Raw genomic sequence first — 55,352 nt, 5'->3', positions numbered from 1 at the left:
GGGGTTCTTCAGGCCGGCGAAGTGACGGCGTATCAATTTCTCGGCCTGGGCCGGGTCGATGTCGCCCACGGCCACGACCGCCATCAGGTCCGGGCGGTACCAGTCCTTGTAGAAGCGGCGCAGGGTGTCCGGCTTGAAGGTGCGGATGACGTCTTCCTGGCCGATCGGCAGGCGGTCGGCATAGCGCGAGCCGTTATAGATCTTCGGCATCAGGACCTTCTGCATGCGGTCGCCGGCGCCCTTGCCGAGGCGGGCTTCCTCGAGGATGATGTCGCGTTCCTTGTCGATGTCGGCGTCCGTGAGCGTGAGGCCGTGGGCCCAGTCTTCCAGCACGAGGAAGGCCTTGTCGAGGTCGTCCTTGCGGTCGGACGATACGGGCAGGATGTAGACGGTCTCGTCGAACGACGTGTACGCGTTCAGGTCGGCGCCGAACTTCACGCCGATAGACTGCAGGTACGAAACGAGCTCGTGCTTCTTGAAATGACGCGAGCCGTTGAAGGCCATGTGCTCGGTGAAGTGGGCCAGGCCCTGCTGGTCCTCGTCCTCGAGGATGGAGCCGGCCTTGACGACGAGGCGCAGTTCCAGCTTGTGCTCGGGCATGCGGTTGCGCTGGATGTAGTAGGTCAGGCCATTGTCGAGCTTGCCGACCTTGACCTGGGCCCCGACCGGCAGCGGATCGTCGAGCTTCAGCGACGCGCCCGGCGCCACGCCCTGCACGAGCAGGGCGGCGACGAGGAAAGAGATACGGGCGATACGGATGAGCATGCGACGACGTCCTCAGCACGGAAAAAATCATTCTACCTTGCCCGACTTAAGCCACACTTGTAAATGAGCATGATGTAACGCAGGCCGGACAACGCGGGTCGTTGTCATTATGCAACGAAACAATGCGGTGGTAGTGGTAGCGGCACTCTAGAGTGCGCGGCCCCCGACGGCGATACGGCCGAGGACTGGCAAATCCTTTAAAATAGCGGATTTCCGCACCAGCCGGTCCGTACTCTCGAGGAATCCACATGCCCATCTCCACCACCCAGGAAATCGTTGACGAACTGCGCGCCGGGCGCATGGTCATTTTGGTCGACGAGGAAGACCGCGAGAACGAAGGCGACCTGGTGCTCGCCGCCGAGCACGTCACGCCGGAGGCGATCAACTTCATGATCCGCCACGCGCGCGGCCTCGTCTGCCTGACCCTGTCCGAGGAGATCTGCGACCGCCTCGAACTGCCGATGATGACGACCCGCAACGGCACGTCGTTCGGCACCAATTTCACCGTCTCGATCGAGGCGGCCGAAGGCGTCACGACCGGCATCTCGGCGGCCGACCGCGCCCGCACCATCCAGGTGGCGGTGGCGAAGGATGCGAAACCGGAAGACCTCGTCCAGCCGGGCCACATCTTCCCGCTGCGTGCCGTCAAGGGCGGCGTGCTGATGCGCGCCGGCCATACGGAAGCCGGCTGCGACCTGACGGAAATGGCGGGCCTGACCCCGGCGTCCGTCATCTGCGAGATCATCAAGGAAGACGGCACGATGGCGCGCCTGCCGGACCTGCTGGAATTCGCGCAGGAGCACAACCTCAAGATCGGCACCATCGCCGACCTGATCCATTACCGCAGCCAGAACGAGACCCTCGTCGAGCGCGTGGCGGAGCGTCCGCTGGCCACCGTGCACGGCGAGTTCACGCTGGTCGCCTTCCGCGACAAGCCGAGCGGCTCGGCGCACCTGGCGCTCGTCCACGGCAACCCGCAGGAAGACCGCGAGACGCTCGTGCGCGTGCACCAGCCGGTGTCGATCCTCGACCTGCTGGACAGCGCGTCCACGTCGCACTCGTGGAATCTCGCGGCCGCGATGCAGGCCGTGAAGCAGGCGGAGGCGGGCGTCATCGTCCTGCTCGACTGCGCCGAGACGGCCGACGAACTGTTCGCCCAGTTCCAGGACAAGCCGACGCGCCCGGTCGGCCGCGCGGCCAACCTGGACCTGCGCACCTACGGTATCGGCGCGCAGATCCTGCGCCAGCTCGGCGTGCGCAAGATGAAGCTGCTCGCGAATCCGCGCAAGATGCCGTCGATGGCCGGCTTCGACCTCGAAGTCACCGGCTACCTGGCCAAGCCGGGCTGCGACATTGCTGCATAAGCGGTACCATTCAACGTATTCATCAACGAAACAAGAGAACAAGAGGCATAGCCATGACGGTAGGAACTTTTGAAAGCAATATGGCAGGCGAGGGTCTGCGCATCGGTATCGTGCAGGCACGTTTCAATGCCGATGTCGGCCATGGCCTGCTGTCGGCATGCCTCGCAGAACTGAAGCACCTGGGCGTGGCCGACGAGGACATCCTGCACGTGACCGTCCCGGGCGCGCTGGAAATCCCGCTGGCCCTGCAAAAGATGGCCGAGACGCAGCAGTTCGACTCGCTGATCGCGCTCGGCGCCGTCATCCGCGGCGAAACCTACCATTTCGAGCTCGTATCGAACGAATCCGGCGCCGGCATCACCCGTATCGGCCTGGATTACGGCATGCCGATCGCCAACGCCGTGCTGACGACCGAGAACGACGAGCAGGCGGAAGCCCGCATGGCCGAGAAGGGCACCGATGCGGCACGCGTCGCGGTCGAGATGGCCAACCTGCTGCTGGGCCTGGAAGAACTGCAGGCCGAAGAAGAGTAAATCGAGTACAACCATGACTGACAAGAACACGCACGCCAATCCCAACAAGAACCGTACGCCGCGTCACCGCGCGCGTGAGTTCGCTCTGCAGGGGCTGTATCAATGGCTGCTGAACAATGAGCCGGCCTCCACGGTCGTCACCAACATCCGCAGCGCGCACGGCTTCGACAAGGCTGACGGCGAGTACTTCACGGAACTGCTGAATGGCGCGATCGCCCAGTCGGTCGAGCTGCGCGAGGTGATCGCACCCACCGTCGACCGCCCGATCGCGGAAGTGTCGCCGATCGAACACGCCGTGCTGCTGCTCGGCGCGTACGAACTGAAGAACCAGATCGAGATCCCGTACCGCGTCGTGATCAACGAAGCCGTGGAACTGGCCAAGTCGTTCGGCGGTATCGATGGCCACAAGTACGTGAACGGTGTGCTGGACCGCTTGGCCGGCAAGCTGCGTCCGGACGAGGTAGCGGCGGACACCCGACGCTGATTCGTTGCCCGCTATATATATAGTGAGAAAGCCGCCCCGGGAGACCGGGGCGGCTTTTTTTCATCCAAATTCGGGGTCAGAGCACATTTTGGATCAATGTTCAGATAGCAAAGAAAACGGACGCCAGCGCCGGCAAAGGCATCGGCGTCCCGGCGGCGTGCAATGCTGGGCAGGATGGTCGGGGTGGATTTGCTCCGTGGATCGTGCCAAAAAAAGGGCTCTGACCCCGAAGTGGAAAAGTGGAAAAATGAAAGCCACCGCAGCTTGCGCCGACGGTGGCTTTCGACCAGGAACGGAATGTTTCGTGTGGACTCAGAGTCCGGCGACAGTCTCGCCGGTCTGGGTGCTGCCGTGGGCCGACTCGGCCGATGCGGTGTCCGGCTTGGCCGGCGCGCTGGCCGATTTCTGGGCCAGGGTCGTGCTCGGGCCGCGGCTGGCGCCGGCGGGAAGTAGATCGGGACGTTCTTGCCGCTCGCGACCTGTTTCAGGCGCTTGTATTCGGTCAGGACCTTCGAACCGTAGCCGGAGTCGTCATCGGCTGCCGCGGCGCCGACGTAGCTCTTGAGGGCGCCTTCGACGGAGCCGGTGCGCTTCACGTAATCCTTCAGGATCAGGGCGCCGACACGGATGTTGGCCACCGGATTCAGGGCAGCCTGCGAGCCGCCGACTTCCTCGAACTTGTCGCTGTGGACCTTGGACATCACCTGCATCAGGCCCTGCGCGCCCATCGGGCTTTCCGCGAACGGATTCAGGCCCGATTCGATGGCCATCACGGCCAGGATCAGCAGGGGATCCAGCTTGATCTCGTGCGCCGTGCTGTACGCGGTCGTGACGAGCATGTTGGCGGCGTCGCCGGCCACGCGGTAGCGGCGCGACAGCCAGTCCGTCACGTATTTCTGCTGACGGGTGGGGCGGTTCGCCGCCTTGTCGTCGTTCGCGATCTCGACGGCATCCGCGCCGCGCGCTGCGACGAGCTGGACCGCGGGATTGGCGGTGGCAACCTGCGCCGGCATGGCGTGTTGCGGGCTCAGGAAATCCGACACCCGTTTTGCAAAATCGGGGCGGCTGTACAGCAGGGCAATCATTGCTACTGCGGAAAGACCGAAAACGGTCAGGGTATGTTGTGCGGTGGTCAATACACCGCGTGCCGCTTTGATCACGGAAGACCACGTGACTGGCTGGCTGGCCATCTGTTGGACGAGCCTTGCGCTCGTGCCGATGAAGCGATGGATCATCGTCTCTCCTTTGTCGCGGAAAAAGCAGTCCCGGCGCAGCGCGTAGGCGCAGCGTTCGAGCGTACTTGTGCCGTGCATCAGAAAACCGTCCGTCGCCGCTCTTAGCGGTCGAGGAACGCCGTCATTGCTTGCTTCAGCTGGGCAGCGCTGCAGTGGAGGCGCCCAGTGGCTAACAACTGTCTCGGGGTTGGTTGGGCAGACGCCCAGTGAAAACACTCCTAAAATGTCGCTGGGGCCCCGACCCCGTGAAAGAATGAGACCGGCTAGAATCACGTCTTGGACGGGCCTGCCTCACTTGATACGGCGGATTGTAGAAGCTCGTTTATATCAAGTCAATACTAGCACTCAAGCGTTCTATTACTTTTAGATCTAAAGAACGTATAAGAGCTCATCAATTCCTTGGCAAATCAACTACTTGCCGGCGATTGTTAGCACACCTCAAAAGATGTAAAAAAGAATTAAAAATTCAATGAACTATTCTGATCTGCGGGATTTTATTGCTAAGTTGCAAGAAAAGGATGACTTCAAGCGCGTATCCGCGCCTATTTCACCGAATCTTGAAATGACGGAGGTGTGCGACCGGATCTTGCGCGCCGGCGGGCCTGCGCTGCTGTTCGAGAACCCGGTCGACGCGGCCGGCAAACGCTATCCGATCCCCGTGCTGGCCAACCTGTTCGGCACGCCGCAGCGCGTGGCACTGGGCATGGGCGCGGACGACGTCGGCGAGTTGCGCAAGATCGGCCACGTGCTGGCCCGCCTGAAGGAGCCCGAGCCGCCCAAGGGCTTCCGCGACATCATGGACCTCGGTTCGCTCGTCAAGGCCGTGTGGGACATGGCGCCGAAGGAAGTGAAGGGCGCCCCGTGCCAGGAAATCGTCTGGGAAGGTGCCGATGTCGACCTGGCCCGTTTGCCGATCCAGCATTGCTGGCCGGGCGACGTCGCACCCCTGATCACCTGGGGTCTCGTGATCACGAAAGGGCCGAACAAGAAGCGCCAGAACCTGGGCATCTATCGCCAGCAGGTGCTGGGGCCGAACAAGGTCATCATGCGCTGGCTCGCCCACCGCGGCGGCGCGCTCGACTTCCGCGAGCACTGCATCGCCAACCCCGGCAAGCCGTATCCGGTGGCGGTGGCGCTGGGCGCCGACCCGGCCACGATCCTGGGCGCAGTGACGCCCGTGCCGGACACGCTGTCCGAATACCAGTTCGCCGGCCTGTTGCGTGGCCAGCGGACCGTCCTGACGAAGGCGATCGGCAGCGAGCTGCGTGTGCCGGCGTCGGCCGAGATCGTGCTGGAAGGACATATCTATCCGGACGAGAACCACCCGTCCGGTTTCGAGCATGCACTGGAAGGCCCGTACGGCGACCACACCGGCTATTACAATGAGCAGGACTGGTTCCCGGTGTTCACGATCGACCGCATCACGATGCGCCGCGACCCGATCTATCACTCGACCTACACGGGCAAACCGCCCGACGAGCCGGCCGTGCTGGGCGTGGCGCTGAACGAAGTGTTCGTGCCCCTGCTGCAGAAACAGTTTACGGAGATCACGGATTTCTATCTGCCGCCGGAAGGCTGTAGCTACCGCATGGCCGTCGTGCAGATGAAGAAGCAGTATGCCGGCCACGCGAAGCGCGTGATGTTCGGCGTGTGGAGCTTCCTGCGCCAGTTCATGTATACGAAGTTCATCGTCGTCGTGGACGAGGACGTCGACGTGCGCGACTGGAAGGAAGTGATCTGGGCCATCACGACCCGCGTGGACCCGACCCGCGACACGGTCATGGTCGACAACACGCCGATCGACTACCTCGACTTCGCGTCGCCGATCAGCGGCCTGGGCAGCAAGATGGGTATCGATGCCACTAATAAATGGCCGGGAGAAACGAACCGGGAGTGGGGCACACCCATCGTCATGACGCCGGAAGTCAAGGCGCGCGTGGACGGGATCTGGCAGCAGCTCGGGCTCTGACGTCCCCTCTCTATATAGGTATGCGCGGGGCATGCCGGCCGTAGTTTGCCGGTATGCCTGTTACCGGTTATAATGCGAGCTGGCGGGCCCCTGCGCATTGTGGCATGGTTTACCTGGTCAGGTCGGGAACGAAGCAGCCAAAGCCGTTCACCGCAAGTGCCGCAGATCAGGCTCGCCTACTACCTTCACTCATCGATCTCCGCTTCGAGCGGGCGCATCGACACCTCCACCAGCGGATTTTCCTTCAGCATCTCCTCGTCGAGCTTGAGCCTGACATGGTTCTTGGCGTCGCTGGCGTAGCGCTTGTCGCCACCAGAGGCCTTGATGGTCAGCTGGGCCGGCTTGTCGAACTTGAAGATCACCGACTTCATCGTGGGCACGAACAGGCTCAGCGCGCCGGCCACCTTGCCGATCGCGGCATTGGTCTGGGGAATGGCGCCCATCACGCTTGCGTAGCGCCACTGTGTCGTCTCGGGCAGAACTGCGCCGAGGTCGAAGCCCATGCGCATCTTTTCGCCCTTGGGCAGGCTCGTCCAGATCTGCGCGTCGTGTGCCATCCACTGCGGATTCAGCGCCATGCGAGCGCGACCGCCGGCATCGAGCGGCAGCGGCGTGCGGCTGGCGCCATCGACGACGACGAGGCCCGCATCCAGCGGCGAGATCGCCTTGTTCACCGGCACCAGCTTCGCGTACAGGATGACCTTGTCGCGTTCGGCTTGGGGCAGGGCGTCGAACTTGTCGAGCTTGATGACGTCGACCAGCTTGCGGTACGGGAGCCATTCGCGTTCGGCGGCATGGCCCGGCAGCGCGAGCAGCAGGGAAGTGAACAGGGAAGTGGTAAGCAGCGGGATGCGCAACGAGTTTTTCATTTTTCCTAATTGAAAGAAAAATATCAGTGTAGGGGAATTCCCGATGAGCGTCTAATGTTGCCGCGCCTCGCCCGGTCTACGGTAAAATCTCGGTATGTCCTATCAAGTCCTCGCCCGCAAATACCGTCCCCGGAACTTCGAAACGCTGGTTGGCCAGGAGCACGTCGTCCGTGCGCTGACCCATGCCTTGCGTACCGGACGGCTGCACCACGCCTATCTGTTCACCGGCACGCGCGGGGTGGGCAAGACCACGCTGTCGCGCATCCTGGCCAAGTCGCTCAACTGCGTCGGGCCGGACGGCAACGGATCGATCACGGCCGAGCCGTGCGGCCAGTGCGAGCCGTGCCGCGCGATCGACGCCGGCCGCTTCGTCGACTACGTCGAGATGGACGCCGCGTCGAACCGCGGTGTCGACGAGATGGCCCAGCTGCTGGAGCAGGCGGTCTACGCGCCGAGCAATGCGCGCTTCAAGGTCTATATGATCGACGAGGTGCACATGCTCACGAACCACGCCTTCAACGCGATGCTGAAGACGCTGGAAGAACCGCCCGAGCACGTGAAATTCATCCTCGCGACGACGGACCCGCAAAAGATTCCCGTGACCGTGCTGTCGCGCTGCCTGCAGTTCAACCTGAAGCAGATGCCGCCTGGCCACATCGTGGGCCACCTGGAAAACATCCTCGGCCAGGAAGGCGTGACGTTCGAGCAGCCCGCCCTGCGCCTGCTCGCGCAGGGCGCGCACGGTTCGATGCGCGACGCGCTGTCGCTGACCGACCAGGCCATCGCCTATGCGGCCGGCGCCGTCACGCTCGACGCCGTGCAGGGCATGCTGGGTGCGCTCGACCAGTCCTATCTGGTCCGCCTGCTCGACGCGCTCGCGAACCAGGACGGCGCCGACCTGATGGCCGTCGCCGATGAAATGGCCAGCCGCAGCCTGTCGTACAACGGCGCGCTGCAGGACCTCGGCACCCTGCTGCACCGGATCGCGCTGGCGCAGACCGTGCCGGCCGCGCTGCCGGACGACCTGCCGGAACTGGTCGACATCCAGCGTCTCGCCACGCAATTCGATCCGCAGGAAGTGCAGCTGTATTACCAGATCGCCGTGATCGGCCGCAACGAGATCGGCCTCGCGCCGGACGAGTACGCGGGCTTCACGATGACCCTGCTGCGCATGCTGGCGTTCCGCCCGGGACAGGGCGGCGCCGAGCAGGCGGCGTCGCCCGCACCGGCCGCGCTGGCGCGCACGATGCCGCAGGCGGCACCGGCGCGTCCCGCGGCAGCGGCAGCCTCCGCTGCGCCGGCCGCCGCGGCGCGTCCGGCCGGCCCGGCTGCTTCCGCGGCACCCGCGCCCGCGCCGGCGGCAGCGCCGTCCGCACAAGGCGCCGGCCGCGCCATGACGTCGGCCCGTGCGGCCCTCGATGCCGCGCTGGAAGCGGCGCGCGCCGGTTCCCGCATGGGAGGCGTGCCACGGCGTCCGGCACCGGCTGCGGAACCGCCGGCTGCCGCCGCGCCTGCTCCGGCCGCTGCGCCTTCCGCGCCCGCCGCGCCGGCCCCGTGGGACCAGGGCGCGCCGAACGGCGCCGCCGCTGCCGCCGCACGGACGCAGCCCCAGTCCGCCGCCCAGCCGCAGCCGGCGATGATGCGCCAGCCCGCGCAGGGACAGGCCGAACAGGCAGTCGCCGACGACGAGCCGCCGGCCTGGGTCACCGAGTTTTCCGACGACAGTGCCTTGGCGATGGAAGCCCCGGCGGTGCAGGCGCCTCCGGTGCCGGCCCGTGCCGCGGCACCTTCCGCGCCGCCGTACGCCTACGTCATCACGCCCGTGCCGGCCATCGACTGGGACGGCAACTGGCCGGCGCTCGCGGCCTCGCTGCCGCTGCGCGGCGTGGCCCAGCAGCTGGCCTTCCAGACCGAGCTGATCGAGTGCGTGGCGGATGGCGCCGCCGCGACGTTCCGTCTGCGCGTCCCGGTCGACACGCTGCGCGCCAGCGGTAACAGCGAAAAGCTGTGCGCTGCCCTGCAGGAATGCTTCCCGGCCGTGCGCGTGAACGTCGAGACCGAGATCGCGCCGACCTGGTACACGGCCAGCGCCGAGGCCAAGGCGCGGCGCGAGCGCCTGCAGCGCGAAGCCGAGGCCACCGTCGATGCCGATCCGTTCGTGCAAAACATGGTGAGCACGTTCGACGCGTTCGTCGTGCCCGGTTCCATGCGGCCGATCGCGTCCTGAGCCGGCCCCGCGCCGGCGCCGGTATAAACTGTATAAACGATTTACCCATCCGACTTTTTTGGAGAACACATCATGATGAAAAACCAGCTCGCAGGCCTGATGAAGCAGGCGCAGGCCATGCAGGACAACATGAAGAAGGCGCAGGAGCAGCTGGCTCTGATCGAAGTCGAAGGGCAGTCGGGTGCCGGCCTCGTGAAGGTCGTCATGACGTGCAAGAACGACGTCAAGCGCGTGTCGATCGACCCGTCGCTGCTGGGCGACGACCGCGACATGCTGGAAGACCTGGTCGCCGCCGCGTTCAACGACGCCGTGCGCAAGGCCGAAACCACCGCCCAGGAAAAGATGAGCGGCCTGACCGCCGGCCTGCCGCTGCCGCCGGGCTTCAAGATGCCGTTCTGATGCTCATTTTATGTTCATCGTTACACTCACCTACACGGCGCCGCTCGAGCGCATCGATGCCTACCTCCCGGCGCACCGCGCCTGGCTGCAAGAGCACACTGCGCGCGGGCTGTTCCTGATGGCGGGCCGCAAGGAGCCGCGCGACGGCGGCATCCTCATCGCCCATGCGGCCGACCGCGCCGAGCTCGACGCTGCGCTGCGCGACGATCCGTTCGCGCAGGCCGGCCTGGCGACCTACGCCGTCACCGAGTTCGTTCCCACCATGACCGCCGAGGCATTGTCCGCCTGGCGCGCACAGTAAGCACTGGCGGAGGCGAGTCCATTATGTCCAAATCGCTCGACTTCCTTACCGAGGCCTTGCGCCGCCTGCCGGGCGTCGGGCCGAAGTCGGCGCAGCGCATGGCCTTCCACCTGCTGCAGCATGACCGCGAAGGTGCGGCCATGCTGTCGCGTGCGCTGTACCAGGCCGTCGATGCGGTGCATCACTGCGCCATGTGCAATACCTTCTCTGAAACCGAGGTGTGTGACCTGTGCGCCGACGAGCAGCGCGACCGGACACTTCTGTGCATCGTCGAGACGCCGGCCGACCAGATGATGATCGAGCAGACCCTGACGTACAAGGGCCTGTACTTCGTGCTGATGGGCCGGTTGTCGCCGCTGGACGGCATCGGTCCCAAGGACCTGCACCTGGAAAAGCTGATCGGTCGAGCCGGCGACGGCGGGGTCAAGGAAGTCGTGCTCGCCACCAATTTCACCAACGAGGGCGAAGCGACCGCCCACTACATCAGCGAGATGCTGAAGGCGCGCGGACTCAAGGTCAGTCGCCTCGCGCGCGGCGTTCCCGTCGGGGGCGAGCTCGAGTACGTGGACGCGGGCACCATCGCGCGCGCCATGCTCGACAGGCGCAGTGCATAATGGGCCTCCCCAAAACGGGGAGCCCTTACATGGTCGCGCGACAATGACGGCATCGTAGCGGCTCCCGGCAGCAGGCGGTGTTCGCTTGACAGTGCGCAAACCCGCTGCACCGTCTACGCTGCTATCGTGGGGATACTTTGACCGGACCCCAAGCATGCATCTCGTCGACATCACGATGTTCTACGCGGCCGAAGGAGGCGGCGTCAGCACCTATCTGAATGCCAAGGCCCATTGGCTGGCACGACGCAGCCGCGTGCAGCACACGATCATGAGCTCCAACGTGGAGACGTGCGATGACACGGTGCCCGCGCTCGTCAAGATACCGTCCGCCGGCCTGCCGGGTTTTCACGGCTTCCGCATGCCGTTGTCCGTCGAAGGCCCGGCCCGCCTGCTGGAATCCGTCCGGCCCGACGTCGTCGAGGCGGGCGATGCGGGCCACTGCGCCTGGGCCGCGCTGCGCATGCGCAAGCGCTACGACATCCCGGCCGTCGCCTTCTACCATTCCGACCTGCCGCGCCTCGTGCAGCCGCGCTTCGGCCGCTGGATCGCGCGCGGCACCTGCCGCTACCTCGCCAACCTGTACCGCCAGTTCGACCTCGTGCTGGCACCCAGCCGCATCATGGTGCAGCAGCTGGAGGCGATCGGCGTCTCCGGCGCCGTGCACCAGCCGCTCGGCATCGACAGCAGCGTGTTCCGGCCGCAGCGCCGCGACGAGACCCTGCGCGAACACCTGGGCCTTGCCCCGGAGACGCGCCTGCTCGTCTATGCGGGCCGCTTCACGCCGGAAAAGAAGCTGCACGTCCTTATCGAAGCCGTGCGCAAGCTGGGCGACCCGTACCACCTGATCCTCGTGGGCGGCGGCGGCGTGCTGCCGTTTTGCGACCGCGTCACGCATATCCCGTTCCGGCGCGACCAGCGCCAGCTGGCCAGCCTGCTGGCCAGCTGCGACGTGCTCGTGCATCCGGGCGATTGCGAAACGTTCGGCCTGATCGTGCTGGAAGCGATGGCATGCGGCCTGCCCGTCGTGGCCACAAACAAGGGCGGCGTGGCCGAGCTGGTCGACACGGAGACAGGTATCTTGGCCGAGCCGAACCACGTCGACAGCCTGGCCGGCGCGATCGAAGCCATCTACCAGCGCGACCTCGTCCGCATGGGGCAGGCGGCACGGCGCAGGGCCGTCGAACGCTACGACTGGAACGAGATCCTGCCGCAGGTGATTGGCCGCTACCAAGGCTTGCTGAACGGGTATCCGCACGCGGCCGACGACATCGCCATCGAGCTGATCCATGAACGGGAGCGCATCCGTGTCACAGACTGAATGGTCCCCTGACGAGCACATGCTGTGCGTCTCGATCCACGACGTGGCGCCGGCTACATGGAGCGATTGCCTGCGCCTCGTGGAGGCCGTGCGCGCCGTGGCGGACATCCCGCTGACCTGGCTCGTCGTCCCGCATTACCACTTCCGGCCCGAGCAGTCCCTCGCGATGGAAGCTTGCCTGAACGTGGCGCTGGAGCGCGGCGACGAGCTGGCGCTGCACGGCTACAGCCATCTCGACACGGAGGCGGGCAGCGGCGGCCTGCGCGCGCGCTTCCTGCGCAACGTGTACACGCGGAGCGAGGGCGAATTCGCGGCACTGACGGAGTCGGAAGCGCGGCGGCGCCTGGAGCTCGGCCTCGACTGGTTCGCGGCGCGCGGCTGGACGCCCACCGGCTTCGTCCCGCCGGCCTGGCTGCTGGGCGAGGGCGCCTGGCGGGCCTTGCGCGATGCGCCATTCGCGTACACGACCACGTTCAGCCATTTCCATTGTCTGCCGGGGGCGGGCGAGCGTCGCCCGGTCGCGCGACCGCATTGTCAGCAGGCATTGCACGACACCGGCGGGCGGCCGGGGTATCGCGGCGATGCCAGCGCGAGCATCCAGGGCGGCAGCGGGGCTGTCCAGACCGGCAGGGGCAACCAGTCTGTCCGAGGCCCCGGCAACACGCAGTTCGACGCGCGCAATTGGACAGGTGCGAACGGCACGGACCTGCGTCACGATGTACCCGGCCGCGCTGATGCGGCGCCGCTGCCAGATCTGGCGCAAGATCGGCCGCAAGATCTGCCGGAAGACAACCCGAACCCGGTCATCGCTCCCGCGACGTCCACGCTATTCACGCAAAACAACCGCCACGGCACGCACGCGATCCTGTCGCCGTCGCTCGTGTACGCGGCACGCAACCGCGGCGGGCGCATCCTGTCGCCGCGCATCGCGGACGCCACGGCGTCCGTGCTGGCGCGTTCGCCGCTCGTGCGCTTCAGCCTGCATCCGCCGGATGCGCGCTATCCGGAACTGGTCCGTCACATCCAGCGGACACTGGAGCGCCTGCTGGAAAGTCGCGAGGCGGTGACGAAAGCCGAGTTCGCGCGCCGTGTCACTCAGCGCCTCAACCCGCGCTTCACCAGTACGGATCCCACCAGCCACCCCGCCAGTAACCCGGACCCCAGCCATAGTAGCCCGCAGGCGGTCCATAGCGTTGCTGATCGTACTTCGCACCCAGGCTGATCACGCAACTGCGCCACGCATCCGTCTGCGCTGCGTAGCCCAGCCGGACGCAGGCCGGTCCGTAGATCGCCATCATCCGCTCGACGTCGGCCTGGGCCTGGGCCGCGCGCTCCTGCGGCGTCGTGCACGCGGCCAGCGCCAGCACCAACCCAATACTTAGCACCCGAATCATGGTGCCTCCTGAATCCAACACTCGCCAACACGCGCGTCCTGCGCGCCTTCTCACAGCTTAGAAGCCAGCGCGAGCCTCCGAGAGAGCCTGCTCAATCGCGCGCAGGGAACCATCGCGGGTAAGGGTTGTCACGTACTCGCCCGCACGTGCAATTTCTGGCAAGATGCGCCTTTTCCAAAGGGATGAGCGAGATGCGACAACGTGGATGGCGGAAGTGGGGACGGCGGGTTGCGGTCGGGGCCGTCGTGCTGCCGGTGCTCGTCGCGGGCGGCGCCTGGATGACCTTGCGCGCGAGCCTGCCCGAGCTCGACGGCCAGCATCGCTCGCCGCTGCTGTCGGCGTCCGTGACGGTGGAGCGCGATGCGAACGGCGTGCCGACCATCAGCGGGGCGAACCGGCTCGACGTCGCCTATGCCACCGGCTTCGTGCATGGCCAGGAGCGCTTCTTCCAGATGGATCTGCTGCGCCGCAGTGCCGCCGGCGAACTGGCGGAGCTGTTCGGGGCCAAGGCGCTGCCGCTCGACCGCGCGCACCGCCTGCACCGCTTCCGCGCCCGCGCCGAACAGGTCGTGCAGCGCATGACGCCGGCCGAGCGTACGTTCCTGGACCGCTACGCTGCCGGCGTCAACGACGGCCTGAACGGCCTGCGTGCGCGCCCGTTCGAATACCTGCTGAGCCGTGCGGCGCCGCGTCCGTGGACGCCGGCCGATTCGCTGCTGGCGGTCTGGGCCATGTATTTCGATTTGCAGGGCAACCAGGAACCGCGCGAACTGGCGCGGGGGTGGCTCGCGGCGCACCTCGATCCGGCCCAGCTGGCCTTCCTGCTGCCCGAAGCGACCCGCTGGGATACGCCGATGGATGCCGACGGCGTCGCGCTGGCGCCGGCCCCGATTCCGGCCACGGCGCCGGCCTGGTGGGGCCGCAAGGAAAGCGTCCCCGCGCGCCAGGTGGCGGGCATGGCGTTCACCGATTCCGTCGGCAGCAACAACTACGCCATCGCCGGGACGCGTACGACGAACGGCGCCGCCATCGTCTCCGACGACATGCACCTGGGCCTGCAACTGCCGAACACGTGGTATCGCCTCGCGCTGCGCTTCCCGGACGCGCAGGGGCAACCGCGCCGCGTCGTCGGCGTGAGCCTGCCGGGGACGCCGCCGGCCGTCATCGTCGGCAGCAATGGCCATGTCGCGTGGGCGTTCACGAACAGCTATGCGGACACGCTCGACCTCGTGCGCCTCGGCCTTGACGCCGCCCATCCCGGCCAGGTGCGCACGACGAATGGCTGGGAGACGCCCGTCGCGCACACGGAAACGCTGCTCGTGAAGGGTGAAGCGGCGCAGACGATGACCGTGCTCGAGACGAGCCTCGGTCCGGTCCGTACCGTCGACGGCGTCCAGTACGCGGTGCACTGGGTCGCGCACGACCCCGGCGCGCTCAACCTGAACCACCTGAAGCTGGAAGCGTCGACGAACCTCGACGAAGCGCTCGCCGCGGCGGCCAGCGACGGCATCCCGGCGCAGAACGTCGTCCTCGGCGACGACCGCGGCGGCATCGCCTGGACCATCGCCGGCGCGCTGCCGCAGCGCGCGCAGGGCGGCTCCAAGGTGTCGTTCCCGCTCGCGTCCGACGGTGCCGTGCCCACGTGGACCGGACTGCTCGCGCCGCCGCAGCATCCGCGCGTCGTCAATCCTCCCGGCGGGCAGCTGGTGACGGCAAACAGCCGCCAGCTCGCGGGCGGGGACGCCGGCATCATCGGCGACGGCGGCTTCGACCTGGGGGCGCGCGCGCACCAGTTGAGCGGCACCGTGCACCAGCTCGGCGACAGGACGGACGTGCCGGCCGCGTTCCAGGCGTCGCTCGACGACCGCGCACCGTTCATCGCCGGCTGGCGCGAGCGTGCCCTGGCCGCGCTGGACGCCCGCGCGCTGGACCAGCATCCGGAGCGCGCCGAGTTTCGCCGCCTGCTGGAGCAAAGCTGGGACGGCCGCGCGAGCACGACGTCCGTCGGCTATCGCCTGGCGCGCCAGTTCATGTGGTCGCTGCATGACCTGCTGTTCGCCGGCGTCGATGCGGAGCTGGCGAAACTCGATCCGAAGGCCAGCATCGTGGTCGCGACGTCGCGCTGGCCGGACATCGTCGCGCGCCTGCTGGACGCGCGTCCGGCCGCGTGGCTGCCGGCCGGCTATGCGAGCTGGCAAGACCTGCAACTGGCGGCCATCGACCGCGCCATCGCGGACCTGAAGGAAGACGGCACGCCGCTCGCGCAGGCCACCTGGGGCCGGCGCAACACGGCGACGATCGCGCACCCGTTCACGATTGCGGTGCCGGCACTGCGCCGCTGGCTCAGCGTGCCGCCGGACCAGCTGCCGGGCGACGCCAACATGCCGCGCGTGGCGGGGCCGAAGTTCGGGCAATCGGAGCGCCTGACGGTGGCGCCGGGGCGCGAGGAAGAGGGGCTGTTCGACATGCCCGGCGGGCAGAGCGGGCATCCGCTGTCGCCGTACTTTTTAAAAGGGCACGAGGATTGGGTGCGCGGGAAGCCGGTGCCGTTGTTGCCGGGGGCGGTGGTGCACACGTTGAAATTCACGAACTAAATCAACGTCGTTCCCGCGCAGGCGGGAACCCAAGTTCAGCGTTTTGGCGGCGCAAGATTGGGCCCCCGCCTTCGCGGGGGCGACGGTGTTTCAGTGTGCCGTCAGCGCACCGCCATCGGCACCCACAATTTCTGCAGCATGCCGGTCACCGCCTCCGGCGGCGCCGGCCGCCCGAGATAAAAGCCCTGCACGAGATCGCAGCCGTATTCTTCCAGCAGCACGAGCTGTTCTCCCGTCTCGACGCCTTCCGCCACGACGATCATCTTGAGACCGTGCGCCATCGCGATAATGGCGCGCGTGATCGCGGCATTCTCGGAATCCTGCGGCAGGCCGCTGATGAAGCTGCGGTCGATCTTCAGGGCGCGCACGTCGAAGCGCTTCAGGTAGTTCATCGACGAATAGCCGGTGCCGAAGTCGTCGATCGACAGGTACACACCGATGCCGCGCAGCTGTTCCAGCGTGGCCAGCGTGGCCTTCGCGTCGTCCATCAGCGTGCCTTCCGTCAGCTCCAGTTCGAGCAGGCGCGGGTCGAGGCCAGTGTCGTGCAAGGCTGACAGCACGATCTGCGACAGGTTCTCGTCCTTGAACTGCTTGGCCGACAGGTTCACGGCGATGCGCACGGGACGACGCGAGAATTTCTGCCACTGGCGCGCCTGGTTGCAGGCGGTACGCAGCACCCATTCGCCGATCGGCACGATCAGGCCCGTTTCCTCGGCCAGCGGGATGAATTCGTTGGGCGAGACGACGCCGCGTTCCGCATGGCGCCAGCGCACGAGGGCTTCCACGCCCACGATCTCGGACGAGCGTACGTCGAGCTGCGGTTGATAGAGCAGGTACAGCTCGTCGTTCTGCAGCGCGCGGCGCAGGCCGACTTCCAGCTTCACGTGGCTCATGATCTGCATCGTCAGCGACGACGAGTACAGCTTGGCGTTGTTCTTGCCGCAGTTCTTCGCGTGGTACATCGCGGTGTCGGCGTACTTCAGCAGCGACGTGCAGTCGTCGCCGTCCTCCGGGAACAACGAGATGCCGATGCTGGCCGTCACGAAGATCTCGTTGCCTTCGATGAGGAACGGGCGGCGCATCGCGTCTTTCACCCGGTGCGCCACGTTGAGCGCGTGTTCGACCCGTTCGAGGTCGGGAATCAGGATCGTGAATTCGTCGCCGCCCAGGCGCGCGAGGTTCGTGCCCGCGCTGTTCGCCGCGTCCACGCGCGGGAGCAGGTCGCCGCGCGACAGCAGGTCGTTCGGGCGGATGGTCTCGCGCAGGCGGTCCGACACCTGCTTCAGCAACTGGTCGCCCACGTCGTGGCCCAGCGTGTCGTTGATGCGCTTGAAGGCGTCCAGGTCCATGAACAGCACGGCGAACTTCGTGTTGTCGATCTTCGAGCGCTGCAGTTCGCGTTCCAGCATCTCGAGGAACGCCTGGCGGTTCGGGATGCCGGTCAGGCTGTCGCAATAGGCCAGGCGCCGGATCTGTTCTTCCGCGCGCTTGCGTTCGCTGATGTCGCGCACGAGGCCCAGCACTTCGTTCGGGCCGGTGGCGACGAGCCGGGCCTCGAAATGCTGGGCCTCGCCGAAGCGGATCAGTTCATATTCGACCGAGCGCACCTGCTGCACGTGCAGGGCCATGCCCACCTGTTCGAACAGGCGTTCGGCGATGTCGCGCGGCAGCACGTCGGTCACGTGGCGGCCGACGATGTGCTCGTCCACGCCGGCGTCGCGCACGCCGCGTCCCGGCCCGTCGCGGCCCGGTTCGTAATCGAGATAAAAGCCGTCGCGCGACATGCGGAAGAACGTGTCGGGAATGGCGGCCAGCACGGCACGGTTCTGGGCGTCGGCGATGCGCAGGCGGACGATGGCGTCGGACGCGCGCAGCACGTACAGTACGCGGTGGCCGAGGATGGGCCAGTTGATCGGCTTCGACACGAAGTCGGTGGCGCCGGCCTCGTACGCATTGGTGACGGCTTCCAGGTCGTCGCCGCCGGTGACCATCACGACCGGGACCATCGCGCCGTTCGGCAGGTCGCGGATCGCGCGGCACGCGGCAAAGCCGTCCATCTTCGGCATCTCGACGTCCAGCAGGATCAGGTCGGGCGTGCGCGCGTGCGCGAGGAACACGGCCTGTTCGCCGTCCGCGGCCTCGATGCCTTCCAGGCCGACGCCTTCCAGCATCTCGAGCATCAGCAGACGCATCACCGGATCGTCGTCAGCGACGAGAACGACACCCCTCTTGTTGGCGGATTGGGCTGGCATGTCAGGTTTCCTTTTCGAGGATGGCGGTAAGCGAATGCCGGACGGCCTGGAACTCCTGTTCCATGTCGGTCAGGATCGCGTCCGCGCCTTCGGTGGTGTCGGCGCGGCCCAGGTGCTCCAGTTCCTTGCACAGGGCGGCGAGGGCCTCGGCGCCGACGTTGGCGCTGGCCGATTTCAGCGTGTGGGCGATGCGGCGCACGTTGCCCGTGTCGAGGCCATCGATGGCCGAGCGCAATGTGAGCAGCTGCTGCGGCGTGTCGTCGACGTAGGCGGCGATGACCTTCTGCACGAGGGCGTCGCCGCGGTCGCGCGACAGGGCCCGGATCTTGTCCAGTGCCACGCGGTTGATGACGTCGCGCTGGATCACTTCGACGGATTCCGGCGGCAGGCGCGGCGGCTCGTCGTCGTGGTGCACGGTGGCCGCGAGCGGCAGCGCCATCCAGCGCCCGATCACGGCCGCGATTTCCTGCTGGCTGAACGGCTTCGACAGGTAATCGTCCATGCCGGCCGCGAGGCACGCTTCGCGGTCGCCCTGCAGCGCGTTCGCCGTGATCGCGATGATGGGCAGCACGCGCCCGCGGCCCGCTTCGCGTTCTTCGCGCCGGATCGCGGCCGTCGCGGCAAAGCCGTCCATCACCGGCATCTGGCAATCCATCAGGACGGCATCATATGAAGCCGTGCGCACGGCCTGCAGCGCATCCTCGCCGTTGCGCGCGCAATCCACCTGCAGGTCGAGGCTTTCCAGCATTGCCCGGGCCACCTCGATGTTGACGGGATTGTCCTCGGCCAGCAGCACGCGCCGCGTGCGCGGGCGGTTGGCGTCCAGCTGCAGGGGGCGCGGCGGCATGAAGCGCGGCGCCGGCGCGACCTTGCCGCGCGGCGGCGTCGCCAGGCAGGCGAACAAATCGGCCGCGCGTGCAGGTTTGATGAGCTGGTACGCGACGCCGGCCTCGCGCCGCTGCACCGGATCGGCGGCCAGCCGTTCGGGGCTGAGCAGCACGAGCCGCGTGGCGCGCGTGGCCGGGTCGGACTTGATCTGCGCGGCCAGCAGCAGGCCGCTCGTGTGGGACAGCTCCATGTCGAGGATCGCGGCGTCGTACGGCCGGCCGGCGCGCGCCGCCTCGTCCAGGCGTTCCAGCGCCTCGTCCGCACTCTCCGCCGCGTCGCATTCGATGCGCCACGTGGCCAGGTGCCGTTCGAGACCGATCCTGCTCGTCTCGCACTCGTCGACGAGGAGCACGCGCAGGCCGTCGATCGTGTGCTGGTGGTCGCCCGGCGCATCCGGGTCGACGCGGCGCTTGTCGAAGGCGACCGTGAACCAGAACACGGATCCCTGGGTTACCGCTCCCTTTATCAGCGCGTTCTCGACGCCGATCGAACCGCCCATCAATTCGACGAGCTGTTTCGAGATCGCCAGACCCAGCCCCGTGCCGCCGTATTTGCGGGTCGTGGAATCGTCGGCCTGTGAGAATGCTTCGAAGATGCGGCTGCGGGCGTCCCGCGAGATGCCGATGCCGGTGTCGTGCACTTCGAAGCGCAGCATCACGGCCTGGTTGTCCTCGCTCGCGATGCGCACCTTGGCGAGGATGCGGCCCTGGTCCGTGAACTTGACCGCGTTGCCGAGCAGGTTGGCCATGATCTGGCGCAGCCGGTTCGGGTCGCCGCAGATGGCGACAGGGATATCGTTGGCGATGTCGAAGTGGAGCAGGATGTTCTTCGCTTCGGCCTGCGGCGTGTAGACGGTGTGGATGTCGTCCAGCAGGTCCCACAGGTTGAAGTTGATGTATTCGACGGTGAGCTTGCCGGCCTCGATCTTGGAAAAGTCAAGGATGTCGTTGATGATCACCAGCAGGTGCTCGCCCGACTGTTTTACCAGCCGCGTGTAGTTGCGCTGCGTTTCGGTCAGCTCCGTCCCCAGCAGCATTTCCGTCATCCCGAGCACGCCGTTCATCGGGGTGCGGATCTCGTGGCTCATCGTGGCGAGGAAGGCGCTTTTCGCGCGGCTCGCCGCTTCGGCCGCGTTCTTCGCCTTTTCCAGCTGCTCGGTGCGCACGCTGACCTGGCGTTCCAGTTCGTCGCGGTGGTGCGTGAGCGCGGCGCCGCGGCCTTCGATCTGCGCGAGCATGTTGTTGAAGCTGTCGATCAGCACGCCCAGCTCGTCGTTGCGGTTGTGGGCGATGCGCAGCGTGTAATTCTGGCTGGCGGACACCTTCTGCGCCGCGTTGATCAGTTTGCCGATCGGGTCGCTGATGCTGCGCCGCAGCCGCCGCACCAGCACGAACGCCGTCAGCAGCGCGGCCGCCAGCGCGAGGCCCATCACGCCCAGCGCGCGCGCGATGTCCAGCCACAGCGGCACGAGGTCGCTTTCGATCATGACGGCGCCCACGGGCGGCAGCGTGCGGCCATCCGCGTCCGCCGGCGCGCCGAGCACGCGGTAGACGCGCAGCACGGGCAGCCAGGGAAGGCTGCCGGATTCGGCGGCCGCGGCGACGGTGTCGGGATCGAGCCCGCTGAGCGCCTCGACCTTGTCCGCGGCATCCTGGCCGGGCGCGCGCCAGGTGGCGAACGGTTGGCCCTTGCGATCGTACAGGACGGCCGACGCGAGGCCCGGGCGCGCTTCCAGCGCGGCCAGCAACTGCGTCGCAAGGCGGCGGTCGTTGAACTGCACGGCGTCGAGGGCGCCCTGGGCGAGCACGGCGGCCATCGCGTCCAGCTCCTGCCGTTCCTCGCGTCGCTCGCCGGCCACGGTCGTCACGGCGAAGGCGACGTAGACGACCAGCAGCGCGCTGGCGGCTGCCTGCAGGCACATCGACGTCAGTTTTCGGTTGAGGCTTGAGCGCTCGAGAGTCTGCATGTGTTGGGCGGATCCGGCGGTCGGCGCTGCGAACGAACCTGTCGCACAGGTTCACCATGCAAGAAAGCAAATTCTTGCAGGAACTGACTATAGGTGAGGGATATGGGGCGCCGTTTGTTCTGGCGCAAAGCGGCGGGAGCGGAGAGGAGGGGAGGGCCTATAAAAACATCGCCCCCGACGGGCGGGGGCGATGATGTTTTGCGTTACGGAAAAACTGCTGGCTCAGCAACAACCCCCGCGCTTGCCGCTCCCGTACCGCGCCTCCTGGCGCTCGCGGAAAAACTCCTCGTAGCTCATGACCGGCTGGTCCGGATGGGTCTTCTCCATGTGCGCCACATAGGTGTCGTATTCCGGCAGGCCGACCATCAGGCGCATGCTTTGCCCGAGGTAGCGGCCTGCCTGTGCCAGCGCGCCGAGCATCACTGCACCTCGGCCATCGAGGCGGCGGGCGCCGCGACGTACGGCGTCTCCTGGGCGCTCGGACGGGCGCTCTTGCGGGCGGCCAGCGCGGTGCGGAAGCCATACAGCACGACGGCCAGCACGACGACCATGAAGAAGCCGCACAGGGTGGCGTCGACGTAGTCGTTGAAGACGATGCGGCCCATCTGGTCGAGCGACTTGGCCGGTGCCAGCACCTGGCCCTGGTCGAGCGCGGTCTGGAATTTCTTCGCGTGCGCCAGGAAGCCGACCTTGACGTTCGGGTCGAAGATCTTCAGCCAGCCGGCCGACAGCGTGCAGATCAGCAGCCAGATGGTCGGGACGATCGTGACCCAGGCGTACTGGCCGCGCTTCATCTTGAACAGCACGACGGTGCCCAAGGTGAGTGCGATACCGGCCAGCATCTGGTTGGCGATGCCGAACAGCGGCCACAGCGTGTTGATGCCGCCCAGCGGATCGACGACGCCCTGGTACAGGAAGTAGCCCCAGGCGGCGACGCACAGGCCGGTGGCGATCAGGTTCGCCGGCAGCGAGTCCGTGCGTTTCAGCGACGGGACGAACGCGCCCAGCAGGTCCTGCAGCATGAAGCGGCCGGCGCGGGTGCCCGCGTCGACGGCGGTGAGGATGAACAGCGCCTCGAACAGGATCGCGAAGTGGTACCAGAACGCCATCATCGCCTTGCCGCCGACGACGTTGGACAGGATGTGGGCCATGCCGACGGCCAGCGTCGGGGCGCCGCCGGCGCGCGAGATGATGGTGTTCTCGCCGACGTCCTTGGCCATCTGCGTCAGCTGGTCAGGCGTGATCACGAAGCCCCAGTTGGAGACCGCGGCGGCGGCCGTCTGGGCGGTCGTGCCGAGCACGGCGGCCGGGCTGTTCATCGCGAAGTAGACGCCCGGGTCGATGGTCGACGCGGCGACGAGGGCCATGATGGCGACGAACGATTCCATCAGCATGCCGCCGTAGCCGATGAAGCGGGCGTGTTGTTCGTTCTCGATCATCTTCGGCGTGGTGCCCGACGAGATCAGCGCGTGGAAGCCGGACACGGCGCCGCAGGCGATGGTGATGAACAGGAACGGGAACAGCGTGCCGGACCAGGCCGGGCCGGTGCCGTCGATGAAGCGGGTGATCGACGGCATCTGCAGCATCGGGGCGACGAACACGATGCCCAGCGCGAGGCCGACGATGGTGCCGATCTTGAGGAAGGTCGACAGGTAGTCGCGCGGCGCCAGCAGCAGCCACACGGGGATCACGGAGGCGACGAAGCCGTAGCCGATCAGCATCCAGGTCAGCTGGGTGCCGGTGAACGTGAACATCGGGCCCCAGGTCGGCGAATCGTGCACGAACTGGCCGCCGACGATGGCGCCGATCAGCAGCACGAAGCCGATCAGCGACACTTCGCCGATGCGGCCCACGCGGATGTAGCGCGAATAGATGCCCATGAACAGCGCGATCGGGATCGTCGCCATCACGGTGAACGACCCCCACGGCGAGCCGGTCAGGGCCTTCACGACGATCAGCGCCAGCACCGCGAGGATGATGACCATGATCATGAAGGTGCCGAACAGGGCGATGACGCCGGGGATCTCGCCCATCTCGGACTTGATCAGGTCGCCGAGCGAACGGCCGTCGCGGCGCATCGACAGGAACAGCACCATGAAGTCCTGCACGGCGCCGGCGAACACGACGCCGGACAGGATCCACAGCATGCCGGGCAAATAGCCCATCTGCGCGGCGAGCACGGGACCGACCAGCGGGCCGGCGCCGGCGATCGCGGCGAAATGGTGGCCGAACAGCACGTAGCGGTTCGTCGGCACGTAGTCGAGGCCGTCGTTGTACTTGTACGCCGGGGTCTGGCGGCGGGCGTCGAGGCCCATCACCTTATCGGCAATGTACAGGCTGTAGAAGCGGTACGCGATCAGGTAGACGCAGACGGCCGCGATGACGACCCAGACCGCGTTGATGGATTCGCCGCGTTTGAGGGCGACGTAGGCGAGCGAGCCGGCGCCCGCGAGCGAAAGCGCAGCCCATCCGAGCTGGCTTGTGAGACGTTTCATATTGACTCCTCCGATGTGGATGCGCTGCCCGACCGGTCGATGCCGGCTTACACGAACAGCAGCGTGCCTGCCAGTATCTTGCACGGGTCGGCGACTCACAAGCGCATGATTACGCAGCGCTCTACGTAGTCCTACGTAGGCAAGCTTTGCAAGCAGCAACAGCTGATCGGTCGTACAATTTCATGTTACGACTATTTCGACGCGCACGGCATGCAATTACGGCAGAAGGTCATCTTCCTTGCGATCGCCCCGCTGATCGTGGCGCTGTGCGCGATCGCCCTGTTCGTCCGCCAGCAGGCGATCGGGCTCGCGCACGAGCAGCACGCCACCATCCAGCGGGCCTACCTGGCCAGCAAGCAGGCGGAACTGCGGCACTACGTGGACCTCGCCTCGCACTCGATCGCCCACCTGACGGCATCCGGCCGCAGCGACCCCGCCACGCTGGCCGAGGCCAAGCGCATCCTGCAATCGCTCAGCTTCGGCGACGACGGCTATTTCTTCGTCTACGACATGGACGGCCGCAACCTGATGCACCCGCGCCAACCGGAGCTGGTCGGGCGCGACCTGTGGAACCTGCACGACCAGTTCGGCGCGCCGACCATCCAGAACATCGTCGCCGTCGCCAAGCAGGGCGGGGGACTCGTGCGCTACAACTGGGTCAAGCCGTCCACGAACAAGTCCGCGCCCAAGCTCGGCTACGTCGTGCCGGTGCCGCAATGGGGCTGGATCATGGGCAGCGGCCTGTACCTCGACGACGTGCAGGCCGCGCTCGACCAGGTCGACGCCCAGCAGTCGCGCAACATCGAGACGACGATGTGGTGGATCGCCGGCCTCGCCATCCTCGCCACGCTCGTCATCGGCGGCGCCGGCCTCGCGCTGAACGTCAGCGAATCGCGCGTGGCTGACATGAAACTGAAAGCCCTCGCGCAGCGCGTCGTCGATTCGCAGGAGCAGGAACGGGCGCGCCTGTCGCGCGACCTGCACGACGGCATCAGCCAATGGCTCGTGTCGATCAAGCTGCAGATCGAGGCCGGCATCATCCGCATGAAAGGCACGCCGGACCAGCAGCGCCAGGCGCACGCCAGCTTCGAGCGCACGGCGGAAGAACTCAACAAGGTGTTGGGCGAGGTCCGGCGCATCTCGCACGACCTGCGTCCCACGTTGCTGGACGATCTCGGACTCGCGGCCGCGCTCGACCACCTGGCCGAGGAATTCTCGCAGCACAGCGGCATGCCCGTGACCTTCAACGTGTCGGGCGATGCCGAGCACCTGCCGCAAACGGTCGGCACGGTGCTGTTCCGCATCGCTCAGGAAGCGCTGACGAACATCGAACGGCACGCGGACGCGCACCACATCGACCTGGCGCTGCACGCCGGCGACGGCCGCGTGCTGCTCACCATTGCGGACGACGGCGCCGGCTTCGACGCCGAGGGCGTGGCCACGCACCCGCAGCGCGGCATCGGCCTGCGCAATATGATGGAGCGGATGGACGCCATCGGCGGCCACCTGGACATCGCATCGTCCGCGGCCGGCACCACCGTGTGCGCGAGCGTCGAACTGGAGACCTGAATGACCGAGAAGACCGTCTACATCATGCTGGTCGACGACCATCCCCTCGTACGCGACGGCCTGCGCGCACGGCTGGAAGCGGTGGCGCATTTCCGCGTCGTGGCCGAAGCGGATTCCGGCGCCGAGGCGCTGGCGCTCGCGGGCAGCACGCGCATCGACCTCGTGCTGATGGACATCACCATGCGCGACGGCAGCGGCATCGAAGCCACTGCGCGCCTGTACGCGAACTATCCGGACATCGCCGTGCTGATCCTCTCCATGCACGACAAGCTCGAATACGTGACGCAGGCGATGCAGGCGGGCGCGCGCGGCTACGTGCTGAAGGATGCGCCGGGCAAGGACATCGTGCTCGCCATCGACACCGTCATGGCCGGCGGCATCTACTACAGCGCCGCCGTCGCGCGCCAGCTCGCGCGCCCGGCCGCGCAGGACAACCAGCTCACGTCGCGCGAACAGGAAGTGCTGCGCCACATCGCCAACGGCGAATCGAACAAGCAGATCGCGAAGGCGCTCGACCTGTCCGTGCGTACCGTCGAAACGCACCGCCTGAACATCAAGCGCAAGCTCGGCATCGAAGGCCAGGCGGAGCTGATCAAGTTCGCCGTGCAGCACGGCCGCGTCGGCGGCGCGGGCGCGTAAATATATATGTAAATCCGTATCCTAGAGGAAACAGAAACAGTTGCTTTCCACTAAGGCGTGCTCTACTATTAGCTGGTTACTATCAATGCATATTCGCTAATGTCCAGCGCCCCGTTCCCGGTGGTTGAAGTACGCTCCGTCGCCAACGCGCAGAACGAGTGGGTCGCTCTGTTGCTTGGCACGCCGGGGGCAGGACTCGACGATCCCGCGTTGCAAGGCCTGTTCGGCACGCCGGACCTGCTGGCCGCCATCGCCCCCCTCGACTGCATCGTGCTGCTGGACGATGTGTCTGTCCTGACGCCTCCTGTCCTGAACGTGCTGCCCGCCAACCGCGTGCTGCTGGCCGTGCGCGCGGACGCGCTGGCGACGGACGGCACGGCGCGCCGCCTGGCCGAACTGCAGATGACCGGTTACCGCGTGCTGATCGACGGCGTGCTGCCGGAAGGCGTCGCCGCACCGATCGCGCTGCGCACCGTGGCGCGCGACGCCGGCTGCGAACTGCCGCGCGCCGGCTCGCTGCCGACGTTGTTCGGACCGCACCTCGCCTACAACGTCGACGACATGGCCGCGTACCGCGCCTGCGAGAACGCGGGCTTTGCCTGGTTCAGCGGCGACTATGCGCTTGGCGGCAGCGTGGCCGAAGGCGATGACGGTACGTCGCGCCGGCGCATGCTGACGATGCTGGCCCTGCTGGCCCGCGACGCCGATTCGCGCGAACTGGAAGCGCAGCTGAAAGCGGATCCGGCGCTCTCGTATCACCTGTTGAAACTGGTGAACTCGGCCGCGTTCTCGGTCGGCACCCAGATCACGAGCTTCGGCCAGGCGATCAGCCGCCTGGGCCGGCGCCAGCTGCAGCGCTGGCTGCAACTGCTGCTGTACGCGCGCCAGCACCCGGACAGTCCGCCGAACCTGATGCTGCCGGTGGCCGCCTTGCGCGGCGCCGCACTGGAAGACCTGTGCAAGCGCGACGGCGGCGACCGCGACGAGCAGGACCTGGCCTTCATGGCCGGCGTGTTCTCGCTGCTGGACCGGCTGTTCCAGATGCCGATGGCCGAGATCGTACAGGACCTGAGCCTGCCCGAACACGTCGAAGCCGCATTGCTGCGGCGCGAAGGACAACTGGGACAACGGTTGCGGCTCGCAGAAGCTGGCCGGCCGGATCCCGGGACGCTGGAGGAAGCGGGCGTCGACGGGCCGGACTGGTGGCAGAGCCAGTTGCACGCCTATCACTGGGCCATTCAGGTAGCCCGCAATGTCTAGGATGCCAGCCGCTGCGCCGATCGATTTCGTGGGCGGCAGCGCTGCCGTCTGCGACGCCGTATTGACCCGCCGGGGCGACGATCTGTACAACGAACTGGGACGGATCGCCGGCGCGCTCCTCGCGAGTCCGCATTGTGCATTCATCCCGGAAGGCGTCCTGCACCCGCACATGGTGGAGGGCGCGCTGCTGCAGGAAGTGCGCGCCGACGGCGTCTGCTTCGGCCGCTACGAAGTCGCCGGCCGCGCCTACAGCGTGGACGACCTGCGCCAGCTGGAAGCGCTGGCCGGCCTCACCGGCACGCTGATGCAGGTGCATTCGCTGGCCCAGCGCACGACACACGCCTATGCCCAGGTCGAAGCGCAGCTGGCGCACCAGTCGCAGATCCTCGACCAGATCCACGAATCCGTGCTGACGATGGACCGCATGGGCTACATCACCAGCTGGAACAAGGGCGCCGAGCGCCTGTTCGGCTACACGGCGCTGGAAGCCGTCGGCCGCAACATCCTGTTCCTGTACGCGGACGACGACCAGGACTTCCAGGACGCCTTCGCGGAGCAGGGCGGCCGCATGATGGAAGTGCGGCGCCGGAAGAAATCGGGCGAGATCTTCTGGGCCAGCCTGTCGCTGTCGCCGCTATGCGACCTGGAAGACCGACCGACCGGCCTGATCGCCTATCTCACCGACATCACGGAACGCAAGCTGGCCGAGGAACGCCTGCATCACCTGGCCTACTACCAGGAACTGACCGGCCTGCCGAACCGCACGCTGTTCGGCCGCCTCGTCGACCAGGCCCTGATGGTCGCCCAGCGCAACGAATCCACCGCGTGCGTGCTGTACCTGGACCTGAACCGCTTCAAGCTGATCAACGGCACGCTGGGCCGCAAGGTCGGCGACGACCTGCTGCGCCAGGTGGCCGAACGCCTGCGCAATACGCTGCGCGACGAAGACGTCGTGGCGCACCTGTCCGGCGACGAATTCGCCGTCGGCCTGTTCGACATCCGCCAGCACTTCGAAGCGACGACGGTCGCGCAAAAGCTGCAGGCCGCACTGGAAGCACCGTTCCTCGTGCAGGGTCACGACCTGCGCGTGGGCGCGAGCATCGGCATCTCCGTCTACCCGCAGGACGGCCAGGATGCCGAGACGCTGCTGCGCATGGCCGACATCGCGATGGAGCGCGCCAAGGAACACGCGGAAAACCCGGACCGCAGCGTCGCGTTCTACCGCCTCGACATGAACGAGGGCATGCAGCAGCGCATGCTGATCGAATCGGGCCTGCGCCACGCCCTCGGCAACGGCGAACTGATCCTGCACTACCAGCCGAAATTCGAAATCGGCTCGAGCCGCCTGGTGGGCGCCGAAGCCCTCGTGCGCTGGAAGCATCCGGTGCGCGGCATGGTCCCGCCGATCGAATTCATCCCGCTGGCCGAAAGCACGGGCCTGATCGTGCAGGTGGGCGAGTGGGTGCTGGAACAGGCCTGCGCCCAGGCCGCGATCTGGCAACGCGCCGGCCTGCCGCCGTTCCGCCTCGCGGTGAACGTGTCCGCACGCGAATTCACGCCGTCGCTGCCGGGCCGCGTCGCGGAAACCCTGCGCCGCTACCGCCTGGACGCGCACTGGCTGGAGCTGGAGATCACGGAAAGCACGCTGATGCACGACATCGAACACGTGATCGCCATCATGGACCGCATCAGCGCACTGGGCGTGGCGCTGTCGCTGGACGATTTCGGCACGGGCTATTCGAGCCTGTCGTACCTGAAGCGCTTCCCGATCGACACCCTCAAGATCGACCGTTCGTTCACGACGGGCATCCCGCTGGACCCGAGCGATTGCGCGATCGCGAGCACCATCATCGGCATGGGGCGCAAGCTGGGGCACCGTGTCATTGCGGAAGGGGTGGAGACGCTGGAGCAGCTGGAGTTCCTGCGCCAGGCCGGGTGCGACGAGGTGCAGGGCTATCTGTATGGGAAGCCGCTGCCGGCGTATGAGTTCGAGAAGAGTTTGCGGGAGAACTGGTTGTTGATGTGCATGGGGGAGGCGTCGACCCTTGGCTCGCCCGTCCGTTTGCTGCCCGTGGGGCAATGATTTATGTATAATGCCGGTTCCCCAGGAAGCGTGGCCGAGTGGTTGAAGGCAGCAGTCTTGAAAACTGCCGACGGGGGAACCCGTTCGTGAGTTCGAATCTCACCGCTTCCGCCAGGAAATAAAATGGCCGCCCATCGGGCGGCTTTTTTATTTCCTGGCGGAAGCGAGCGAGGCGCCTGCGCGCCTCGCGTGTGAGATTCGAAGGGCATGGCCCTGCAGGGCCATCCCTCCCGAATCGCCCGTTTGCTGTCCGCAGAGCGGACAGCGTTGCGCGCCGAGGGCGCGCACTGCAACTTATGAATACCTGCATGCCTGCGAGGTAGCGGTCGCTTGTATCATTTCGGCGGCCGAGTACCTCAAGCCCTCATCGGCAAAAGGCCATGATCCCCGCGATGACGTCCTTCCGTTCATACGTCACGGTGACCTCGCATGTCGTCGCCTTATCGTCCATCCGTTTCGCTAGCTGCACGGCCATCTTTCCATAGGTGCAGTACAGCCACTTCTGCTCGCCAGGATCGAAGTTCCAGGTCGACGCGCCGCCGCCTTTGACCTTCTTCGAACTGGTGGGGACCAGGTACTGCATTTGCTTCGGGGCGCCACTCAGCATTCCGCCGCCGTCCAACCGAACTACGCCGGGCGACGACGCGACCCATCCTTCAGGCGCATGTTTGAGTTCGACCGCAGCCTCTGGAAGCGCTTCCGGGCACGTGACAGTCTGCGCGGCAGCGAATGCCGGCGCTGCCGCGACAAGTAGAATTCGCCGCATCATTCGATTACCGAGAATGCTTCGGCGTTGTTGCTGGGGTCCTTCCACTGGCCATCCTTGGATTTTCCTTTCCTGGCGATGTGACGCAGCGACACAACAGGCTTATGAGGGTCGTTCTTCCACTGGTCCATTACCCACATACCAGCCCCAGCTGACGATACGAAGAATGCGGCGTGCTGACCTGTCGTACTGTGAGGATAGCGACCATTTTCAAAGGTTGCTATCGCGGTGCCGGGAGCGAGCTTGTGTGCAATGTCGACGACCCGCTCCCCCGGCCGCCAGACACTCGTCGTAGTGCCTTTCAGGCCAGGAGCGTAGGCCTTGACCAGCTCTACGCAATCACCGCTGCCGACGAGCTCGTGGCCGCCAGTTCCCTGACTTTCGTATATATGTGCGGCATATGTCCTCCTGCTGTCGATGGAGGGACATAATGTATCTGTCGGGCCAGTAGCCACTTGTCAAGAGTCAACTCGTGAACATGAGCATGCGAGCCGACTCGTGCGGCTGGGCAGGACTCAAGGCCGGCTATGTGACCGCGTGTTCGCCACACCTTGCCATCTCCGGCACCCGCCCGAACCATGGCTGCACCTCCTCTAACTGCCTTGCCACCTGCAACAACCGCTCCTCGCTCCCGAACGGCCCCACGAACTGCACCCCCAGCGGCAACCCCTCCGCCGTCCAGTGCAACGGCACGCTCATCGATGGCGTCCCAGTGAGGTTCGACAACTGCGTGAACGGCACATAGCGCAGGTTGTCCGCAGCGATCTTCTCGACGGTCTTGTCGAGCAGCCGCAGGCGCGCCAGGATGCCCAGGAGGCCGGTGCCGTTCAGGAAGCCGAGCAGGCGCTGTTCAGCGGACGACGGATCGCCCGTGCCATGCTTGATCGGCGGGTGCGCCAGCGTCGGTGTCAGGAACAGGTCGTACCGGCCGAAGTATTCACCCAGGACGCGGGCGAAGTCGTTCCAACGGTGCAGCTCCGTCGTCAGGCGCATGGCCGAGACGCTGTCGCCCAGCGTGACGAGGATGCGGTTCATCAGTTCCAGGTCGGCGGTGCGTCCGCCCAACGCCTGCGCGCCGCGCACGGCGGCCGGGATCTGGCCGAAGTACAGGTGCAGGTAGCTTTGCGCGAGGGCCGTGCCGTCGATGGCGGGGGCGGCCTCCTCGACATCGTGGCCGAGGCGCTCCAGCAGTCGGACCGTGTGCCGGACGGCCTGGATGGCTTCCGGATGCACGTCCGTGCCGATCGGCGATGCGGTTGACCAGCCGATGCGCAGCTTGCCCGGATCGCGCCGCATCAGCTCGACGTACGGCGCGGCGGGCGGGGCGATGACGAACGGGTCGCCCGGTTCCGCGCCCTGCAGTATGTCCAGCGCCAGTGCGGAATCGCGCACGCTGCGCGAGATCACGCCTTCGGTCGAGGCGCCGAACCAGACTTCGGCGGTGCCCGGGCCGGGCGACACGCGCCCGCGCGACGGCCGCAGCGCGAACAGGCCGCAGCACGCGGCCGGGATGCGCAGCGACCCGCCGCCGTCGTTGCCGGCAGCCATCGGCACGATGCCGGCGGCCACCGCGGCGGCCGCACCGCCGCTCGAACCGCCCGGCGTGCGCGCCAGGTCCCACGGGTTGTTGGTGCGGCCGAACAGGACGGGATCGGTGACGGCGCGGATGCCGAACTCGGGCAGATTCGTCTTGCCGAACACGACGAGGCCGGCGTCGAGGTAGCGCCGCACGACGTGGGCGTGACGGGCCGGCACGTTACGCGTCATCGTCCGGCTGGCATAGGTCGTCGGCACGCCGGCGTAGTCCTGCACGCCGTCCTTGAGCAGGAAGGGCACGCCGGCCAGCGGGCCGCGCAGCGGACCCGCGGCCTGGGCTCGCGCCTGCGCTTCCATCAGCCGTACGACGGCGTTCACGCGGCCGTGCACGCGTTCGTGCTGCGCGAGTGCGAGGTCGAGCAGTGTGGCGGGGGCGACGTCGCCTGCGGCTACGCGCGCGGCGAGCGCGGTCGCGTCGTGGGCCAGGTAGTCGGCATGGTTCATGGTGTCTCCGGTCGTTATTGTTATGGGGCGGCGGATGATCTTGTCATGAAGGAATTGTTGCCGCAACGTCGCGCATGCTACGATCACTAGAGTCCGACGTCTTCTTCTAGTTCTTCGTATCGGAATCCGCGACCATGTCCGAAGTCACGCAAATCATCAGCACGATCAAGCGCCAACTGAAGCTGCAAGGGAAGACGTATCGCGACGTGGCCGCCGCGCTGGGCCTGTCGGAGGCGAGCGTCAAGCGCCTGCTGACGTCGGACACGCTCGGCGTCGACCGGCTCGTCGAGATCAGCAACATGCTCGGTTTTACCTTGGCCGAGCTCGCGCAGGAAGCCTCGCTGACCGGCACTCGCCTGCACACCTTGAGCGCCGAGCAGGAAAAGGAGCTCGTATCGGACACGAAGCTGCTGCTCGTGGCCGCGTGCGCGCTGAATCACTGGACGCTGGCGGACATCCTCGCCGTCTACCGCCTGACGGAAGCCGAGTGCCTGCAAAAATTGCTGCACCTCGACCGCCTGCACCTGATCGCCCTGATGCCGGGCAACCGCATCCGCCTGAACGTCGCGCGCGATTTCGACTGGCTGCCCGACGGCCCCATCCGCCAGTATTTCCGCACGCAGGGCCTCGCCGATTTCCTCGATGGCCGCTTCGACCGGTCCGACGAGACGCTCGCCTTCACGCACGGGATGCTGACGGAGAGCGCGCTCGCGTCCATGCAGGTGGAGCTGCGCCGGCTGCGCGCCCGCTTTGCCGAGTTGCACGAGGAAAGTCTGGTGTCGCCGCTGCCCAAGCGGCGGGGCAGCGGGCTGCTGCTGGCACTGCGCGAGTGGGAGCCGGCCGGATTCACGGCGCTGCGCCGCTGACATATGCATTAATCCGTTCTGGACTTTCTTTCACCTGTCAGATATTGTTTACACGTGAAAGAGAAAATCAAGCTACCGCAGGGCGATCGCCTGCTGGCCATGCTGGCAGCGCTGGCGAATCCGCACCGGCTGCGCATCATCGCCGCGCTCGAGACGGGTGGGCGCAATTACGTGAGCCAGCTGGCGCGCGAGATTGGACTGAGCCGTCCATTGCTGCACCTGCATCTGCAAAAGCTGGAAGAGGCCGGGCTCGTCACGAGCACCCTCGAATTGTCCAGCGACGGCAAGGCGCTCAAGTTTTTCGATGTGGCCGAGTTCGGCGTCCTGCTGGCGCCCGCCGCCATCGTCGAAGCGGTCAAGACATTGAACCCACCCGAGGAAGAGTAGAGGCTGCCATGTCCCCCGAAATATATCTGATGACGCTGTTCCTGCCGCTGGCCACCGTCCTGCTGGTCTTCGGCATGAAGTACTACGCCATGATCCAGCAGGCCAAGGCGCGCACGGCGCGCGACGATGCCGACCGCCGCCTCGCGGACGAGACCCTGGCCCAGCTGGCAGCGATCAATGCCGCCCTGGCACGGCTGGATGCGCGCATGGGGGCGGTCGAGAAAGTGTTGAAGGAAGTCGGATAGCGGAATTTTTCAAGGAGCCATCATGCGCGAAGTATCGTTGTCGAGGCTGTACCTGTTGCGGGCGATGTATTTGCTGGTCGTCGTCGGGCTCGGCGTGTTCGCCGTGCCGTCGATTCTGCGTCATGCGGGGCAGCGCGAGCTGGCGCAAGGCATTGTCGATGCGATGTTGCTGGCGTTCTGGCTGCTGTCCATGCTCGGCCTGCGTTATCCGCTGCAAATGCTGCCTGTGCTGTTGTGGGAACTGGTGTGGAAGGTGCTGTGGCTCGGCATGGTCGCGTGGCCCGCATGGCGCGCCGGCACGATGGACGCGGACACGGCGGAAAACGCCTTCAATTGTTCCTTCGTCGTGCTCGTGCCGCTCGTGCTGCCGTGGGGCTATCTCGTGCGCCATTACCTGCGCGCGCCCGGCGACCCGTGGCGCGCGCAGGACGCCGCGGCGCCCGAGCGCAAGGTGGCCGAAGCGTAAGTCTCGGCCGCCGTCCGGTCAGCGCTGGCGCGGCGCGTCGATGCGGTAATCCCACGCCGCCAGCGTCTGCTGCTTGCCTCCCGGCAGGCTGAAGCGCTGCGCCTCGTTCGACACGTTGACCGTCACCTGCACGCTGTTGCCCTTCAACGCACGGCGGAACGCGAACACCTTGTCGTTGCCCGTCTGCAGCACCTGGACGGGACCGCCGTACTGGCCGTTCCACAGCGCCGGATTGGCGTGCTTCAGCGCCAGCAGCTTCGTGTAGAAGGGCGCGTACGCATAATCCTTCCACTGGATCGGGTCCTTTTCGAAGAACTCGATGCGCTTGTCGAGTCCGGCTTCCTGGCCGCCATAGATTAGCGGCATGCCGGGCAAGGTTGCGGCCAGCACGGCCATCGCCTTGAAGGCCGGACCGTACAGTTCGACGTCGCTGCCGGCCCAGGAGTTCTCGTCGTGGTTGCTCGTGAAGCGCATGCGATACGCGCCCGGCGGGAAGGCTTTCGGCGGGTGTTCGAGGAAATCCGTGAGCGTGCGCGCGTCCGCCTTGCCTTTCGCGATGGCTTTGAACAAGTCTTTCGTGTCCCAGCCATACGTCATGTCGAAAGCGTGCTCGTGCAGGTCGGGCTTGTCGGCCTCGGCCAGCATGAACACGGGTTTGACGCGGTCGAGCTCGGCACGGGCCTGGTTCCAGAACGGCGTCGGCACCTTGCCGGCGACGTCGCAGCGGAAGCCGTCGATGTCCGCATCGCGCACCCAGTACAGCATCGCGTCGGTCATGCCTTTCCACAGGCCGGGCTTGGTCCAGTCGAGGCCCGTCACGTCGGTCCAGTACTCGGGTTCGGCACCGTCCGTGTAGGTGACGGGATAGATCTCGCCTTTCTCATTCTTGAGATACCAGTCGCTGTGTTCCTGCGTCCACGGGTTGTCGAATGCGGTGTGGTTCGCGACCCAGTCGATGATCACATGCATGCCCAACCCGTGCGCCTGCTTCACGAGTGCCTTGAGGTCGTCGAGCGTGCCGAACTCCGGATTGACGGCCGTGTAATCGCGCACGGCGTAATAGCTCCCCAACGTGCCCTTGCGGTTCTTTTCGCCAATCGGCTGGATCGGCATCAACCACAGGATGTCCACGCCCATCTTTTTCAGGCGCGGCAGATGTTGCGCAAACGCCTTGAACGTTCCTTCAGGCGTGTATTGCCGGATGTTCACTTCGTAGATGTTCGCATTGCGCGACCAGCTTACATGCGGCATCGGCGCTGCTTCCGTCGCGGCAAACGCGGGCAGGGCCGTGAATAACGCTAGGGAAAGTGTAGTAAGGGTACGACTTAGCTGTCTCATCGTTATGTTTTTTCTGTAGTTTAGTTACAAATGCTGCCCGTGCGATTCTAAAGCGGAATCCTTGGGCTGTCATCTTGTCGACATGCAGATGTCGGAATATGCTGACAACAACTCGGGATAAGATGAGAGCGGATTTGTGCGATATTGGACAGATAGGATCGTGATGTAGCGAGTACTGTTGAGGCGTAGAGAGGACACGCCATGAACAAGGGTTTCGTTGTGTGCGTATTGCTGGGCGGATGTACGTCGCTCGCATGTGCACAGGATTCGGGAAGCGCGGCCGCCAGCGGCAAGCGCTCGGGACTGGACTACGTCGGCGAAACGCCGGGCGGCCACGATATCGCCGTCTTCACGGGACAGCCGAGCCGCAGCCATGGCGCCGCCTGGCACGCACAGCCGCGCCGCACCTACGGCCGCCTGGACGACATCGGCGTGCACCCCGGCACGGGCGGCTTCACGCTGGGCCACCAGTACAACTTCGAATACCTCGCGCGCCCGGACGTCGGCGACCCCTTCCACGCCGGCACGGCCGGCAAGGCCAGCAATCTCGTCACGCAAAACGGCATGCCCGTCGACAGCGGCGTGCGCTACTACAACACCCAGTTCAAGCACCTGAGCACGGGCGCGTCGTACACCATCGACACGCTCGGCGGCGACCCGATGGCCGACCGCGCCTGGGGCATGACGATCGGCTTCGACTACGGTGCGCTGTCGCTGCGCGCGGCGCACCAGAACCGGCACGTGGCCCAGGTCCATTTGTACGACCTGGCCGGCAGCAACATGGATGCCAAGAATTCCCTGATCGCGGCCAACCTGCGCACGCGCTGGGGCACCGCCTATGCCGCGTATTCCGCCAACCGCGGCTGGGGCAGCTCGCCGTTGTACAACCCCGACAATCCGTACGGCGCGGGCGTAGCGAGCACGTCATCGACCGACAGCCGCGACACCCTCGTCGGCGTGGCCGTCCCGATGACGCGCTCGACGACCTTCCTCGCCTCGTTCATCCACAAGAACGACCGCGACCTGGCCAACCGCGACGCGAACCAGTTCGCGGTCGGCGCCAGCTACGTCGTCTCGCGCAGCACCGACTTCTACGCCGCGATCTCGCGCACCGTCAACACGAACGGCACCGGCATCCTGATCGGCGGCGCCGCTCGCCCGAGCGGCAGCTCGGCCGTGAACGTCGGCATGCGCCACGCGTTCTAGCGTTCCCACGAAGGTTCCCGTGCGTTGCGCCGTCGCGCGCCGAAAGCGGGTAGCCTGTCCTCATGACTTTTGCATTATTTTGGAGGCAACATGACTGGCACGAGCACTCTTGATCCGGATAACTTTCCGGAAGCACCCGACCGCAGCCTGGGCAAAGGCCACGGCGTCGATTCGCTCGGCCCGAGCGATATTTCGGACACGGGCAGCGACGTCGTCGGCGGCCCCGGCTTCGCCGCGAACCTGGACGACGACCAGAAACTCGACCTGGACACCGGCACGACGTCCGACAACGAAGCGAGCTACGCCCACGACAGCGCCGGCGCCGACATGGGCGACCCGAACTTCGAAGGCGACAGCGACTTCGGCGGTACGGGCGAGCGGGCGGCCGCGGGCCGCGACATCCTTGCGCGCGACGGCGCCGATATCGACACCGATCACATCGAATCGATTCCGAATTTGCCGCTGACCGATGAGGATGTCGATTTCCTCGGCAGCGAGCCGCCGAAAGGACCGGCGCCGGGCAAATAAACGCGATCGACCGCAAAGCAAAGGGCCGGATTTTTCCGGCCCTTCGTTTTAATGCGTCAACCTGTCACGCGTGCCACACCGTCCGCTGCCACGGCCGGCGTGTCAACGCCCATGCCGCCAGCAGCGCCCCGCCGAGCAGTACGGTCTTCGTGGACGCCGACCGCATCTCGAACGACGTGTACGGACTCCGCTCGACGACACGGTGCTCGCTGTTGTTGCGCTGCCGGAGCTCCTGCTCGGCGACCGGCGCGTACAGGCTGTCGCGGCGTGCGCTCGAGTTCGGGCGGTCAGATTGCTGCTGGTTGAACATCGTGCGGCTCATGAAGCGGTCCAGCGCGCGCGGCATCAGGTAGCCCGTGAGCGACGTCAGCCTGGAGTGGCCGCCCACGTACAGGTCGCGCTCCGGCACCTGGGCCGCGTGCAGGATGGCTTGTGCCACCAGCTCCGGCGCGTAGTTCGGCGGGGGCAGGTCGGGCTCGTGCTCCATGTAGCTCTTGGCGTGGTTCGGGAACGGCGTCGCGATCGCGGCCGGCTTGATGACGGTGAGCGAGATGCCGGCGTCTTCCTTGTCCAGCTCCATCCGTAGCGATTCCGTGAACGCCTTGATCGCATGCTTGGACGCGGAATAGGTGCCTTGTAGCGGCACCGCGCGGTCCGACACTTCGCTGCCCAGGTTGATGAGCGCCCCGCCGCCGCGGCCCTTCATGAGCTTGACGGCTTCCAGCGAGCCGTGCACGACGCCCCAGAAATTCGTCTGCATCACCTTGCGCATGTCTTCCAGCGCGATGTCCTCGTTGCGGCCGTAGACGCTGATGCCCGCGTTGTTGACCCACGTGTCGACGCGGCCGAAGCGTTCCATCGCCACCTGGCCGATGCGGGCCACGTCCGCCGGGTTGCCGACGTCCGCCGTGACGGCCGCGACGTCCATGCCGCGCTGGCGCATTTCGTGGGCGAGGGTGTCGAGGGCGTCGCCGTCGCGCGCGGCCAGCACGAGGTGCGCGCCGCCTTCGGCCGCCATGCGGGCGGTGACCAGGCCGATGCCGCTCGTCGCGCCCGTGATCACCATCACCTGTTCATCCAGTGTTTTCAGTTTGATCGACATGATGCCTCCTTACAGCGCCTGGCGCAGACGGTTGGACGACCAGATGCGGCTGGCTGGGCGGCCAGCCAGCTTCCACGCGGCGAACAGTGCGCCGGCACCCAGCAGCACACCCACCACCTTGCCCTTGCGTAGCGACAGCGCCGTGTACGGGGACGTCTCGACCACGTGCGCCGAGATGCCCTGGCGTTCGCGCAGCGCATGCTGCGGATCCGGTGCGTGCAGGGCGTCGCGGCGGTTCGGCGAGCTCGGGATGTCGGTCTGCTGCTGCCTGAACATCGTGGCGCGCATCACGCGGTCGAGCATGGACGGCATGGCGAAATTGCCGACGGAGAAGGCCTTGGCCGCGCCGCCGACGAACACGTCGCGCTTCGGATGCTGGGCCGCGTACAGGATGGATTTCGCGACCAGTTCCGGCGCGTAGACCGGCGGCGGCAGGGTCGGTTCCTTGTCCATGTAATTCTTTGCGTGGGCGACGAACATCGTGTCGATGGCGGCCGGCTTGATGAGCGTGACGGCGATCGGCGCCTTGTCCTTCTCCAGTTCGACGCGCAGCGAATCCGTGAACGCCTTGACGGCGTGCTTGGACGCGGCGTAGATGCCTTGCAGCGGGATCGAGACGTCGGACAGTTCGCTGCCGAGGTTGATGATGGCACCGCCGCCGCGCGTCTTCATGTGCTTGACGGCTTCCAGCGAGCCGTGGACGACGCCCCAATAGTTCGTGTCGAACAGGCGCTGCATGTCGTCCAGCGAGACGTCCTCGTTGCGGCCGAAGATCGAGATACCGGCGTTGTTGACCCAGGTGTCGATGCGGCCGAAGCGCTCCATCGCGGCCTGGCCGATGCGTTCCACGTCGGCCGGATTGCCGACGTCGGCGACGACCGTCGCGACCTGCGTGCCGGTACGGCGCAGCTCGCTCGCCAGCTGGTCGAGCGCATCGGCGCTGCGGGCTGCAAGGACCAGCTTGGCACATTGCTCGGCGGCCATGCGCGCCGTCGTGAGGCCGATGCCGCTCGTGGCGCCGGTGATGACCATCACCTGCTCGTTAATCTTGCGTAATTGCACTGACATGAATGCTCCTTCGCTCGGGTTGGAGAATCGCCGCCGCGGTGCGCGTCAAGCGGATCCGCGCGGCTCGGTGAGTACGGGTTCGTTGCTGAACACGACAATCGTAGCCGCACAGCGGATTTCAAGTCATTCTTTACAAGTTGGCGCTTTGTTCACGATTTACAAGGCTGGGATTCCTGGCGCAGCCAGTCGGCAACGGCCCGCACCGCTTCACCTGGCGGTGGATCGGCGCGCATGACCAGGTGGTAGGTATAACCGGGAATGGCCGGCCCGAACGGTTGCACGAGATAACCGGCCGCGAGTTCTTCGGCCACTAATGCCAGGCTCAGCAGGGCAACACCCTGGCCAGCGACGGCGGCCTGGATAGCATGCCCGTCGTCCGAATACCGGAGCTGTCCGCGCGACGGGTGCCATTCCAGTCCCGTGCGCGCGAACCACGTTTCCCACGTGGGATTGGCGGCGGACGCCTTCGTCCAGTCGAAGTGGATGAGTGGCACCGCGCGCAGGTCGGCGACCGCGTGGACGCCCAGCATCGGGTTGGCGACCGGTGCGTACGTGTCGGCAAACATGACCTCCGCCGCGAGACCCGGGTACGGGCCGCTGCCGTAGCGTACCGCGATGTCGACGCCATGCGTATCGAGGTCGACGGTGTCGTTGGACGCGTGCAATTGCAGGTCGATATCGGGATGCAATGCCTGGAACCGGCCCACCCGCGGCACCAGCCATTTCGCGGTGAACGCATGGGTTGCGGACACCGTGACCCGGTCTCTCCTGTTCGCCTGCGTGAGACGCGCCAGCACGGCTTCGATGGCATCGAAACTCTCCCGCAGCACCGGGTACAACTGGGCGCCCGCGTCCGTCAACGTGACTTGCCGGACCTGGCGCACGAACAGCTTCAGGCCCGTGTGGTCTTCGAGGACGCGGATGCGGTGGCTGATCGCCGTCGGTGTCACGGCAAGCTCATCGGCGGCGCGCTTGAAGCTGCCGTGCCGGGCCGCCGCCTCGAACGCGCGCAGCGACGAGAGGGGCGGTAGCCGGCGCGTCGTCCGTGGGGTCAATGGGTGAATTGAAGTCATCTGATGCCTGAGAAACCGTCGTTTGTCGCGAGACGCGCTGGCAACGATTATTCCACACACGGGTGAGTTGATCTCATCCGGTTCTTCTTTTCGAATTCAGGAGGCAACATGCTCGAACGCGTCATCACCCAGCCCGACCCGTATGAACCCTATCTGCTGTCGCAGGGCATCCGGTTCGGCGACCTGCTGTTCATTTCCGGCCAGGCCGGCGCCGGCGACGACGGACGCATCGTCGACGGCGGCTTCCTCGCCCAGGGCGAGCAGGCGTTTGCGAACCTGCGGCGCGCGCTGGAAGCGGGCGGGTCCAGCCTGCGCGACGTCATCAAGGTGACGATCTTCGTGACCGACATGGGTCATTTCCAGGACGTCGTCGCGCTGCGCCGTAAATTTTTCTCGGCACCGTATCCGGCCGATACGATCGCCGAAATCAGGGCGCTCTACGATCCGCGGGCGATGATCGAGATCGAGGCGATCGCGGCGGTGCGCCGGCAGGGAGACAGCGATGCGCGATAACGGTCACGTCGACACGCTCTTCGAACCGCTGGCCCTCGGTTCGCTGGTGCTGCCCAACCGCCTGGCCGTCGCGCCGATGACGCGCGTGAGTGCGACTGCCGACGGTCTGCCAACCGCGCAGATAGCCGACTATTACGCGCAGTTCGCGCAGGGCGGTTTCGGCCTCGTCATCACGGAAGGCGTGTACACGGACGACGCGTACGCGCAGGGATATCTCCACCAGCCGGGTCTCGCGAACGCGGTGCAGCGCGATGCGTGGCGGCCCATCGTCGAGCGCGTCCAGTCATGTGGCGCCCGTGTGATCGCGCAACTGATGCATGCCGGGGCACTGTCGCAGGGGAATCCATACCGGACAGGCACCGTCGGTCCGTCGGCCGTGCAGCCGAAGGGCAGGCAGATGACGTTCTACCGCGGCGCGGGCGAATACGCCGTACCTACCGCGATGACGCAGCACGACATCGACACGGCCGTAGCCGGCTTCGCGCAGGCGGCGGCCCGTGCACGCGAGGCGGGGTTCGACGGTATCGAGATCCATGGTGCGAATGGTTATTTGCTGGACCAGTTCCTGTCGGAAGGCATCAACCTGCGCGACGACCGCTACGGCGGCGGCATCGACGGCAGACTGCGCCTGCTCGTGGACGTGGTCGACGCGGTGCGGACCGCGGTGGGTGCGGACTATGTCGTCGGTGTGCGCCTGTCGCAGGCGAAGGTCAACGACTTCACGCATCGCTGGAGAGGAGAGGAGGAGGCGGCCACGATCTTCCGCACCGTCGGCGGACTGCACGTCGACTACGTGCACGTGACCGAGTACGAAGCGTGGCAGCCCGCGTTCGAGACAGGCCCGAGCCTGGCCGCGCTGGCGAAGCACCATGGCGGCAAGCCGGTACTGGCCAACGGCTCGCTGCACGATCCGGCGCGGGCGATGGGCATGGTCGAGCGGGGCGAGGCGGATGTGGTGTCGCTCGGCCGCGGTGCGCTCGCCCAGGCGGACTGGCCGCGGCGCGTCAGGACCGGCGTGCCGCTCGCCTCATTCGATCCGGCCATCCTGTCCCCGCTCGCGGATCTCGCGAACGCGGACCGGTGGCGCGAAGATCAGCGGCGGCCTGGCTGATAAATCTGGTCGAACAGTCCGCCGTCCGCGAAGTGCGTCTTCTGCGCCTTCGTCCAGCCGCCGGCCACCTCGTCGATCGTGAACAGTTTGATCGCCGGGAATTGCACGGCGTACTGTTTGGCATACGGCTCGACGACCGGGCGGTAGTAGTGCCTGGCGGCGATCTGCTGGCCTTCCGCGCTGTACAGGTATTTCAGGTACGCCTCGGCCACGGCGCGGGTGCCCCGCTTGTCGACCACCTTGTCGACGACGGCGACAGGCGGTTCCGCCAGGATGCTGACGGACGGCGCGACGACTTCGAACTTGCCGTTACCCAGTTCCTTCACGGCCAGCAGCGCTTCGTTTTCCCACGCGATCAGCACGTCACCGATACCGCGTTCCGTGAACGTGGTGGTGGCGCCGCGCGCGCCGGAGTCGAGCACCGGTACGTTCTTGAACAGCTTTGCCAGGTAGGCGCGTGCGGATGCTTCCGTCGCGCCCGGCTGGCGCAGCGCATAACCCCACGCCGCCAGGTAATTCCAGCGGGCGCCGCCCGACGTCTTCGGGTTCGGCGTGATGACCGACACGCCCGGCTTGGCGAGGTCGGCCCAGTCACGAATCCCTTTCGGGTTGCCCTTGCGGACCAGGAACACGATGGTCGAGGCGTAGGGCGTGCTGCGATGCTCCAGGCGCTGCTGCCAGTTGTGCGCGATAAGGCCGCGTTCGCTGATAGCATCGATGTCGTACGCGAGGGCCAGCGTGACGACGTCTGCCTGCAGTCCGTCGATCACGGCACGGGCCTGCTTGCCGGAGCCGCCATGCGACTGCTTGACCGTTACGTTGTCGCCCGTCTTGACCTTGTACTGGCGCGCGAACGCGGCATTGAGGTCCTGGTACAGCTCGCGCGTCGGGTCGTAGGACACGTTCAGCAGGGTAATGTCCGCCGCCTGTGCGATGGAAGTACCCAGCGAAGCGACCGCGACGAAAACAGAGACAAGAGCGGAGGCGACCTTTTTATTGAACATCGTTTTCTTTCGGTTGAGTGTCTGTAGGCAACACCGTAGGGTAGGTGCCTGCTCAGCGAAAGAAAACGAATGAAAACGATGAAGCTTATGAATTTAATGCGCTTTGGACAGGATGAGCAGCCAACGGCGCAGCAGCAGCACTTCCACGTGGCCCGGCTCGACGCCGGTATCGCACTCGATGATCGGGTTGACCGGGTAGAAGCGTTTGCGGAAGTCGCGCGTCACAAGGATCTCGCGGCGACCGAGGCGCACGAGGAAAGGCGTCGGAGCATATTCAAGGCCGAAGGAGCTGTTCAGAGTGGACATGACGATCCCTTTATCGAGTTAGGTTACGTTAGCGTTGGCAAGTTGTCTTGCTCGAGTAGGTACAGAATAGCACAACTACTGTATAAATCTACAGGTACTGTACAAAAAACCAGTTGTTGCATATTTGTGTGGCTTTTTCGCCAATACGCCCCATCTGGAGCGGTATGCTGAATACCGTTCCGTCACGCCTGCGGCGCTTCGTCGCCGCCCGCCTGTCGCCCGAAGGGCAGATGGGCCTGCACCTCACCGTCGGCCTCGCACTGCTGGTGCTGGCGGCCTGGATCTTCGGGGAGATCGCCGAGGACGTCGTCACCGGCGACACGATCACGCTCGTCGACGTCCAGCTCGCGCACTGGTTCCACGACCGCGCCACACAAGGCTTCACGCGGGCCATGCTGGTCGTCACGCACTGGAACGGCGTCGTCGGATCGAGCATCATGGCCGCGCTGCTGGCGCTGTGGTTCTGGCGCCGCCATGCGCATTACTGGCTGATCGTCTGCCTCGTCGCGGTGCCGGGCGGCATGCTGCTGAACGTCGCGTTGAAGCACGTGTTCCGGCGCACCCGCCCCAGCTTCGACGATCCGCTGCTGAGCCTGATGACGTACAGCTTCCCCAGCGGCCACACGGCGGCGGCCACCGTGTTCTACGGCCTGCTGGCGTGCTACCTCGTGCGCCGGGTGCGGACGTGGCGTGCGCGCGCGCTCGTCCTGCTCGGCGCCGTCCTGATGGTGATGCTCGTCGCGCTGTCGCGCATGTACCTGGGCGTGCATTACCTGTCCGACGTGCTGGCCGCGGCGGCGGAGGGCGCCGCCTGGCTCGCGATCTGCATCACGGCCGTGTCGACCCTGCACCGGCGCCGTCTGGCGCGCGGCGAAACGTCGTGGAGCGAGCGTGCCCATCGTGCGGATGCGGCGGAGGACCTGCAGTGAAGCCCGTGACCGTGATCGTCAACGCGGGCGCCGGTACCGGGCACGACGAAGCCGCGTGCGATGCGCTGCAAACGCAACTAACCGACGCAGGCCTGGACGCGGAGCTCGTGCGGGCAGACGGCGGCGACCGGATGATCAGCGCAGCCAGGAGCGCGCTGGCGCAGGGCGCACGCCTTGTCGTAGCCGGCGGCGGCGACGGCACGATCAATGCCGTGGCGTCCGTGATGGTCGACAGCGGCGTGCCGTTCGGCGTACTGCCGCTGGGCACGCTCAATCACTTCGCCAAGGACCTCGGCATTCCGCTCGACCTCGGCGCGGCCGTGCGCAACCTCGCGACGGGAAGGCCCGTGAACGTCGACGTGGGCGAGGTGAACGGCCGCATCTTCTTGAACAATAGCAGCCTCGGCCTGTACCCGGACATCGTGCGCGACCGCGAAAAGCAGCAGCGCCGCCTCGGCCGCGGCAAATGGCCGGCCGCCGCCTGGGCCGCGCTCGCGGCGCTGCGGCGCTATCCGTTCCTGTCGATGCGCCTCACCGTCAACGGCGAGCGGCTCGCGCGGCGTACGCCGTTCGTCTTTATCGGCAACAATGCCTACACGATGCAGGGCCTGGCGATCGGCGAGCGGGCGCGCCTCGACGAAGGCGTGCTGAGCCTGTACGTGGCGCAGCATCCGACGCGCCTGGGCCTGCTGCGCTTCGCGTTCGATGCGCTGGTCGGCCGCCTCGGGCAGGAGCGCGACTTCGACGTGCTGACGGCGCCGGCGTTCGACATCGACACGCACCGCCACCACCTGCTCGTGGCGACCGATGGCGAAGTGACGGAGATGCACCCGCCGTTACGCTACCGGATGCGGCCTGGCGCACTGACGGTACTCGTGCCGCCGGTAGAGAATGACGTCAATCAACCATAACGGAAAGGGGAACCCCATGCGCACACTCGTCCACCTGTCCGACCTGCACTTCGGCCGTGTCGACGCCATGCTGCTCGACCCGCTGCGCGAACTGGTCCACAAGCTGGCGCCCAACGTCGTCGTCGTCTCCGGCGACCTGACCCAGCGCGCCAAGAGCGAGCAGTTCGAGGAAGCGAAGGCCTGGCTCGACACGTTGCCGGGCCCGCAGATCATCGTGCCGGGCAACCACGACATTTCGCTGTACAACGTGTTCCGCCGCTTCCTGCTGCCGCTCGACCGCTACAAGCGCTACATCACAAACGACCTCGACCCCGTCTACATCGACGACGAGATCGCCGTGCTGGGCGTGAACACGGCTCGCTCGCTCACGTTCAAGGACGGACGCGTCAACAAGGAGCAAGTGGAAAAGATCCGCGCGACCCTGTCCGGGCTGCCGAAGGAGGTTACGCGCGTCGTCGTCACGCACCACCCGTTCGACCTGCCGAAAGGGGCGGAAGAGGACGACCTCGTCGACCGCGCGAACATGGCGATGGACGTGTTCGCCGAACTGGGCATCGACCTGTTGATGGCGGGCCACCTGCACATGAGCCACGCGGGCAACACGCAGGCGCGCTACAAGATCAGCGAATACGCCGCGCTCGTCGTGCAGGCCGGCACGGCGACGTCCACGCGCGGGCGGGGCGAAGTGAATTCGTTCAACGTGATCCGCATCGAGCCCCAGCGCATCGAGGTCGACCGCTATGGCTGGGACAGCGTGCACAACCAGTTCCAGGTGCTGAACACGGAGAAGTTCATGCGCAGCGGAAACGTCTGGACGGAAGTGCCGGATGGGATGATGGCGGCCGGGATCTGACGCTCTGCGTCGTCCCCGCGAAAGCGGGGAACCATGCTGAGCTGCAGAATTCCGTACTTCGGAAGCGTCGAGGTGGGACTCGAGTCCGACTTCGGAAACTCAGTATGGGTTCCCGCCTTTGCGGGAACGACGGTGTTCGTCAGATCCAGTACTCCCCAAGCCGCGCCATCCACTCCTTGATCCGGTCGGACCACGGCCGGTGCCGCCACCGCTCCAGCGTGACCTCCTTCGAGTCGCGCAGATCCTCGTTGAACGCGCTCTCCATCGCCGCGCCGAACGCGGGGTCGATGACGACCACGTTCAACTCGTAGTTGTGGATGAAGCTGCGCCGGTCGATGTTGGCCGAGCCGATCGTCGACCAGACGCCGTCGATCACTGCCGTCTTTGCGTGCAGCACGGCGATCTGCAGCTCGAAGATACGCACGCCACCGGCCAGCAACTGGTCGTAGAAGCCCTGGCCGGCGTAGCGGATCAGGCTGTGGTCCGACACGCCCGGCAGCACGAGCCGCACGTCCACGCCGCGTTTCGCCGCGGCGATGAGCGCGTCGACGATCTGCTGGTCGGGCACGAAATAGGCCGACGTGATGTGGATCGATTTCTTCGCCTCGCTAATCGCGATGACGAGGGCCTTGTAGATGTCCGACTCGTGGTCCGGGTCGGACGCGAGCACGCGGATGATCTTGTCGCCGGCCGGCGTCAGCGTCGGAAAATATTCGGCCTGCGGCAGCTCGCCGCCTTCCTGCTGCACCCACAGGTTCACGAACGACCACTGCAGCGGCGCGACGGCCGGGCCTTCGATCTTGACGTGGGTATCGCGCCAGCCGACCTTGTCGCCGTCGACCTGGCCCGGCTTCTGGCGCGAGCGGAACAGCGAGCTGTTCGCATACGTGCTGCTGATGTTGATGCCGCCCGTGAACGCGACCTTGCCGTCGACGACCATCAGCTTGCGGTGGTTGCGGTTGTTCAGCTCCCACTTGCCGCGCGCCTTGGCGGGATTGACCGGGTTGAAGACCAGCACGCGGATACCGGCCTGGCGCATGCGATCAAAAAAGGCGGCCGGCGTCGCAAGGGCGCCGACGGCGTCGACCATCACGTTTACGACCACACCCTGGCGCTGCTTCTCGATCAGCAGGTCGGCGAATTCGATCCCGACGGGGTCCTGGTCGAAGATATAGGTTTCGAGATTGATGGAACTGGTGGCGGCGCGCGCGGCGGCCATCATTTCGCGCATCGTCGCGGGGCCGTCGAACAGCAGCGTGACCTTGTTGCCCGCGATGAGGGGCACGCCCGTCGCCTGTTCTTCCAGCGCCGCCAAGGCCTTCAGGTTGCCGCTCGCATTGGCCCAGCGCCGCGCGGCGAGGGCGGATGCCTGCTTCGGCGGCAGGGCCCCCTTCGTCGTCGCGATCGTGGGCACAGCCTTCGCGGGCGCTTCGGGTTCGACATCCGGCAGCGACTTGCACGCGACGACGCCGCAACTGAGGCACAGGGCCAGCAGCCAGGCGAACGGGGAGCAATAACGTGCAAAGCGCTGTCGGAATCTCATTTGAAACCTCTCGGGTTGGCAACCGCGGCCTCGTCGAGGTCGCGCGGTCCGATGAAAAAGTCGAGCGGCGCCGCGCGCAGGCGGCGGCCCAGCGCGCGCAGCAGGAGGAAGCCATGACGGAAACGCACCTTGCGCGCCCGCAGCGCCACCCACAGCGCGAGGCCGAAGCTCACCAGCAAGTTGACCATGCCGATGAGGGCGATGCCGAGGAACGTAATGGCGATCGTGTCCGGGTCGAGCTGCTGGCCGAGGCCGACGAAGCCGATGGCGAAATTCGCGGACGAAAAGGTCACGTGGCGCACATCGAGCGGCAGGCCGAGGAGGTAGCCGACGGTGCCCGTGATCCCCATCAGCACGCCGAACACGAAGTTGCCCATCAGGCCGCCGAGGTTGTCCTCGACGTAGCGGGCGAAGCGGGCGCGCCGCGCCTCGCCGAGCAGCCGGCGCAGCCAGCGCAGCTGCTGCACGCGCTGGCCCATGCGCGTGTACATGGCCTTGTTGTCGTAGTAGCCGGACACGAGCCCCGACACGAACAGCCACACGCCCGCGATCGCCGCATGCAGCAGCGCGAGCGAATGCCACGGGTGGCTGTCTTCGATCAGGTGTTCGGCCTTGACCGGGTTCACGAGATGCGTGCCGAAGATCCAGTACCAGGCGAGGGCGATCGCCCACGCGACCGGGATCACGGTCGCGAGGTTGCCGAGCACGGCGACGATCTGCGTCCGGAACACTTTATTCACCAGGGCCGCCATGCTGTCCACATCGACCTGGCGCCGGCTCGAGCCCGGTCGGCCGCCGCCGCGCTGCGCGGTGTCGTGCAGGGCGGAGGCGATGCGCGCGGCCGTCATCGCCGGCTGCTTGGTCGCGATCGTAAAATGCAGCACATGCACGAGCATGAAGCCGGCCGCGTAGTTGAGGCTGTAGAGCAGGGCTTCGATCAGCGGGGCGCGGTGCTGGTACGAGATCAGGATCTTGATGAGCGCCATGACGCCGATGATGATGCCGGCCCCGGCCGACGACGCGAACATGCCGCGCAGGTCCGCGCGCCGTTCGGCGATGTAGTGCTCGCCCGTGCGGCTCGCGTTTTCCGTCACGTTGCGGGCCAGCAGGTCGATGTTGTCGCGCAGCAGGCCGCGCACCTCGTACTTGGTGTTGTGCGCTTCCGCGAGTTCCTGCGCGAGGTCGACGGCCGCCGCGCGGCGCAGGCTCGTCGGCGGTTCGGTCGGCGGCGTCGCCTCGTTCGCGAGCGTCTCCACGTCCACGGTCGGTGCGGACGGCAGCTCGCCGCTCGTGTCGACGAGGAACAGCAGCTTTCTCAGGCGGTCGATGCTCTGCGTCAGTGCCACCAGCAGATAGGTGAGCGCGACGCTCGTGCCGGAGGCGAGGGCGCCGCGGCGGATCTTCAACACCACGTCTTCGCACTGGTCGAGCATGACGAGCAGATGGCGCGCATCTTCCATCGTGTCGACCTCGCCGGCCATCAGGCGGCCGTAGTCGTCGAGGTATTTGTTCGCCTCGATGTTCTGCATGAGGAAGGGCGAGTCGACTTCCTCGATTTCCATGTGCGCGTGGATCAGACGCGGTTCCAGGCCCAGCGCGCAGACGCGGCACGACAGGGTCCGGATCGCATCCAGCAGGCCCGCCAGCACAACCTTGCGCGCACGCGAGGACTCGGCGGATTCGTCGGCTGCATCCTCTGGCGGCGCGGCGTTCGCGACCACGTCGAACAATTCAAGCCAGTCTGCGTTCGGCACGGCGCGGATCCACTGGTAATCGTCCTCGCGGCACAGCACGCGGTCGAGCGTGTCGGACAGGTACAGGTCGTCCAGAGCGGGCGGCAGGATGCGGTAGGCGATGCGCTTCTTGAGTTCCGTAAAAAAGCCGTCGTTCGACAGGATGCCGACATCGGAATACAGGCTCGTGTGGCGGCGCGTTTCGAGCAGGCGGGTCAGGTAGCGGCGCAGCGTCCAGGCCTGGCCGGGATGACCCTTCAGCAGCTGGGTCAGCGTGCGCACCTGGGCGCGCGCGTAGTCGTGGTCGCTTGCGCGGCGCGGACGCAACCGGTCGACCAGGTCGACCAGCAGGTCGATGCGGTCGCTGTCCGGGTCAAGAAGTTCGAGGATCGAGAGCATGGGGATATTCGCAGCTTGGAAAGGACAGTGTATGCGTGGATACCCGGCGGTCACTGTACGCTGACGAACCGAGCGGGCAGGCCTGCGTTACACTTGATGGGTTATGTCATCACTGGGGAAGAGCATGTACCTGACTTACTATAACGGCCAATGGGCCGAAGGGAATACGCCGTTGTTCGGCGCCATGGACCATAGCGTCTGGCTGGGTTCGTCCGTCTTCGACGGCGCGCGGGCGCTGCGCGGCCATCTGCCGGACCTGCGTCCGCACCTGGAGCGCGTGATCGCATCGGCAGACAAGCTGGGTCTGCAGTGCCCGTTGAACGTGGATGAAATGGAAGCGCTCGTGCGTGAAGGCGTCGCGCGCTTTCCGGCCGACGCGGAGCTGTACATTCGTCCCCTTGTGTTCGCTTCGGAAGGTTTCCTGATCCCGACGCCGGAAGCGGCCGCGTTCGCGCTGACCCTGTTCGACGCGCCGCTGCCGCCATTCTCCGGCTTCTCGGCCTGTCTGTCGGCGCTGCGCCGTCCCGAGCCGACGATGGCGCCGACGGATGCCAAGGCGTCCGCACTGTACGCCAACACGGCCAGGGCGCTGCGCGAGGCAAAGGCACGCGGGTTCGACAACGCCGTCCTGCTGGACGCGGCCGGGAACGTGGCCGAGTTCGCGACGTCAAACCTGTTCCTCGTCACGAGCGACGGCGAAGTCGTCACGCCCGCGCTGAACGGCACCTTCCTGGCCGGCATCACCCGCGCCCGCGTGATTGCGCTGCTGCTTGATGCCGGCGTGAAGGTCGTCGAGCGCACGGTGAAGCCGGAAGAACTCGACACGGCCCGCGAAATCTTCAACACCGGCAACTACGGCAAGGTCGCACCGTGCACGCGCTACGAATCGCGCGAACTGCCTGCCGGCCCGGTCGCGAAACAGGCGCGCGACCTCTATCTCGCCTTCACCGAGACCACCTGAGCGACTGACGAAAAAAAAGCCAGGCACGCGGCCTGGCTCGACAATCCCGGTGGGGTCAAGCGCTGCTACTTTGCTCGCGGGATGGGGATCGGACGGATGGTGCCGCAATCGGCCGACAGCCACTTGCCGGTGACATCCATGTCCACAGTCTGGTTGCGCCCCTGTTCTTCGCTCCGGATCTTCATGCTGGCGCGGTAGCTCGTGTCGTTGTCGGCAACCAGGTCGCCTTCGCCGCTCACCTTCGGCTTCGTGCAGGTGAACGCGATGTGGCCGCGGGTCGCCGATTGCTGCGTGAACGACTGCTTGCAATCGCCTTGCTGGACGGGGAATTCCTTGCGCTCCGCCATCTCGCGCGTCATGCACAGCTTGGTCTGCAGGGCGCCGTTCGTCCCGACGTCGAGCTGTACGCCGTTCTGCTGCATGATCTTCTGCATCTGCTGACGCTGCTCGGGCGACATGTTAGCCATGTGCTGCTGCACGGCGGACATCGCCTGCGACACTTGCGGGTCGCTCGACGTCATCGTGTTCGACAACGACCACAGGCCGGGTTTCAGCGTCTGGGCGCCGGCCGGGAGCGCAGCGCACGCGCACGCGAGCAGGAGCGCGGATGCAATGGATTTGTTCATCGTTATGTCTTCCTTTCAAAATCAGGATGCTTCGCCGTGCCGCCCCAGTACCTTGCGCTCCAGGTACATGAGCAGCAGGACCGTCTTGGCATCGACGATGTCGCCCGTCTCGACCATCGCGAGGGCGTCGTCGAAATCCAGTTCGACGACCTCGATGTCTTCGCCTTCCCCGGCGTTGCCGCCGCCGTCGTCGCAGCGCCGCGCGCGATCATACTCCGCGACGAACAGATGGATGCGTTCCGTCGTCGAACCCGGGCTGACGTACAGCTGCAGCGCGGGCTGCACATGCTCGATGGCGTAGCCGGTTTCTTCGCGCGCTTCGGCTTTCGCGCGTTCGGCCGGGTCGGCGCCGTCCAGCATGCCGGCCGCCGCTTCGAGCAGGTAGCCATCGTGGCCGGCGAGGCGGGCGCCGAGGCGGAACTGGCGTGTCAGCACCACCGACCGGTGGGCGCGGTTGTACAGCAGAACGGCGGCGCCGTCCGCGCAGTCGTAGACTTCGCGCGACTGGACCTGCAGCTCGCCGTCCTGGCGCCGCTGGGCGTAGGTGACGTTCTTGAGGGGCAGATAATGGTCCGAGAGGATCTCCTCGCGGACGATGCGCACGGTGTCGCGGGTCATGGCATCTCCTGTGGTTGGCCTTGCCCGAGGATACACCGTGCGCGTGGGAATGGGCGCGCATCGGCGCGCCGTCGGGATCAGCCTTGCCGGGCCGGTTCGCTCACGTAAATCTCGACGCGGCGGTTGCGCGCGCGGCCGGCCGGATCGTCGTTGTTGGCGATCGGTTCGCGCGCGGCGCGGCCTTCGACCGTGATGCGGGCCGGATTGATGCCGCGCGCCGTCAGATAGTCGCGCGTGTGCGCGGCGCGGTCCAGCGACAGCGGCTGGTTGATCTGGTCGCTGCCCGTGTTGTCCGTGTGGCCGATGATGGTCACGTTGGTCGCCGGGTTCTCGTTCAGCGTCTGCGCGAAACGGTCGAGGATCGGGCGGAAGTTCGACTTGATGTCGGAGCGGTTCGTGTCGAACGACACGTCGCTCGGGATCTCGAGTTTCAGGCGGTTGTCGGACGTCTGCGAGACCTGCACGCCGGTGCCGCGCGTGGCCTGTTCCATCTGCTGGCGCTGCTGTTCCATATGGCGCGACCAGACGTTGCCGACGACGGCGCCCGCTGCCGCGCCCAGCACCGCGCCGCGGGTGGCCCGGCCGGAACCGCCGCCGCCCGTCGAGGCGCCGAGAATCGCGCCGAGACCGGCACCGACGCCGGCGCCGGTGGCGGTACCGCGCTGGGTCTGGCTCATGTCGGCGCAGCCGGTGGCGGCCACGGCGAAGGCGGTGGCGCACAGGGTGGAACGGATCAGGGTTGTTTTCATGGTGGTCTCCTTGCAAAAAAATATCCGTTTCGTAGTCGCACCCGCAGCAGAGGGCACGACCGCGAAACGGATCGGTCAGGTCCGCAGTTCACTGCGGTTCGGCACGACGTTGCGTGCCGCTATGATACTGCTATATGCCTCGGCCACTGATCAGGCGCACCAGGATCATGATGACGGCGACGACCAGCAGGATATGGATGAAACCGCCGACGGTGTAGGAAGTTACCAGACCGAGCAGCCACAGAATGATGAGAATGACGGCAATTGTGTAGAGCATGATAGTGTCCTCATGGTTGACCGGCGTTGCTGTGCCGTGAATCCAGTATCGAACTAACAAGCTTTACATTCCGTACGATGCCGTACATTACATCGCGTTTTTTTGTTCCTCGTGCAAGCCCGGGACCCAGCCCATGAAGCCCATCAGGCCAAGCACGCCGATGAGGCAGGTCAGCAGGCCGCCCGTGATCAGGAAAAAGACGTCCTGGGCCGCCATGTCGGCCGTCGTGGCCTGCGGTGCCGGACCTGCGCTGGCGAGGCCGAAGCCCGTCAGGAGAAGTCCCCAGAGAATGATGCCGATCCATGCCACGCTGTTCATGTCGCGTCCTTTCGCTTGAGTGATCTCTGCCGTATGAAGCCGATACTGATGCGCTGAAGCAAACTCATCAGTGCGCCAACGCACATTGCGAAAAAGAAAACTTAGTGAGCGATCGTACAAGGCGCAAACGCTTGCGCGCCTGTCTCCAACATAGCACGCAACTGAACAAAAAAAAACCGGGGCCGAAGCCCCGGTTGGCCGGTTCACCCGCGTTCCCTCAGGCCGAGCGCAGCGAGCCTTTCACGATGCGCACGCGGTCGCCCGTACGCCACGGCGGCGCGCTGTGCTGGTGGAACGTGCGCAGCGTGCCGTCGTCGAGACGGACACGGATCTCGTAGCTGACGTCGGCCTTCATATTGCCTTCGACCTGGTTGCCCACGACGGCACCGCCGACCGCGCCGGCGACGGTAGCCAGTTGCCGGCCGTGACCGCTGCCGACCTGGTTGCCCAGCAACCCGCCGAGGATGGCGCCGCCCGCCGCCCCCACGCCGCTGCCCTGGGCGCGCGTCTTGATCTGGCGGATCGATTCGATGTTGCCGCAGTTATTGCACCAGTTGCTGCCGGTGTCGTTGGAGGCGACCTTGGTCGACTTGCGGACGACCTTCGGTGCCGGTGCCGGTTCGGCTGCGGCGCGCTCGGCCGGCGCGTATTGCGGGGCCGGGGCGGGCGCGTAGTCGGCGCCGGCGCTCGTCGATCCCTGGCTGCCGCCGTAGCCGTACGCGGTGTCCGGTGCCGCATAGGTCTGCGCAGCGGCCGGGGCAGGGTAGGTGGGCTGTACGGGCGTCTGCACCGGATAGGCGGGCTGCGCCTGGCTCGCGAGCGGCGCGGCGGGTGCCACATAGCCCGGCTGGCCCGGCTGTTGTATGCCGGCCGACAGGGCCGCGCGGTCGGCGTCGCTCAGCTGGCCGCGGTTGCCACCGGTCGACGTCGGCAGCCAGCCCATGATGGCCGCCGTGCCGATCGCACAGAACAGGATGACTGCAATCGCGGCCGCAATCAGGAGTGGGTGTTGCCTGGCCCGTGCGGGCGGGGTGGGATGCGTGTCCATGGCTTTCCTTTCGGGTGTCGGTGGGGACGAGGCGTCGTCGAAAGCCTCGAGTCCGGTACGTTTTCATTGTCCCTTGCAACAACACCCTATTCCGTGCGTCACCGTACATACTTGCCCCAGCACGGCCGTTACGCTGACTAAAAGTTGTTTGCAAATGTTTCCGGATGGTGTAAAGACGCCGTTCCGAATCTCCCAAACGAGTGAACCGATGAAGTCCAACCGCGAGGGTCCGATGAATTCAGCCGTCCCACCTGTGGTCGCCGAGCACAATGCCAACCTGCTGCTGGCTGCGCTGCCGCCGCAGGAGCTGGCACGGATGCTGCCGGCGCTCGACCAGGTCAAGGTGGACGTCGGCGCCGTGCTGTGCGAGCCGGGCGACACCATCCGCCACATCTATTTTCCGCACGACTGCCTGATCTCGATGATGGCCGTGGCCGAAGGCCGCATGACGCTCGAGGTGGGCCTCGTGGGCCGCGAAGGCATGCTGGGTGCCACCGTCGCGCTCGGCCACGAGACGACGCAGGTGCGCGCCGTCGTGCAGCGCGCGGGCAGCGCCAGCCGCATCGACGCCGACCGCCTGCGCACCGAATTCGCCCGCAACCCGGCCCTGCAGCGCGTGCTGTACCGCTACACGGATGTTCTGCTGGCCCAGGCCATCCAGATCGCCGTCTGCAGCCGCTACCACGTGCTGGAGGCGCGTCTCGCGCGCTCGCTGCTCGTCACGCGCGACCGCCTGCAATCCGACAAATTCCACCTCACCCACGAATTCCTGGCCCACGCGCTGGGCGTGCGCCGCGTGGGCGTCACCAAGGCCGCCAGCGCGTTGCAGCAGCAGGGGCTCATCAACTACAGCCGCGGCAATATCGAGATCCTCGATCCGGCACGTCTCGCTGCAGCCGCCTGCACCTGCTACGAGATCGTGCGCGAAGCGGGTGCCGGCGTCGGCGCGCCCGTGCTGGTCTGATCCTCGTCGATCCATATGAAAACGCCCCGGCATGCGGGGCGTTTTCATTCGGGTGTGAAACGCGATCAGTGCGTCGTCTTCACCTGGTTGCCGATCACGCCGCCCACGGCTGCGCCACCGACGGTACCGACAGCGCTGCCGCCCGTCAGGGCGCCGCCGACCACTGCGCCGGCGCCGGCGCCGATG

The 55,352-nt window shown here is 66.2% G+C and carries 53 protein-coding genes, 1 tRNA gene, 1 other RNA gene and 1 pseudogene (2 of these 56 cut by a window edge); 30 read left to right on the top strand and 26 right to left on the bottom strand.

Annotated features, from left to right (window positions below; genetic code table 11):
- A protein-coding gene (locus P0M04_RS32450) for a M16 family metallopeptidase (RefSeq protein WP_259452065.1) crosses the window boundary here: on the bottom strand, positions 1-765 show its beginning. It extends 2,112 nt beyond the left edge of the window; the window shows 765 of its 2,877 coding nt (coding positions 1-765); it begins with the start codon at positions 763-765; the stop codon falls past the left edge of the window.
- Between the two features lie 248 nt (positions 766-1,013).
- Between P0M04_RS32450 and ribBA the strand changes: the two genes are divergently transcribed.
- Genes ribBA through nusB form a run of 3 tightly spaced genes read left to right on the top strand, consistent with a single transcriptional unit; the run spans position 1,014 to position 3,146 of the window.
- Positions 1,014-2,129: a bifunctional 3,4-dihydroxy-2-butanone-4-phosphate synthase/GTP cyclohydrolase II gene (gene ribBA / locus P0M04_RS32445; protein WP_259452066.1), complete on the top strand. Its 1,116-nt coding sequence runs from the start codon at positions 1,014-1,016 to the stop codon at positions 2,127-2,129.
- A 53-nt stretch (positions 2,130-2,182) separates the two neighbouring features.
- A complete protein-coding gene (ribH, locus tag P0M04_RS32440) occupies positions 2,183-2,662 on the top strand; it encodes a 6,7-dimethyl-8-ribityllumazine synthase (RefSeq protein ID WP_056447556.1) in 480 nt (159 codons plus the stop codon).
- A 13-nt stretch (positions 2,663-2,675) separates the two neighbouring features.
- On the top strand, positions 2,676-3,146 hold the full coding sequence (gene nusB, locus P0M04_RS32435; protein ID WP_259452067.1) for a transcription antitermination factor NusB: 471 nt from the start codon (positions 2,676-2,678) through the stop codon (positions 3,144-3,146).
- 413 nt (positions 3,147-3,559) lie between these two features.
- On the opposite strand, the pseudogene P0M04_RS33005 reads toward nusB, so the two are convergent.
- Positions 3,560-4,336: pseudogene (locus P0M04_RS33005) on the bottom strand (transglycosylase SLT domain-containing protein); the annotation flags it as partial.
- Positions 4,337-4,850: 514 nt separating this feature from the next.
- On the opposite strand from P0M04_RS33005, the gene ubiD reads away from it, so the two are divergent.
- Together ubiD and ffs are read left to right on the top strand one after the other, a co-directional pair.
- Complete coding sequence (gene ubiD / locus P0M04_RS32425) at positions 4,851-6,350, top strand: 4-hydroxy-3-polyprenylbenzoate decarboxylase (RefSeq protein WP_259452068.1); 1,500 nt, start codon at positions 4,851-4,853, stop codon at positions 6,348-6,350.
- Between the two features lie 81 nt (positions 6,351-6,431).
- Positions 6,432-6,530: signal recognition particle sRNA small type (ffs, locus tag P0M04_RS32420), an RNA gene on the top strand.
- 5 nt (positions 6,531-6,535) lie between these two features.
- On the opposite strand, the gene P0M04_RS32415 is transcribed toward ffs, so the two are convergent.
- Entirely contained in the window at positions 6,536-7,219 is a 684-nt protein-coding gene (locus P0M04_RS32415; RefSeq protein ID WP_259452069.1) for a hypothetical protein, read from the bottom strand.
- 94 nt (positions 7,220-7,313) lie between these two features.
- On the opposite strand from P0M04_RS32415, the gene P0M04_RS32410 reads away from it, so the two are divergent.
- The 6 genes from P0M04_RS32410 (at position 7,314) to P0M04_RS32385 (ending at position 13,300) form a co-directional block, all read left to right on the top strand.
- Positions 7,314-9,446: a DNA polymerase III subunit gamma/tau gene (locus tag P0M04_RS32410; RefSeq protein WP_259452070.1), complete on the top strand. Its 2,133-nt coding sequence runs from the start codon at positions 7,314-7,316 to the stop codon at positions 9,444-9,446.
- 72 nt (positions 9,447-9,518) lie between these two features.
- Positions 9,519-9,845 carry a YbaB/EbfC family nucleoid-associated protein gene (locus P0M04_RS32405; protein ID WP_259452071.1) on the top strand — a complete coding sequence of 109 codons (327 nt, stop codon included), beginning with the start codon at positions 9,519-9,521 and terminating at the stop codon, positions 9,843-9,845.
- A gap of 10 nt (positions 9,846-9,855) precedes the next feature.
- A complete protein-coding gene (locus P0M04_RS32400; protein ID WP_259452072.1) occupies positions 9,856-10,146 on the top strand; it encodes a YciI family protein in 291 nt (96 codons plus the stop codon).
- A gap of 23 nt (positions 10,147-10,169) precedes the next feature.
- Positions 10,170-10,760, top strand: a complete 591-nt coding sequence (gene recR, locus P0M04_RS32395) for a recombination mediator RecR (protein WP_259452073.1) — start codon at positions 10,170-10,172, stop codon at positions 10,758-10,760.
- Positions 10,761-10,914: 154 nt separating this feature from the next.
- A complete protein-coding gene (locus tag P0M04_RS32390) occupies positions 10,915-12,078 on the top strand; it encodes a glycosyltransferase family 4 protein (RefSeq protein WP_259452074.1) in 1,164 nt (387 codons plus the stop codon).
- Positions 12,065-13,300: a polysaccharide deacetylase family protein gene (locus tag P0M04_RS32385; RefSeq protein ID WP_259452075.1), complete on the top strand. Its 1,236-nt coding sequence runs from the start codon at positions 12,065-12,067 to the stop codon at positions 13,298-13,300. Before P0M04_RS32390 ends, P0M04_RS32385 begins: the two co-directional genes overlap by 14 nt.
- Here P0M04_RS32385 and P0M04_RS32380 read toward each other — a convergent pair.
- Positions 13,194-13,472 carry a hypothetical protein gene (locus P0M04_RS32380; RefSeq protein ID WP_259452076.1) on the bottom strand — a complete coding sequence of 93 codons (279 nt, stop codon included), beginning with the start codon at positions 13,470-13,472 and terminating at the stop codon, positions 13,194-13,196. The genes P0M04_RS32385 and P0M04_RS32380 overlap by 107 nt on opposite strands.
- A gap of 191 nt (positions 13,473-13,663) precedes the next feature.
- On the opposite strand from P0M04_RS32380, the gene P0M04_RS32375 reads away from it, so the two are divergent.
- On the top strand, positions 13,664-16,066 hold the full coding sequence (locus P0M04_RS32375) for a penicillin acylase family protein (protein WP_259452077.1): 2,403 nt from the start codon (positions 13,664-13,666) through the stop codon (positions 16,064-16,066).
- A 101-nt stretch (positions 16,067-16,167) separates the two neighbouring features.
- Here the strand turns inward: P0M04_RS32375 and P0M04_RS32370 are convergent, their stop codons facing one another.
- From P0M04_RS32370 to P0M04_RS32355, 4 genes are all read right to left on the bottom strand, one after another.
- Positions 16,168-18,318: a putative bifunctional diguanylate cyclase/phosphodiesterase gene (locus P0M04_RS32370; RefSeq protein ID WP_259452078.1), complete on the bottom strand. Its 2,151-nt coding sequence runs from the start codon at positions 18,316-18,318 to the stop codon at positions 16,168-16,170.
- 1 nt (position 18,319) lies between these two features.
- Positions 18,320-21,172, bottom strand: a complete 2,853-nt coding sequence (locus tag P0M04_RS32365) for a hybrid sensor histidine kinase/response regulator (RefSeq protein WP_259452079.1) — start codon at positions 21,170-21,172, stop codon at positions 18,320-18,322.
- A gap of 222 nt (positions 21,173-21,394) precedes the next feature.
- The gene (locus tag P0M04_RS32360) at positions 21,395-21,592 is read right to left on the bottom strand and encodes a YbdD/YjiX family protein (protein ID WP_036239796.1); all 198 of its coding nucleotides are present in this window, start codon (positions 21,590-21,592) and stop codon (positions 21,395-21,397) included.
- The gene (locus P0M04_RS32355) at positions 21,592-23,667 is read right to left on the bottom strand and encodes a carbon starvation CstA family protein (RefSeq protein WP_259452080.1); all 2,076 of its coding nucleotides are present in this window, start codon (positions 23,665-23,667) and stop codon (positions 21,592-21,594) included. Before P0M04_RS32355 ends, P0M04_RS32360 begins: the two co-directional genes overlap by 1 nt.
- A 210-nt stretch (positions 23,668-23,877) precedes the next feature.
- On the opposite strand from P0M04_RS32355, the gene P0M04_RS32350 reads away from it, so the two are divergent.
- The 5 genes from P0M04_RS32350 to P0M04_RS32330 all read left to right on the top strand — a co-directional run bounded on the left by P0M04_RS32350 (position 23,878) and on the right by P0M04_RS32330 (position 29,332).
- Positions 23,878-25,236: a cache domain-containing protein gene (locus P0M04_RS32350; RefSeq protein ID WP_259452081.1), complete on the top strand. Its 1,359-nt coding sequence runs from the start codon at positions 23,878-23,880 to the stop codon at positions 25,234-25,236.
- Positions 25,237-25,875, top strand: coding sequence for a response regulator (locus P0M04_RS32345; protein ID WP_259452082.1), 639 nt, complete (start codon positions 25,237-25,239; stop codon positions 25,873-25,875).
- A gap of 99 nt (positions 25,876-25,974) precedes the next feature.
- Positions 25,975-27,135 carry an HDOD domain-containing protein gene (locus P0M04_RS32340; protein WP_259452083.1) on the top strand — a complete coding sequence of 387 codons (1,161 nt, stop codon included), beginning with the start codon at positions 25,975-25,977 and terminating at the stop codon, positions 27,133-27,135.
- A 1-nt stretch (position 27,136) separates the two neighbouring features.
- The gene (locus P0M04_RS32335; RefSeq protein WP_371877385.1) at positions 27,137-29,218 is read left to right on the top strand and encodes a putative bifunctional diguanylate cyclase/phosphodiesterase; all 2,082 of its coding nucleotides are present in this window, start codon (positions 27,137-27,139) and stop codon (positions 29,216-29,218) included.
- 24 nt (positions 29,219-29,242) lie between these two features.
- Positions 29,243-29,332 (top strand) — tRNA-Ser (locus P0M04_RS32330).
- Positions 29,333-29,582: 250 nt separating this feature from the next.
- Here P0M04_RS32330 and P0M04_RS32325 read toward each other — a convergent pair.
- The 3 genes from P0M04_RS32325 to P0M04_RS32315 all read right to left on the bottom strand — a co-directional run bounded on the left by P0M04_RS32325 (position 29,583) and on the right by P0M04_RS32315 (position 32,024).
- Positions 29,583-30,032, bottom strand: coding sequence for an STY0301 family protein (locus P0M04_RS32325; protein ID WP_259452142.1), 450 nt, complete (start codon positions 30,030-30,032; stop codon positions 29,583-29,585).
- On the bottom strand, positions 29,984-30,439 hold the full coding sequence (locus tag P0M04_RS32320) for a BPSL0067 family protein (RefSeq protein ID WP_259452085.1): 456 nt from the start codon (positions 30,437-30,439) through the stop codon (positions 29,984-29,986). Before P0M04_RS32320 ends, P0M04_RS32325 begins: the two co-directional genes overlap by 49 nt.
- A 70-nt stretch (positions 30,440-30,509) precedes the next feature.
- Positions 30,510-32,024, bottom strand: a complete 1,515-nt coding sequence (locus P0M04_RS32315) for an amidase (protein ID WP_259452086.1) — start codon at positions 32,022-32,024, stop codon at positions 30,510-30,512.
- A 134-nt stretch (positions 32,025-32,158) separates the two neighbouring features.
- Here P0M04_RS32315 and P0M04_RS32310 point away from each other — a divergent pair, with 134 nt between their 5' ends.
- The 4 genes from P0M04_RS32310 to P0M04_RS32295 are packed head-to-tail and all read left to right on the top strand — an operon-like array spanning position 32,159 to position 33,988.
- Positions 32,159-32,890 (top strand): helix-turn-helix domain-containing protein, encoded by a 732-nt coding sequence (locus tag P0M04_RS32310; protein ID WP_259452087.1) that lies wholly within the window; start codon positions 32,159-32,161, stop codon positions 32,888-32,890.
- Positions 32,891-32,944: 54 nt separating this feature from the next.
- Entirely contained in the window at positions 32,945-33,277 is a 333-nt protein-coding gene (locus P0M04_RS32305) for an ArsR/SmtB family transcription factor (protein ID WP_259452088.1), read from the top strand.
- 8 nt (positions 33,278-33,285) lie between these two features.
- Complete coding sequence (locus tag P0M04_RS32300; protein WP_259452089.1) at positions 33,286-33,522, top strand: hypothetical protein; 237 nt, start codon at positions 33,286-33,288, stop codon at positions 33,520-33,522.
- A 22-nt stretch (positions 33,523-33,544) separates the two neighbouring features.
- A complete protein-coding gene (locus tag P0M04_RS32295; protein ID WP_259452090.1) occupies positions 33,545-33,988 on the top strand; it encodes a hypothetical protein in 444 nt (147 codons plus the stop codon).
- 18 nt (positions 33,989-34,006) lie between these two features.
- On the opposite strand, the gene P0M04_RS32290 is transcribed toward P0M04_RS32295, so the two are convergent.
- The gene (locus P0M04_RS32290) at positions 34,007-35,239 is read right to left on the bottom strand and encodes an alpha-amylase family glycosyl hydrolase (RefSeq protein WP_259452091.1); all 1,233 of its coding nucleotides are present in this window, start codon (positions 35,237-35,239) and stop codon (positions 34,007-34,009) included.
- A gap of 288 nt (positions 35,240-35,527) precedes the next feature.
- Between P0M04_RS32290 and P0M04_RS32285 the strand changes: the two genes are divergently transcribed.
- The gene (locus P0M04_RS32285; protein ID WP_259452092.1) at positions 35,528-36,532 is read left to right on the top strand and encodes a porin; all 1,005 of its coding nucleotides are present in this window, start codon (positions 35,528-35,530) and stop codon (positions 36,530-36,532) included.
- A 90-nt stretch (positions 36,533-36,622) separates the two neighbouring features.
- Entirely contained in the window at positions 36,623-37,060 is a 438-nt protein-coding gene (locus P0M04_RS32280) for a hypothetical protein (RefSeq protein ID WP_259452093.1), read from the top strand.
- Positions 37,061-37,124: 64 nt separating this feature from the next.
- Here the strand turns inward: P0M04_RS32280 and P0M04_RS32275 are convergent, their stop codons facing one another.
- The 3 genes from P0M04_RS32275 to P0M04_RS32265 all read right to left on the bottom strand — a co-directional run bounded on the left by P0M04_RS32275 (position 37,125) and on the right by P0M04_RS32265 (position 40,303).
- The gene (locus P0M04_RS32275) at positions 37,125-38,162 is read right to left on the bottom strand and encodes an SDR family oxidoreductase (RefSeq protein ID WP_259452094.1); all 1,038 of its coding nucleotides are present in this window, start codon (positions 38,160-38,162) and stop codon (positions 37,125-37,127) included.
- A 9-nt stretch (positions 38,163-38,171) separates the two neighbouring features.
- Positions 38,172-39,230 carry an SDR family oxidoreductase gene (locus P0M04_RS32270; protein ID WP_259452095.1) on the bottom strand — a complete coding sequence of 353 codons (1,059 nt, stop codon included), beginning with the start codon at positions 39,228-39,230 and terminating at the stop codon, positions 38,172-38,174.
- 149 nt (positions 39,231-39,379) lie between these two features.
- A complete protein-coding gene (locus P0M04_RS32265; protein WP_259452096.1) occupies positions 39,380-40,303 on the bottom strand; it encodes a LysR substrate-binding domain-containing protein in 924 nt (307 codons plus the stop codon).
- Positions 40,304-40,411: 108 nt separating this feature from the next.
- Here P0M04_RS32265 and P0M04_RS32260 point away from each other — a divergent pair, with 108 nt between their 5' ends.
- Positions 40,412-40,816, top strand: coding sequence for a RidA family protein (locus P0M04_RS32260; RefSeq protein ID WP_259452097.1), 405 nt, complete (start codon positions 40,412-40,414; stop codon positions 40,814-40,816).
- Complete coding sequence (locus P0M04_RS32255; RefSeq protein ID WP_259452098.1) at positions 40,806-41,927, top strand: oxidoreductase; 1,122 nt, start codon at positions 40,806-40,808, stop codon at positions 41,925-41,927. Before P0M04_RS32260 ends, P0M04_RS32255 begins: the two co-directional genes overlap by 11 nt.
- Here P0M04_RS32255 and P0M04_RS32250 read toward each other — a convergent pair.
- Complete coding sequence (locus P0M04_RS32250) at positions 41,909-42,931, bottom strand: sulfate ABC transporter substrate-binding protein (protein ID WP_259452099.1); 1,023 nt, start codon at positions 42,929-42,931, stop codon at positions 41,909-41,911. The two genes, P0M04_RS32255 and P0M04_RS32250, sit on opposite strands and share 19 nt — an antisense overlap.
- A 93-nt stretch (positions 42,932-43,024) precedes the next feature.
- Positions 43,025-43,237, bottom strand: coding sequence for a hypothetical protein (locus tag P0M04_RS32245; protein ID WP_160408475.1), 213 nt, complete (start codon positions 43,235-43,237; stop codon positions 43,025-43,027).
- 164 nt (positions 43,238-43,401) lie between these two features.
- Here P0M04_RS32245 and P0M04_RS32240 point away from each other — a divergent pair, with 164 nt between their 5' ends.
- From P0M04_RS32240 to P0M04_RS32230, 3 genes are read left to right on the top strand one after another with little or no spacing between them, the layout of a single operon-like run.
- Positions 43,402-44,166, top strand: a complete 765-nt coding sequence (locus P0M04_RS32240; protein WP_259452100.1) for a phosphatase PAP2 family protein — start codon at positions 43,402-43,404, stop codon at positions 44,164-44,166.
- Positions 44,163-45,077: a diacylglycerol/lipid kinase family protein gene (locus P0M04_RS32235; protein ID WP_259452101.1), complete on the top strand. Its 915-nt coding sequence runs from the start codon at positions 44,163-44,165 to the stop codon at positions 45,075-45,077. The genes P0M04_RS32240 and P0M04_RS32235 overlap by 4 nt, the downstream gene beginning before the upstream one ends.
- 16 nt (positions 45,078-45,093) lie before the next feature.
- Entirely contained in the window at positions 45,094-45,930 is an 837-nt protein-coding gene (locus P0M04_RS32230) for a metallophosphoesterase family protein (RefSeq protein ID WP_259452102.1), read from the top strand.
- A 139-nt stretch (positions 45,931-46,069) separates the two neighbouring features.
- Here the strand turns inward: P0M04_RS32230 and cls are convergent, their stop codons facing one another.
- Together cls and P0M04_RS32220 are read right to left on the bottom strand one after the other, a co-directional pair.
- Positions 46,070-47,473 (bottom strand): cardiolipin synthase, encoded by a 1,404-nt coding sequence (cls, locus tag P0M04_RS32225; RefSeq protein ID WP_259452103.1) that lies wholly within the window; start codon positions 47,471-47,473, stop codon positions 46,070-46,072.
- Complete coding sequence (locus P0M04_RS32220; RefSeq protein WP_259452104.1) at positions 47,470-49,605, bottom strand: site-specific recombinase; 2,136 nt, start codon at positions 49,603-49,605, stop codon at positions 47,470-47,472. Before P0M04_RS32220 ends, cls begins: the two co-directional genes overlap by 4 nt.
- A gap of 124 nt (positions 49,606-49,729) precedes the next feature.
- Between P0M04_RS32220 and P0M04_RS32215 the strand changes: the two genes are divergently transcribed.
- The gene (locus tag P0M04_RS32215) at positions 49,730-50,566 is read left to right on the top strand and encodes a branched-chain amino acid aminotransferase (protein WP_259452105.1); all 837 of its coding nucleotides are present in this window, start codon (positions 49,730-49,732) and stop codon (positions 50,564-50,566) included.
- A 65-nt stretch (positions 50,567-50,631) separates the two neighbouring features.
- Here P0M04_RS32215 and P0M04_RS32210 read toward each other — a convergent pair whose 3' ends face one another.
- From P0M04_RS32210 to P0M04_RS32185, 6 genes are all read right to left on the bottom strand, one after another.
- Entirely contained in the window at positions 50,632-51,192 is a 561-nt protein-coding gene (locus P0M04_RS32210; protein WP_259452106.1) for a DUF3617 domain-containing protein, read from the bottom strand.
- Between the two features lie 21 nt (positions 51,193-51,213).
- Positions 51,214-51,810 (bottom strand): NUDIX domain-containing protein, encoded by a 597-nt coding sequence (locus P0M04_RS32205; RefSeq protein ID WP_259452107.1) that lies wholly within the window; start codon positions 51,808-51,810, stop codon positions 51,214-51,216.
- Positions 51,811-51,887: 77 nt separating this feature from the next.
- Positions 51,888-52,559 carry a YiaD family glycine zipper/OmpA-like lipoprotein gene (locus P0M04_RS32200; RefSeq protein ID WP_259452108.1) on the bottom strand — a complete coding sequence of 224 codons (672 nt, stop codon included), beginning with the start codon at positions 52,557-52,559 and terminating at the stop codon, positions 51,888-51,890.
- 130 nt (positions 52,560-52,689) lie between these two features.
- Positions 52,690-52,836, bottom strand: coding sequence for a lmo0937 family membrane protein (locus P0M04_RS32195; RefSeq protein WP_105378160.1), 147 nt, complete (start codon positions 52,834-52,836; stop codon positions 52,690-52,692).
- Between the two features lie 87 nt (positions 52,837-52,923).
- A complete protein-coding gene (locus P0M04_RS32190; protein WP_259452109.1) occupies positions 52,924-53,154 on the bottom strand; it encodes a hypothetical protein in 231 nt (76 codons plus the stop codon).
- 217 nt (positions 53,155-53,371) lie between these two features.
- Positions 53,372-54,202 (bottom strand): glycine zipper 2TM domain-containing protein, encoded by an 831-nt coding sequence (locus P0M04_RS32185; protein ID WP_259452110.1) that lies wholly within the window; start codon positions 54,200-54,202, stop codon positions 53,372-53,374.
- Positions 54,203-54,434: 232 nt separating this feature from the next.
- On the opposite strand from P0M04_RS32185, the gene P0M04_RS32180 reads away from it, so the two are divergent.
- A complete protein-coding gene (locus P0M04_RS32180) occupies positions 54,435-55,166 on the top strand; it encodes a Crp/Fnr family transcriptional regulator (protein ID WP_259452111.1) in 732 nt (243 codons plus the stop codon).
- 65 nt (positions 55,167-55,231) lie between these two features.
- On the opposite strand, the gene P0M04_RS32175 is transcribed toward P0M04_RS32180, so the two are convergent.
- Positions 55,232-55,352: the 3' portion of a YMGG-like glycine zipper-containing protein gene (locus tag P0M04_RS32175; RefSeq protein ID WP_036237051.1), read on the bottom strand. The gene runs 101 nt beyond the window's last position; 121 of the gene's 222 nt are visible here — the last part of the coding sequence; its start codon lies off the right edge, out of view — the gene reads right to left on this strand; the stop codon is at positions 55,232-55,234.

Source organism: Telluria mixta (assembly GCF_029223865.1).
In the GTDB taxonomy this organism is placed as follows: domain Bacteria; phylum Pseudomonadota; class Gammaproteobacteria; order Burkholderiales; family Burkholderiaceae_D; genus Telluria; species Telluria mixta.
Note: the sequence above shows the minus strand (reverse complement) of the source record. Positions and strands in the feature narration are given on the sequence as shown.

What these genes read in the sequence shown, in the direction of transcription:
- ribBA (WP_259452066.1), top strand. Translation starts at nt 1,014, where the DNA reads ATGCCCATCTCCACCACCCAGGAAATCGTTGACGAACTGCGCGCCGGG.
- ribH (WP_056447556.1), top strand. Translation starts at nt 2,183, where the DNA reads ATGACGGTAGGAACTTTTGAAAGCAATATGGCAGGCGAGGGTCTGCGC.
- nusB (WP_259452067.1), top strand. Translation starts at nt 2,676, where the DNA reads ATGACTGACAAGAACACGCACGCCAATCCCAACAAGAACCGTACGCCG.
- ubiD (WP_259452068.1), top strand. Translation starts at nt 4,851, where the DNA reads ATGAACTATTCTGATCTGCGGGATTTTATTGCTAAGTTGCAAGAAAAG.
- P0M04_RS32415 (WP_259452069.1), bottom strand. Translation starts at nt 7,219, where the DNA reads ATGAAAAACTCGTTGCGCATCCCGCTGCTTACCACTTCCCTGTTCACT.
- P0M04_RS32410 (WP_259452070.1), top strand. Translation starts at nt 7,314, where the DNA reads ATGTCCTATCAAGTCCTCGCCCGCAAATACCGTCCCCGGAACTTCGAA.
- P0M04_RS32405 (WP_259452071.1), top strand. Translation starts at nt 9,519, where the DNA reads ATGATGAAAAACCAGCTCGCAGGCCTGATGAAGCAGGCGCAGGCCATG.
- P0M04_RS32400 (WP_259452072.1), top strand. Translation starts at nt 9,856, where the DNA reads ATGTTCATCGTTACACTCACCTACACGGCGCCGCTCGAGCGCATCGAT.
- recR (WP_259452073.1), top strand. Translation starts at nt 10,170, where the DNA reads ATGTCCAAATCGCTCGACTTCCTTACCGAGGCCTTGCGCCGCCTGCCG.
- P0M04_RS32390 (WP_259452074.1), top strand. Translation starts at nt 10,915, where the DNA reads ATGCATCTCGTCGACATCACGATGTTCTACGCGGCCGAAGGAGGCGGC.
- P0M04_RS32380 (WP_259452076.1), bottom strand. Translation starts at nt 13,472, where the DNA reads ATGATTCGGGTGCTAAGTATTGGGTTGGTGCTGGCGCTGGCCGCGTGC.
- P0M04_RS32375 (WP_259452077.1), top strand. Translation starts at nt 13,664, where the DNA reads ATGCGACAACGTGGATGGCGGAAGTGGGGACGGCGGGTTGCGGTCGGG.
- P0M04_RS32370 (WP_259452078.1), bottom strand. Translation starts at nt 18,318, where the DNA reads ATGCCAGCCCAATCCGCCAACAAGAGGGGTGTCGTTCTCGTCGCTGAC.
- P0M04_RS32365 (WP_259452079.1), bottom strand. Translation starts at nt 21,172, where the DNA reads ATGCAGACTCTCGAGCGCTCAAGCCTCAACCGAAAACTGACGTCGATG.
- P0M04_RS32360 (WP_036239796.1), bottom strand. Translation starts at nt 21,592, where the DNA reads ATGCTCGGCGCGCTGGCACAGGCAGGCCGCTACCTCGGGCAAAGCATG.
- P0M04_RS32355 (WP_259452080.1), bottom strand. Translation starts at nt 23,667, where the DNA reads ATGAAACGTCTCACAAGCCAGCTCGGATGGGCTGCGCTTTCGCTCGCG.
- P0M04_RS32350 (WP_259452081.1), top strand. Translation starts at nt 23,878, where the DNA reads ATGCAATTACGGCAGAAGGTCATCTTCCTTGCGATCGCCCCGCTGATC.
- P0M04_RS32345 (WP_259452082.1), top strand. Translation starts at nt 25,237, where the DNA reads ATGACCGAGAAGACCGTCTACATCATGCTGGTCGACGACCATCCCCTC.
- P0M04_RS32340 (WP_259452083.1), top strand. Translation starts at nt 25,975, where the DNA reads ATGTCCAGCGCCCCGTTCCCGGTGGTTGAAGTACGCTCCGTCGCCAAC.
- P0M04_RS32335 (WP_371877385.1), top strand. Translation starts at nt 27,137, where the DNA reads ATGCCAGCCGCTGCGCCGATCGATTTCGTGGGCGGCAGCGCTGCCGTC.
- P0M04_RS32315 (WP_259452086.1), bottom strand. Translation starts at nt 32,024, where the DNA reads ATGAACCATGCCGACTACCTGGCCCACGACGCGACCGCGCTCGCCGCG.
- P0M04_RS32310 (WP_259452087.1), top strand. Translation starts at nt 32,159, where the DNA reads ATGTCCGAAGTCACGCAAATCATCAGCACGATCAAGCGCCAACTGAAG.
- P0M04_RS32300 (WP_259452089.1), top strand. Translation starts at nt 33,286, where the DNA reads ATGTCCCCCGAAATATATCTGATGACGCTGTTCCTGCCGCTGGCCACC.
- P0M04_RS32295 (WP_259452090.1), top strand. Translation starts at nt 33,545, where the DNA reads ATGCGCGAAGTATCGTTGTCGAGGCTGTACCTGTTGCGGGCGATGTAT.
- P0M04_RS32290 (WP_259452091.1), bottom strand. Translation starts at nt 35,239, where the DNA reads ATGCCGCATGTAAGCTGGTCGCGCAATGCGAACATCTACGAAGTGAAC.
- P0M04_RS32285 (WP_259452092.1), top strand. Translation starts at nt 35,528, where the DNA reads ATGAACAAGGGTTTCGTTGTGTGCGTATTGCTGGGCGGATGTACGTCG.
- P0M04_RS32280 (WP_259452093.1), top strand. Translation starts at nt 36,623, where the DNA reads ATGACTGGCACGAGCACTCTTGATCCGGATAACTTTCCGGAAGCACCC.
- P0M04_RS32275 (WP_259452094.1), bottom strand. Translation starts at nt 38,162, where the DNA reads ATGTCGATCAAACTGAAAACACTGGATGAACAGGTGATGGTGATCACG.
- P0M04_RS32270 (WP_259452095.1), bottom strand. Translation starts at nt 39,230, where the DNA reads ATGTCAGTGCAATTACGCAAGATTAACGAGCAGGTGATGGTCATCACC.
- P0M04_RS32265 (WP_259452096.1), bottom strand. Translation starts at nt 40,303, where the DNA reads ATGACTTCAATTCACCCATTGACCCCACGGACGACGCGCCGGCTACCG.
- P0M04_RS32260 (WP_259452097.1), top strand. Translation starts at nt 40,412, where the DNA reads ATGCTCGAACGCGTCATCACCCAGCCCGACCCGTATGAACCCTATCTG.
- P0M04_RS32255 (WP_259452098.1), top strand. Translation starts at nt 40,806, where the DNA reads ATGCGCGATAACGGTCACGTCGACACGCTCTTCGAACCGCTGGCCCTC.
- P0M04_RS32250 (WP_259452099.1), bottom strand. Translation starts at nt 42,931, where the DNA reads ATGTTCAATAAAAAGGTCGCCTCCGCTCTTGTCTCTGTTTTCGTCGCG.
- P0M04_RS32245 (WP_160408475.1), bottom strand. Translation starts at nt 43,237, where the DNA reads ATGTCCACTCTGAACAGCTCCTTCGGCCTTGAATATGCTCCGACGCCT.
- P0M04_RS32240 (WP_259452100.1), top strand. Translation starts at nt 43,402, where the DNA reads ATGCTGAATACCGTTCCGTCACGCCTGCGGCGCTTCGTCGCCGCCCGC.
- P0M04_RS32230 (WP_259452102.1), top strand. Translation starts at nt 45,094, where the DNA reads ATGCGCACACTCGTCCACCTGTCCGACCTGCACTTCGGCCGTGTCGAC.
- cls (WP_259452103.1), bottom strand. Translation starts at nt 47,473, where the DNA reads ATGAGATTCCGACAGCGCTTTGCACGTTATTGCTCCCCGTTCGCCTGG.
- P0M04_RS32220 (WP_259452104.1), bottom strand. Translation starts at nt 49,605, where the DNA reads ATGCTCTCGATCCTCGAACTTCTTGACCCGGACAGCGACCGCATCGAC.
- P0M04_RS32215 (WP_259452105.1), top strand. Translation starts at nt 49,730, where the DNA reads ATGTACCTGACTTACTATAACGGCCAATGGGCCGAAGGGAATACGCCG.
- P0M04_RS32210 (WP_259452106.1), bottom strand. Translation starts at nt 51,192, where the DNA reads ATGAACAAATCCATTGCATCCGCGCTCCTGCTCGCGTGCGCGTGCGCT.
- P0M04_RS32205 (WP_259452107.1), bottom strand. Translation starts at nt 51,810, where the DNA reads ATGACCCGCGACACCGTGCGCATCGTCCGCGAGGAGATCCTCTCGGAC.
- P0M04_RS32200 (WP_259452108.1), bottom strand. Translation starts at nt 52,559, where the DNA reads ATGAAAACAACCCTGATCCGTTCCACCCTGTGCGCCACCGCCTTCGCC.
- P0M04_RS32195 (WP_105378160.1), bottom strand. Translation starts at nt 52,836, where the DNA reads ATGCTCTACACAATTGCCGTCATTCTCATCATTCTGTGGCTGCTCGGT.
- P0M04_RS32190 (WP_259452109.1), bottom strand. Translation starts at nt 53,154, where the DNA reads ATGAACAGCGTGGCATGGATCGGCATCATTCTCTGGGGACTTCTCCTG.
- P0M04_RS32185 (WP_259452110.1), bottom strand. Translation starts at nt 54,202, where the DNA reads ATGGACACGCATCCCACCCCGCCCGCACGGGCCAGGCAACACCCACTC.
- P0M04_RS32180 (WP_259452111.1), top strand. Translation starts at nt 54,435, where the DNA reads ATGAATTCAGCCGTCCCACCTGTGGTCGCCGAGCACAATGCCAACCTG.